The sequence below is a fragment of the Pseudomonas sp. FW300-N2F2 genome, assembly GCF_017351655.1.
Taxonomy (GTDB): Bacteria; Pseudomonadota; Gammaproteobacteria; order Pseudomonadales; family Pseudomonadaceae; genus Aquipseudomonas; species Aquipseudomonas fluorescens_AA.
The window spans coordinates 1,820,775-1,878,445 of record NZ_JACNDQ010000001.1; the positions used below are offsets into that span (position 1 = coordinate 1,820,775).

Annotated in this window: 51 protein-coding genes and 3 pseudogenes (2 of these 54 cut by a window edge); 23 read left to right on the forward strand and 31 right to left on the reverse strand. The window is 60.0% G+C overall.

The genetic code is table 11. The features are described 5' to 3' along the window. On the reverse strand, positions 1 to 2,055 hold the 5' portion of the coding sequence (locus J4E63_RS08250; RefSeq protein ID WP_092144401.1) for an ATP-binding protein. It extends 1,338 nt beyond the left edge of the window; the window shows 2,055 of its 3,393 coding nt (coding positions 1–2,055); its start codon is at positions 2,053 to 2,055; its stop codon lies beyond the left edge, outside the window. A 320-nt stretch (positions 2,056 to 2,375) separates the two neighbouring features. Between J4E63_RS08250 and urtA the strand changes: the two genes are divergently transcribed. The 10 genes and pseudogenes from urtA to J4E63_RS31170 all read left to right on the forward strand — a co-directional run. Beyond that, positions 2,376 to 3,620: an urea ABC transporter substrate-binding protein gene (gene urtA, locus J4E63_RS08255; protein WP_058542510.1), complete on the forward strand. Its 1,245-nt coding sequence runs from the start codon at positions 2,376 to 2,378 to the stop codon at positions 3,618 to 3,620. Between the two features lie 110 nt (positions 3,621 to 3,730). After that, on the forward strand, positions 3,731 to 4,648 hold the full coding sequence (gene urtB, locus J4E63_RS08260; RefSeq protein WP_063320401.1) for an urea ABC transporter permease subunit UrtB: 918 nt from the start codon (positions 3,731 to 3,733) through the stop codon (positions 4,646 to 4,648). A gap of 10 nt (positions 4,649 to 4,658) precedes the next feature. After that, positions 4,659 to 5,846, forward strand: coding sequence for an urea ABC transporter permease subunit UrtC (urtC, locus tag J4E63_RS08265; protein WP_207281614.1), 1,188 nt, complete (start codon positions 4,659 to 4,661; stop codon positions 5,844 to 5,846). Continuing rightward, the gene (gene urtD, locus J4E63_RS08270; RefSeq protein ID WP_003203582.1) at positions 5,843 to 6,601 is read left to right on the forward strand and encodes an urea ABC transporter ATP-binding protein UrtD; all 759 of its coding nucleotides are present in this window, start codon (positions 5,843 to 5,845) and stop codon (positions 6,599 to 6,601) included. Before urtC ends, urtD begins: the two co-directional genes overlap by 4 nt. Positions 6,602 to 6,611: 10 nt before the next feature. After that, the gene (gene urtE / locus J4E63_RS08275) at positions 6,612 to 7,301 is read left to right on the forward strand and encodes an urea ABC transporter ATP-binding subunit UrtE (protein WP_063320404.1); all 690 of its coding nucleotides are present in this window, start codon (positions 6,612 to 6,614) and stop codon (positions 7,299 to 7,301) included. A 132-nt stretch (positions 7,302 to 7,433) separates the two neighbouring features. Further along, on the forward strand, positions 7,434 to 8,663 hold the full coding sequence (gene fmdA, locus J4E63_RS08280; protein WP_207281615.1) for a formamidase: 1,230 nt from the start codon (positions 7,434 to 7,436) through the stop codon (positions 8,661 to 8,663). 36 nt (positions 8,664 to 8,699) lie between these two features. After that, entirely contained in the window at positions 8,700 to 9,047 is a 348-nt protein-coding gene (locus tag J4E63_RS08285) for a zinc ribbon domain-containing protein (protein WP_207281616.1), read from the forward strand. Positions 9,048 to 9,061: 14 nt separating this feature from the next. Next, entirely contained in the window at positions 9,062 to 10,105 is a 1,044-nt protein-coding gene (locus J4E63_RS08290) for an aliphatic amidase (RefSeq protein ID WP_207282467.1), read from the forward strand. Positions 10,106 to 10,108: 3 nt separating this feature from the next. Continuing rightward, complete coding sequence (locus J4E63_RS08295) at positions 10,109 to 11,152, forward strand: AAA family ATPase (RefSeq protein WP_207281617.1); 1,044 nt, start codon at positions 10,109 to 10,111, stop codon at positions 11,150 to 11,152. A 309-nt stretch (positions 11,153 to 11,461) separates the two neighbouring features. Continuing rightward, positions 11,462 to 11,572: pseudogene (locus tag J4E63_RS31170) on the forward strand (alcohol dehydrogenase); the annotation flags it as partial. A gap of 26 nt (positions 11,573 to 11,598) precedes the next feature. Here J4E63_RS31170 and J4E63_RS08305 read toward each other — a convergent pair. Continuing rightward, positions 11,599 to 11,967, reverse strand: coding sequence for a hypothetical protein (locus J4E63_RS08305; RefSeq protein ID WP_207281618.1), 369 nt, complete (start codon positions 11,965 to 11,967; stop codon positions 11,599 to 11,601). Positions 11,968 to 12,170: 203 nt separating this feature from the next. Between J4E63_RS08305 and J4E63_RS08310 the strand changes: the two genes are divergently transcribed. Together J4E63_RS08310 and J4E63_RS08315 are read left to right on the forward strand one after the other, a co-directional pair. After that, positions 12,171 to 12,410, forward strand: a complete 240-nt coding sequence (locus J4E63_RS08310; RefSeq protein WP_207281619.1) for a YceK/YidQ family lipoprotein — start codon at positions 12,171 to 12,173, stop codon at positions 12,408 to 12,410. Between the two features lie 118 nt (positions 12,411 to 12,528). Then, entirely contained in the window at positions 12,529 to 13,569 is a 1,041-nt protein-coding gene (locus J4E63_RS08315) for a zinc-dependent alcohol dehydrogenase family protein (protein WP_207281620.1), read from the forward strand. Here J4E63_RS08315 and J4E63_RS08320 read toward each other — a convergent pair. Beyond that, positions 13,566 to 15,587, reverse strand: a complete 2,022-nt coding sequence (locus tag J4E63_RS08320) for a DKNYY domain-containing protein (RefSeq protein ID WP_207281621.1) — start codon at positions 15,585 to 15,587, stop codon at positions 13,566 to 13,568. The genes J4E63_RS08315 and J4E63_RS08320 overlap by 4 nt on opposite strands. Before the next feature lie 124 nt (positions 15,588 to 15,711). On the opposite strand from J4E63_RS08320, the gene J4E63_RS08325 reads away from it, so the two are divergent. Together J4E63_RS08325 and J4E63_RS08330 are read left to right on the forward strand one after the other, a co-directional pair. Beyond that, positions 15,712 to 15,948 (forward strand): type II toxin-antitoxin system ParD family antitoxin, encoded by a 237-nt coding sequence (locus J4E63_RS08325; RefSeq protein WP_207281622.1) that lies wholly within the window; start codon positions 15,712 to 15,714, stop codon positions 15,946 to 15,948. Continuing rightward, positions 15,945 to 16,262 carry a type II toxin-antitoxin system RelE/ParE family toxin gene (locus J4E63_RS08330; RefSeq protein ID WP_063320410.1) on the forward strand — a complete coding sequence of 106 codons (318 nt, stop codon included), beginning with the start codon at positions 15,945 to 15,947 and terminating at the stop codon, positions 16,260 to 16,262. Before J4E63_RS08325 ends, J4E63_RS08330 begins: the two co-directional genes overlap by 4 nt. Before the next feature lie 274 nt (positions 16,263 to 16,536). Here J4E63_RS08330 and J4E63_RS08335 read toward each other — a convergent pair whose 3' ends face one another. The 11 genes from J4E63_RS08335 to J4E63_RS08385 form a co-directional block, all read right to left on the reverse strand. Then, positions 16,537 to 16,800, reverse strand: a complete 264-nt coding sequence (locus J4E63_RS08335) for a hypothetical protein (RefSeq protein WP_003203536.1) — start codon at positions 16,798 to 16,800, stop codon at positions 16,537 to 16,539. 60 nt (positions 16,801 to 16,860) lie between these two features. After that, positions 16,861 to 17,967, reverse strand: coding sequence for a glycosyl transferase (locus tag J4E63_RS08340; RefSeq protein ID WP_207281623.1), 1,107 nt, complete (start codon positions 17,965 to 17,967; stop codon positions 16,861 to 16,863). After that, complete coding sequence (gene wecB, locus J4E63_RS08345; RefSeq protein WP_207281624.1) at positions 17,958 to 19,067, reverse strand: non-hydrolyzing UDP-N-acetylglucosamine 2-epimerase; 1,110 nt, start codon at positions 19,065 to 19,067, stop codon at positions 17,958 to 17,960. Before wecB ends, J4E63_RS08340 begins: the two co-directional genes overlap by 10 nt. Continuing rightward, on the reverse strand, positions 19,064 to 20,650 hold the full coding sequence (locus J4E63_RS08350) for an FAD-dependent oxidoreductase (RefSeq protein ID WP_207281625.1): 1,587 nt from the start codon (positions 20,648 to 20,650) through the stop codon (positions 19,064 to 19,066). Before J4E63_RS08350 ends, wecB begins: the two co-directional genes overlap by 4 nt. After that, positions 20,640 to 21,923, reverse strand: a complete 1,284-nt coding sequence (locus J4E63_RS08355) for an NAD(P)-dependent oxidoreductase (RefSeq protein WP_207281626.1) — start codon at positions 21,921 to 21,923, stop codon at positions 20,640 to 20,642. Before J4E63_RS08355 ends, J4E63_RS08350 begins: the two co-directional genes overlap by 11 nt. Positions 21,924 to 21,925: 2 nt before the next feature. Continuing rightward, complete coding sequence (locus tag J4E63_RS08360; protein ID WP_207281627.1) at positions 21,926 to 22,333, reverse strand: GtrA family protein; 408 nt, start codon at positions 22,331 to 22,333, stop codon at positions 21,926 to 21,928. Further along, entirely contained in the window at positions 22,330 to 23,016 is a 687-nt protein-coding gene (locus tag J4E63_RS08365) for a class I SAM-dependent methyltransferase (RefSeq protein WP_259333627.1), read from the reverse strand. Before J4E63_RS08365 ends, J4E63_RS08360 begins: the two co-directional genes overlap by 4 nt. A 92-nt stretch (positions 23,017 to 23,108) precedes the next feature. Next, entirely contained in the window at positions 23,109 to 24,131 is a 1,023-nt protein-coding gene (locus J4E63_RS08370; protein WP_207281629.1) for a glycosyltransferase family 2 protein, read from the reverse strand. A 12-nt stretch (positions 24,132 to 24,143) separates the two neighbouring features. Next, positions 24,144 to 26,552 carry a phospholipid carrier-dependent glycosyltransferase gene (locus tag J4E63_RS08375; RefSeq protein ID WP_259333629.1) on the reverse strand — a complete coding sequence of 803 codons (2,409 nt, stop codon included), beginning with the start codon at positions 26,550 to 26,552 and terminating at the stop codon, positions 24,144 to 24,146. A gap of 87 nt (positions 26,553 to 26,639) precedes the next feature. Further along, positions 26,640 to 29,162 (reverse strand): glycosyltransferase, encoded by a 2,523-nt coding sequence (locus J4E63_RS08380; protein ID WP_310650696.1) that lies wholly within the window; start codon positions 29,160 to 29,162, stop codon positions 26,640 to 26,642. Positions 29,163 to 29,230: 68 nt separating this feature from the next. After that, positions 29,231 to 30,049 carry an ABC transporter permease gene (locus J4E63_RS08385; RefSeq protein ID WP_060738156.1) on the reverse strand — a complete coding sequence of 273 codons (819 nt, stop codon included), beginning with the start codon at positions 30,047 to 30,049 and terminating at the stop codon, positions 29,231 to 29,233. Positions 30,050 to 30,232: 183 nt separating this feature from the next. Between J4E63_RS08385 and J4E63_RS30795 the strand changes: the two are divergent. The 4 genes and pseudogenes from J4E63_RS30795 to J4E63_RS08400 all read left to right on the forward strand — a co-directional run. Beyond that, positions 30,233 to 31,456 (forward strand): annotated as a pseudogene (locus tag J4E63_RS30795) (ABC transporter ATP-binding protein); the annotation flags it as partial. 138 nt (positions 31,457 to 31,594) lie between these two features. Continuing rightward, a pseudogene (locus tag J4E63_RS30800) lies at positions 31,595 to 32,956 on the forward strand (polysaccharide pyruvyl transferase family protein); the annotation flags it as partial. Then, positions 32,950 to 33,636: a 2OG-Fe(II) oxygenase gene (locus J4E63_RS08395; protein ID WP_207281632.1), complete on the forward strand. Its 687-nt coding sequence runs from the start codon at positions 32,950 to 32,952 to the stop codon at positions 33,634 to 33,636. The pseudogene J4E63_RS30800 and the gene J4E63_RS08395, both read left to right, overlap by 7 nt. After that, the gene (locus J4E63_RS08400) at positions 33,629 to 35,803 is read left to right on the forward strand and encodes a glycosyltransferase (protein ID WP_207281633.1); all 2,175 of its coding nucleotides are present in this window, start codon (positions 33,629 to 33,631) and stop codon (positions 35,801 to 35,803) included. The genes J4E63_RS08395 and J4E63_RS08400 overlap by 8 nt, the downstream gene beginning before the upstream one ends. Positions 35,804 to 35,971: 168 nt before the next feature. Here J4E63_RS08400 and J4E63_RS08405 read toward each other — a convergent pair whose 3' ends face one another. The 3 genes from J4E63_RS08405 to J4E63_RS08415 all read right to left on the reverse strand — a co-directional run bounded on the left by J4E63_RS08405 (position 35,972) and on the right by J4E63_RS08415 (position 38,578). Beyond that, positions 35,972 to 36,808: an NAD(P)-dependent oxidoreductase gene (locus J4E63_RS08405; RefSeq protein ID WP_207281634.1), complete on the reverse strand. Its 837-nt coding sequence runs from the start codon at positions 36,806 to 36,808 to the stop codon at positions 35,972 to 35,974. A gap of 25 nt (positions 36,809 to 36,833) precedes the next feature. Next, positions 36,834 to 37,778, reverse strand: a complete 945-nt coding sequence (locus tag J4E63_RS08410; RefSeq protein ID WP_207282469.1) for a glycosyltransferase family 2 protein — start codon at positions 37,776 to 37,778, stop codon at positions 36,834 to 36,836. 167 nt (positions 37,779 to 37,945) lie between these two features. Beyond that, positions 37,946 to 38,578, reverse strand: coding sequence for a TetR/AcrR family transcriptional regulator (locus tag J4E63_RS08415; RefSeq protein WP_207281635.1), 633 nt, complete (start codon positions 38,576 to 38,578; stop codon positions 37,946 to 37,948). Positions 38,579 to 38,740: 162 nt separating this feature from the next. On the opposite strand from J4E63_RS08415, the gene J4E63_RS08420 reads away from it, so the two are divergent. After that, positions 38,741 to 39,181, forward strand: a complete 441-nt coding sequence (locus J4E63_RS08420) for a hotdog fold domain-containing protein (protein WP_060738133.1) — start codon at positions 38,741 to 38,743, stop codon at positions 39,179 to 39,181. A gap of 83 nt (positions 39,182 to 39,264) precedes the next feature. On the opposite strand, the gene J4E63_RS08425 is transcribed toward J4E63_RS08420, so the two are convergent. The 5 genes from J4E63_RS08425 to choW form a co-directional block, all read right to left on the reverse strand. After that, a complete protein-coding gene (locus J4E63_RS08425) occupies positions 39,265 to 40,401 on the reverse strand; it encodes a hybrid-cluster NAD(P)-dependent oxidoreductase (protein WP_207281636.1) in 1,137 nt (378 codons plus the stop codon). A gap of 9 nt (positions 40,402 to 40,410) precedes the next feature. Next, a complete protein-coding gene (locus J4E63_RS08430; RefSeq protein ID WP_207281637.1) occupies positions 40,411 to 41,667 on the reverse strand; it encodes an SRPBCC family protein in 1,257 nt (418 codons plus the stop codon). A gap of 139 nt (positions 41,668 to 41,806) precedes the next feature. Beyond that, positions 41,807 to 42,745: a LysR substrate-binding domain-containing protein gene (locus J4E63_RS08435; RefSeq protein ID WP_207281638.1), complete on the reverse strand. Its 939-nt coding sequence runs from the start codon at positions 42,743 to 42,745 to the stop codon at positions 41,807 to 41,809. 29 nt (positions 42,746 to 42,774) lie between these two features. Beyond that, on the reverse strand, positions 42,775 to 43,998 hold the full coding sequence (choV, locus tag J4E63_RS08440; protein WP_207281639.1) for a choline ABC transporter ATP-binding protein: 1,224 nt from the start codon (positions 43,996 to 43,998) through the stop codon (positions 42,775 to 42,777). After that, positions 43,995 to 44,843: a choline ABC transporter permease subunit gene (gene choW, locus J4E63_RS08445; protein ID WP_207281640.1), complete on the reverse strand. Its 849-nt coding sequence runs from the start codon at positions 44,841 to 44,843 to the stop codon at positions 43,995 to 43,997. The genes choV and choW overlap by 4 nt, the downstream gene beginning before the upstream one ends. 595 nt (positions 44,844 to 45,438) lie before the next feature. Between choW and J4E63_RS08450 the strand changes: the two genes are divergently transcribed. Continuing rightward, entirely contained in the window at positions 45,439 to 46,143 is a 705-nt protein-coding gene (locus tag J4E63_RS08450; RefSeq protein ID WP_060738128.1) for a TetR/AcrR family transcriptional regulator, read from the forward strand. Next, on the forward strand, positions 46,133 to 46,918 hold the full coding sequence (locus tag J4E63_RS08455; RefSeq protein WP_207281641.1) for a pyrroline-5-carboxylate reductase: 786 nt from the start codon (positions 46,133 to 46,135) through the stop codon (positions 46,916 to 46,918). Before J4E63_RS08450 ends, J4E63_RS08455 begins: the two co-directional genes overlap by 11 nt. A gap of 98 nt (positions 46,919 to 47,016) precedes the next feature. Here J4E63_RS08455 and J4E63_RS08460 read toward each other — a convergent pair whose 3' ends face one another. Beyond that, the gene (locus tag J4E63_RS08460) at positions 47,017 to 47,538 is read right to left on the reverse strand and encodes a DUF4142 domain-containing protein (protein ID WP_060738126.1); all 522 of its coding nucleotides are present in this window, start codon (positions 47,536 to 47,538) and stop codon (positions 47,017 to 47,019) included. Positions 47,539 to 47,755: 217 nt separating this feature from the next. Here J4E63_RS08460 and J4E63_RS08465 point away from each other — a divergent pair, with 217 nt between their 5' ends. Beyond that, entirely contained in the window at positions 47,756 to 47,998 is a 243-nt protein-coding gene (locus J4E63_RS08465) for a YdcH family protein (protein ID WP_060738125.1), read from the forward strand. A gap of 207 nt (positions 47,999 to 48,205) precedes the next feature. Here J4E63_RS08465 and J4E63_RS08470 read toward each other — a convergent pair whose 3' ends face one another. The 4 genes from J4E63_RS08470 to J4E63_RS08485 all read right to left on the reverse strand — a co-directional run bounded on the left by J4E63_RS08470 (position 48,206) and on the right by J4E63_RS08485 (position 52,144). After that, positions 48,206 to 49,069: a LysR family transcriptional regulator gene (locus J4E63_RS08470; RefSeq protein ID WP_103309493.1), complete on the reverse strand. Its 864-nt coding sequence runs from the start codon at positions 49,067 to 49,069 to the stop codon at positions 48,206 to 48,208. A 63-nt stretch (positions 49,070 to 49,132) separates the two neighbouring features. Further along, positions 49,133 to 50,851 (reverse strand): hydrogenase maturation protein, encoded by a 1,719-nt coding sequence (locus J4E63_RS08475; RefSeq protein ID WP_207281642.1) that lies wholly within the window; start codon positions 50,849 to 50,851, stop codon positions 49,133 to 49,135. Between the two features lie 216 nt (positions 50,852 to 51,067). After that, complete coding sequence (locus J4E63_RS08480; RefSeq protein WP_207281643.1) at positions 51,068 to 51,382, reverse strand: SCP2 sterol-binding domain-containing protein; 315 nt, start codon at positions 51,380 to 51,382, stop codon at positions 51,068 to 51,070. Positions 51,383 to 51,433: 51 nt separating this feature from the next. Next, entirely contained in the window at positions 51,434 to 52,144 is a 711-nt protein-coding gene (locus J4E63_RS08485; protein WP_192263233.1) for a histidine phosphatase family protein, read from the reverse strand. Between the two features lie 226 nt (positions 52,145 to 52,370). On the opposite strand from J4E63_RS08485, the gene sohB reads away from it, so the two are divergent. Continuing rightward, positions 52,371 to 53,402 carry a protease SohB gene (gene sohB / locus J4E63_RS08490; protein ID WP_207281644.1) on the forward strand — a complete coding sequence of 344 codons (1,032 nt, stop codon included), beginning with the start codon at positions 52,371 to 52,373 and terminating at the stop codon, positions 53,400 to 53,402. 241 nt (positions 53,403 to 53,643) lie between these two features. On the opposite strand, the gene J4E63_RS08495 is transcribed toward sohB, so the two are convergent. From J4E63_RS08495 to metH, 4 genes are all read right to left on the reverse strand, one after another. After that, entirely contained in the window at positions 53,644 to 54,138 is a 495-nt protein-coding gene (locus J4E63_RS08495; RefSeq protein WP_063322008.1) for a DUF934 domain-containing protein, read from the reverse strand. Further along, a complete protein-coding gene (locus tag J4E63_RS08500) occupies positions 54,122 to 55,780 on the reverse strand; it encodes a nitrite/sulfite reductase (RefSeq protein WP_060738120.1) in 1,659 nt (552 codons plus the stop codon). Before J4E63_RS08500 ends, J4E63_RS08495 begins: the two co-directional genes overlap by 17 nt. 546 nt (positions 55,781 to 56,326) lie before the next feature. After that, positions 56,327 to 56,545, reverse strand: coding sequence for a DUF2970 domain-containing protein (locus tag J4E63_RS08505; RefSeq protein WP_003182858.1), 219 nt, complete (start codon positions 56,543 to 56,545; stop codon positions 56,327 to 56,329). Positions 56,546 to 56,671: 126 nt separating this feature from the next. Continuing rightward, positions 56,672 to 57,671, reverse strand: the final stretch of a protein-coding gene (gene metH, locus J4E63_RS08510) for a methionine synthase (protein WP_207281645.1). It continues 2,711 nt past the right edge of the window; 1,000 of the gene's 3,711 nt are visible here — the last part of the coding sequence; its start codon lies off the right edge, out of view — the gene reads right to left on this strand; it ends in the stop codon at positions 56,672 to 56,674.

Below are 57,671 nucleotides of genomic sequence, written 5' to 3' on the forward strand. Positions count from 1 at the left end.
GGTGACGTAGCGACTCTTGGCCGCGTTGGCCGCCTCGGAAGCCTCCTTGGCATCTTGCAGTGCCTGGTCGGTCAAGCGGTGGGCTTCGATTTCCTGCATCAGCAGCAGGGTCTGGCGGTCCGATTCTTCCTGGGCCACGCGGCGGCTTTCCCGCGTCAGAACGACCCACCAGGCGAGGATGGCCGCCAGTACCGAGAGCGTCAGGAAGGCCTGGAAAAATGCCTGGTACAGCGTCGCCTGGGCTTGCGGCGAGTGGGGCAGTCCCTGGGAGGCCTGGCCATAGATCAGCGCCAGAGCGCCGCTGAGCATCAGGATCAGCGCGAGCAGCAGACCCAGGTAATGCACTAGCCGGGTGTGCAGGCGTGGCACCGTTGCATTGGGCAGCAACCAATGCAACAGCGCTTCGAACTGCGCCGACAGACGCCCGTGAGGTTTGCAGCGATCGCCGCAACGCGCATCCAGCGAACAGCAAAGTGAGCAGATGGGCGTGCTGTAGGCCGGACAGAAAGCCATGTCGGCGGTTTCGAACGGGTTGCTGCACAGGCCGCAGGTGATCAGCGTGCTCGGTGCCACCGGTTGCAGCAGTAGCGGATCGCTAGTGCGGGCAATGTAATAGCGGCTGCGTGTGGCCCAGGCCAGCAGCGGGGTCATGACCAGCGAGGTGCCGAGGGCGACGAAGGGCGGGGCGGCCTGGGCCAGCGCACCAAATAGACCGAAGTGGGCGAGGACCGACAGCAGCGAGGCAATCAGCATGGAGCCGACGCCCACCGGGTTGATGTCGTAGAGGTGAGCGCGCTTGAACTCGATGTATTTCGGTGACAACCCCAAGGGTTTGTTGATCACCAGGTCGGCGACCACCGAGCCGATCCAGGCGATGGCGATGTTGGCGTAGAGACCGAGCACCTGGTCAATGACGTCGAATACCCCCAGCTCCATCAGCATCAGGGCAATCGCCACATTGAACACCAGCCAAACGACGCGGCCGGGGTGACTGTGGGTGACCCGGGCGAAAAAGTTCGACCAGGCCAGGGAGCCGGCGTAGGCGTTGGTCAGGTTGATCTTCATCTGCGAGACGAAGACGAACAGCACCATGGCCGCCAGGGCCCATTCCGGCGAGGCGAACACATAACCGAAGGCCACCAGGTACATCTGGGTCGGCTCCGTAGCGCGCTCGATGGGGATCTCGTGTTGCAGGGCGAGAAACGCCAGGAAGGCGCCAGCGAACATTTTCAGGGCGCCGGGCAGGATCCAGCCGGGGCCGGCGCAGAGCAGGGCGGCCCACCAGCGCTTGCGGTTGGACGCGGTTTTTTCCGGCAGGAAGCGCAGGTAGTCGACCTGTTCGCCGATCTGCGTCACCAGGGACAGGGCCACGGTACAGGCAGCGCAAAACGCCAGCAGATTGAAGTCGCCGCTGGCATCACGGCCCTGGAAACTGGTCCAGTCGCTGAAGGCCTCGGGGTTTTTCAGCAGCACAAACAGATAGGGCAGCACCAGCAGCACCAGCCACAACGGCTGGGTCCAGAGTTGCAGGCGGCTGATCAGGGTCACCCCATAGGCCACCAGGGGGATCACCAGCACAGAGCAGATCACATAAGCAAAGGCCAATGGGATATGGAAGTACAGCTCCAAGGCCAGGGCCATGATCGCTGCTTCCAGGGCGAAGAACAGAAAGGTGAAGCTGGCGTAGATCAGTGAGGTGATGGTCGAGCCGATGTAGCCGAAGCCGGCACCGCGGGTCAACAGGTCCATATCGACGCCGTAGCGGGCGGCGTAGTAGCTGACGGGCAGGCCGGTGAGGAAGATGATCAGGCTCACGGCGAGGATCGCCCAGAAGGTGTTGGTGAAGCCGTAGCTCAGGGCCAGCACCCCGCCAATCGCCTCCAGGGCCAGGAACGACACCGCGCCCAGGGCGGTGTTGGCGATGCGCAGTTCCGACCACCTGCGAAAGGACTTTGGTGTGTAACGCAGGGCGTAGTCTTCCATGGTTTCGTCGGCGACCCAGCTGTTGTAGTCGCGACGGATCTTGGCGATGCGCTGGGTGCCAGGTGGAAGCACGGCGAAAGACTCCTGGGGTCAAGGCGCTCCGTGCCTGGCGGGTGTGCCCGTGGCGGATAGCCGAGCAATTTTCATGCCCTGCACCGCGCCGTCTTGCCGCGCCAACTGTTGCCTGCGCGCGCGTCCGCGCAGTGCCGTTCAGGCGGGGCCTGGAGCGATAGCCTGCGCCGCCTTGGTGCATTTTTCCCTACGTCAAATGACGTATGCGCTTACGTCAGGCTGCGTATACCCGTCGCCGATCCGCGCCGCCATGCTGATGCCACCACCGTTGCCGGCCGCCCCAAGGCGAGCTGTCAGCGTCACCGCAGAGGAGTAGCAGCATGGAACCACGATTGATCCGGACCAAAGGCCTGTTGCCGCGCCGCCTGGCGCTGGGGGCGGCGGCCCTGTCGCTATTGGCTGCCAGTGTGTTCAGCCAGGGTGTATGGGCCGACGAGGCCAATAGCACCGGCCTGGCGGTGACCGCCACTGAAGTCACGGTCGGCCAGTTGCACTCGGCCACCGGCACCATGGCGATTTCCGAGACCGGTTCGATCCAGGCCGAACGCCTGGCCATCGAGCAGATCAACGCTTCAGGCGGCATCCTCGGTCGGCAGATCAAGGTGATCCAAGAAGACGGTGCCTCCGACTGGCCGACCTTCGCCGAGAAGGCCAAGAAGCTTCTGGTCAACGACAAGGTGGCCACGGTGTTCGGCTGCTGGACCTCGGCGTCGCGCAAGGCTGTGCTGCCGATCTTCGAGAAAGAAAACGGCCTGCTCTACTACCCGACTTTCTACGAGGGGCTGGAGCAGTCGAAGAACGTGATCTACACGGGCCAGGAAGCCACCCAGCAAATCCTCGCCAGCCTCGACTGGATCGCCAAGACCAAAGGCGCCAAAACCTTCTACCTGGTGGGATCGGACTATATCTGGCCACGCACCTCGATGAAGATTGCCCGCAAGCACATTGAAAACGTGCTGCACGGCACCGTGGTCGGCGAAGACTATTACCCGCTCGGCAACACCCAGTTCGGTTCGCTGATCAACAAAGTCAAGTTGAAGAAGCCCGACGTGGTGTTCGCGGCAGTGGTGGGTGGCTCCAACGTGGCCTTCTACAAACAACTCAATGCGGCGGGTGTCAATTCGGCCAAGCAGACCTTGCTCACGCTCTCGGTCACCGAAGATGAGTTGCTGGGCATCGGCGGCGAGAACATGGCCGGTTTCTATGCCTCGATGAAGTACTTCCAGAGCCTGGACAACCCCAACAACAAAGCCTTCGTCGACGCTTTCAAGGCCAAGTACGGCAAGGATTCGGTGATCGGCGACGTGACCCAGGCCGCGTACCTGGGCCCATGGTTGTGGAAGGCTGCGGTGGAAAAAGCCGGCAGCTTCGATGTCGACAAAGTGGTTGCAGCCTCGCCGGGCATCGAGTTGAAAACCGCGCCTGAAGGCTACGTCAAAGTGCATGAAAACCATCACCTGTGGAGCAAGACCCGCATCGGTGAAGTGCAGCCCGATGGCCAGTTCAAAGTGGTGTACGAGTCCGATCTGATCGAGCCGAATCCGTTCCCTAAAGGCTATCAGTAAGGTCTGGGCCATCGCGGCAGGCCGACTCCAACACTCTGTAGGAGCTGGCTTGCCGGCGATGGAGCTTCAACGTTTTTCCACATCCTCCCTCCAAGCAGGAGTCCATCATCATGGAATGGCTATCGGAATTTGGTGCCATCGCGGCGATGCAGGGGTTCAACGGCTTGTCCGTGTTCTGTGTGCTGCTGTTGATGGCATTGGGGCTGGCGATCATTTTCGGCCAGATGGGGGTCATCAACATGGCCCACGGCGAGTTCCTCACGATCGGCGCCTACACTACCTATGTCTGTTCGAGCCTGACCAGTCATTTCGCCCCGTGGTTTCAACCCTATTATTTTTTCATCGCCATCGCCCTGTCGTTTCTGGTGGCCGGGGCCATCGGCTGGCTGGTGGAGTGGGCGATGATCAGTCGGCTCTACAAGCGTCCGTTGGACACATTGCTGGCGACCTGGGGGCTGTCCCTGGTGATGCAGCAGACCTTCCGTTCGGTGTTCGGCGCCCGTGAAGTCAGCGCCACGCCGCCGGAGTGGCTGATGGGTTCGTTCAACTTCACCGAGTCCATCGAGATCCCGCGCAACGGCCTGTTCATGATGGCCCTGACCCTGCTGCTCACCGCGGCCATTTTTCTCTTGCTCTACCGCTCACGCTGGGGCCTGCAAGTGCGGGCCACGGTGCAAAACCGGCTGATGAGCCGTGCCGTGGGCATCAATACGCGCAAGGTCGACCGCATGACTTTTGCCCTCGGTTGTGGTGTCGCGGGGGTGGCCGGCGCGGCCTTTACCACCATTGGCTCCACCGGGCCCACCGCGGGCTCGCAGTACATAGTCGACACCTTTCTGGTGGTGGTCTTCGGCGGCGCACAAAGCCTGTTCGGCACTATTGCGTCGGCGTTCGTCATTGCCCAGACCCAATCGATCTCGGAGTTCTTCCTCAGTGGTTCGATGGCTAAGGTGCTGACCCTGTCCGGGGTGATTCTGATCCTGATGTTGCGCCCTCAAGGGTTGTTCTCCATCAAAGTGCGCAAGTAGAGGCGAGCCAATGAAGCTTTTAGACAAGATGCTGGCGGGCAAGCAGAACCTGTTGGGCGTGGCCCTGTTGGCGCTGCTGATTCTCGTGGTCTTCCCGCTGACCCTGGATGCCTTTCGCCTGAACATGGTGGGCAAGTACCTGACCTATGCCTTCGTCGCTGTCGGCCTGGTGCTGTGTTGGGGCTATGGCGGCATTCTCAGCCTCGGGCAAGGGGTGTTCTTCGGCGTCGGCGGCTACTGCATGGCGATGTTTCTCAAGCTCGAAGCCTCCGACCCGCAGAGCACCAAAATCCAGTCGACGCCGGGCATTCCGGATTTCATGGACTGGAACCAGATCACCGAACTGCCGTGGCTCTGGGTACCGTTCCACAGTTTCAGCTTCACCCTGTTGGCGGTGATCCTGGTGCCGGTAGTGCTGGCCTTCATCATTGGCATGGCGCTGTTCAAGCGGCGGGTGGGGGATGTTTATTTCTCTATCGTCAGCCAGGCCATCGCGCTGATTCTCACGGTGCTGATCGTCGGCCAGCAGGGCCTGACCGGCGGAGTCAACGGCATCACCGATCTCAAGACGCTGCTCGGCTGGGACCTGCGCAGTGACAGCGCCAAGCTGCTGCTGTACTTCATCAACGCGGCCTTGTTGTTCGGCTGCATTTTCATTGGCCGTTTCGTCCTTGCGTCGAAGCTCGGGCGGCTGCTGATGGCGATGCGCGATAAAGAGGAGCGGGTGCGCTTCTCCGGTTATGACGTGGCCAGTTTCAAGATTTTCGTGTTCTGCATCGCCGCTGCCTTCTCGGCCATAGGCGGCGCCATGTTCGCCTTGCAGGTGGGCTTCATGTCGCCTTCGTTCGTCGGCATCGTGCCATCCATCGAGATGGTGATCTTTGCCGCTGTCGGCGGGCGCATGTCGCTGCTCGGCGCGGTGTATGGGGCCTTGCTGGTGAACTACGGCAAGACCTATTTCTCCGAGTCCTTCCCCGAATTGTGGCTGTACCTGATGGGCGGGCTGTTCATTGCCGTGGTCATGTACTTCCCCAATGGTTTGGCCGGACTCTGGGACAGCCATGGCCGCCAGGCCCTTGGCCGTTTATTGCGGCGTACCCCGCAGCAAGCTGTCGTTGCCGCGCCCCTGCCGGAGACGTCGCGCACTGCACCGCCGACCCCTGCTTCTGAACGCCCTTCGCTGGAGACGCAGCCATGACCGCCGTAGGTTTTCAGATGAACAAGCCGGTGCTGGTTATCGAGGGGCTGACGGTGTCCTTCGACGGTTTCAAGGCCGTGGACAACCTCAACCTGTACATAGACCGCAATGAAGTGCGGGTGGTGATCGGGCCCAACGGCGCAGGCAAGACCACGGTGCTCGACCTGATCTGCGGCAAGACCCGCGCCACCAGCGGCAGCATCCAGTTCGATGGAAAGGAACTGACCAAGATGCGCGAGTACAACATCGTCCGTGCCGGTGTCGGGCGCAAATTCCAGAACCCGTCGATCTACGAAAACCTCACGGTGTTCGAGAACCTGGAGATGTCCTACCCGGCCGGGCGCAAGGTGTTTGGCGCGTTGTTCTTCAAGCGCAGTGCCGCAGTGATTGCCCGGGTTGAAGAGGTGGCGCGGGAGATCTTTCTCGGCGAGCTGTTGCAGCAGCAGGCCGACCTGCTGTCCCACGGCCAGAAGCAGTGGCTGGAGATCGGCATGCTGCTGATGCAGAACCCGGACCTGTTGATGCTCGATGAACCGGTCGCAGGGATGAGCGTCAACGAGCGCGTACAGACTGCGGAACTGCTCAAGCGCATCAGCCAGGGCCGCTCGGTGCTGGTGATCGAACACGACATGGAATTCGTCAAGAGCATCGCCCATAAGGTCACGGTGCTGCATCAGGGCAAGGTCTTGGCCGAGGGCAGCATGGAGTCGGTGCAGAACAACCCGAAAGTCATCGAAGTCTATTTAGGCCATTGAGGAAGCAGGCATGTTCAACGTAGACAAGCTGTCCTGTGGTTACGGCCAGAGTCAGATCCTTCACGACCTCGACCTGGCCGTGGCCAAACGCGAAATCGTCGCCGTGATGGGACGCAACGGCATGGGCAAGACCACGCTGTTCAAGAGCTTGATGGGCATCCTTCCGCAGTGGCGGGGGCAGGTCAGCGTCGATGGTCAGGAAGTCTCGAATCTGGAAACCCACGAGCGGGTGGAACACGGCATCGCCTATGTGCCTCAGGGGCGGATGATTTTCCCTAGCATGACGGTGTTGGAAAACATACAGACCGGCCTGCCGGCATCGGCCCGGGGCCAGGTGCCCGAAGACCTCTATGCGTTGTTTCCGGTGCTCCACGACATGCGCTCGCGCAAGGGTGGCAACCTTTCGGGCGGGCAGCAGCAACAACTGGCGATTGCCCGGGCACTGGCGACCAATCCCAAGGTGTTGTTGCTCGATGAACCCACCGAGGGCATCCAGCCGTCGATCATCAAGGACATCGCCCGCACTTTGAAAGAGATCCGCCACCTGCGCGACCTGACCATTGTGGTCTCCGAGCAGGTACTGTCATTCACCCTGGAAATCGCCGACCGCTTCCTGGTGATCGAGAAGGGTCGCTTCGTGATTGAGGAGACCCGGGACAAGGTCGACGAATCCACCATCAGTCGCTACCTCTGCGTCTAGGCGCGATCGGCCCCCTTGTAGCAGCTGGCAAGCCAGCTCAAAGGGGTACGTCATCCAACGTATTGGCCGATTCGTGCCGCCATTCGAGACTGGTTCCAACGCGGTACATCCCTAATGTTCAGGAGCTTCGCCATGACCGATACCTTGATCAAAGTCGACCTCAACCAGCCCGCCACCGAGAACGAACAGATCCACAACCGCTGGCATCCGGACATTCCCATGGCCTGCTGGGTCACGCCGGGGGATGACTTTATTCTTGAGACTTACGACTGGACCGCTGGCGCGATCAAGAACAACGACGACGCCTCGGATGTGCGTGACGTCGACCTGTCCACCGTGCACTACCTGTCCGGTCCAGTGGGCGTGCACGGCGCCGAGCCGGGGGATCTGCTGGTGGTCGACCTGCTGGACATCGGCGCCAAGGCCGAATCGATGTGGGGCTTCAACGGCTTCTTCTCGCGGCAGAACGGTGGCGGATTCCTCACGGATCACTTTCCCAGCGCACAGAAAGCCATCTGGGATTTCAAAGGCATGTTTACCAGCTCGCGGCACATTCCCGGGGTCAACTTTGCCGGCCTGATCCACCCCGGATTGATCGGTTGCCTGCCCGACCCGGTAATGCTCGGCGACTGGAACCGCCGTGAGCAGGAACTGATCGACACCCACCCGACCCGCGTGCCGCCCCTGGCCAACGCGCCGCTGGCCGCCACCGCACACATGGGCAGGCTCAAGGGCCAGGCCCGGGATGATGCCGCGGCAACGGGCGCGCGCACCGTGCCACCGCGTGAACATGGTGGTAACTGCGATATCAAGGACTTGTCCCGGGGCTCGAAGATTTTCTTCCCGGTCTATGTCAAAGGCGCCGGGTTGTCGGTGGGGGATCTGCACTTCAGTCAGGGCGACGGCGAGATCACCTTTTGCGGTGCTATCGAGATGGCCGGCTGGGTTCATATGAAAGTCGAGCTGATCAAGGGCGGCATGGCCAAGTACGGGATCAAGAACCCGGTGTTCAAACCCAGCCCGATCATCCCGACCTACCAGAACTACCTGATCTTCGAAGGTATCTCGGTGGATGAAGCCGGCAAACAGCACTACCTGGACGTGAATATCGCGTATCGCCAGGCCTGCCTGAATGCGATCAACTACTTGACCAAGTTTGGTTATTCCCCCGCCCAAGGCTATGCCCTGTTGGGTTCTGCGCCGGTGCAAGGGCATATCAGCGGCGTGGTCGATATCCCCAACGCCTGCGCGACCCTCTGGTTACCCACCGAAATCTTCGAGTTCGACATCAACCCCAACGCCAACGGTCCCATCAAACACCTCGACGGCAGTATCGATCTGCCGATTGCCCCGGACCTGTGAGACACGCCCGAGCTCGATCAATATCTGGAGAGCGCCATGCCGACCTATGAGTACGAATGTCAAACCTGTGGTTCTTTCACAATGTTGCGGCCCATGGCCCAACGGCACGAGTCGTGCCAGTGCCCGTCTTGCGCGGGCCCGGGAGGGCGGTTGCTGTTGTCTGCGCCGGCACTGACGACGTTGGCGAGCAGTCAACGCCAGGCCATGGCGACCAACGAGCGAAGTGCCCACGCGCCGCAGACGCTTGGCGAGTACCAGCAGAACCGTCGTCATCCCAGTGGGTGCAGTTGTTGCGCACCGAGCAAACCGCTGGCCCCGACCAAAGAAAATCCACAGGGGCTCAAGCGTAAAACCGGCTCCAGACCTTGGATGATCAGTCATTAACAGAGGTAAATCTCATGCGTCATGGTGATATTTCCAGCTGCCCGGATACCGTGGGTGTCGCTGTCGTCAATTACAAAATGCCGCGGCTGCATACAAAAGCCGAGGTCATTGAAAACGCCCGCAAGATTGCCGACATCATCACGGGGATGAAAAGCGGTCTCCCCGGCATGGACCTGGTGGTGTTTCCTGAATACAGCACCATGGGCATCATGTACGACCACGATGAGATGATGGCGACTGCCGCCAGTATTCCAGGCGAAGAAACTGCGATCTTTTCCGCCGCGTGCCGTGCGGCTGACACGTGGGGGGTGTTTTCACTGACCGGTGAGCGGCATGAGGAACATCCCCACAAAGCCCCGTACAACACGTTGGTGTTGATCAATAACCAGGGCGAAATCGTCCAGAAGTACCGCAAGTGCATTCCCTGGTGCCCCATAGAAGGTTGGTATCCGGGTGATCGGACCTATGTCTGCGAGGGTCCCAAGGGCCTGCAAATCAGCTTGATCATTTGTGATGACGGCAACTACCCGGAGATCTGGCGCGACTGTGCAATGAAAGGGGCGGAGTTGATCGTCCGTTGCCAGGGCTATATGTACCCGGCCAAAGAGCAGCAGGTGATGATGTCCAAAAGCATGGCCTGGGCCAATAATTGCTATGTGGCAGTGGCCAATGCGGCCGGCTTCGATGGGGTTTATTCCTACTTTGGTCACTCGGCGATTATTGGCTTCGACGGTCGTACCCTGGGCGAATGCGGTGAAGAGGAAATGGGCATTCAGTACGCACAATTATCCGTTTCGCAAATCCGCGATGCGCGAGCGAACGACCAATCACAGAATCATTTGTTCAAGCTGCTGCATCGCGGTTACACCGGGGTCTATCACTCCGGGGACGGCGACAAGGGAGTGGCTGACTGCCCGTTCGACTTTTACCGCACCTGGGTACTGGACGCGCAGAAAGCCCAGGAAAATGTCGAAAAACTGACCCGTAGCACCGTCGGCGTGGCTCATTGCCCGGTGGGAGAGCTTCCCCACGACGGTAAAGAAAAACACGCAGGCTAGACCATGCCTTTGGTGAATGATCGCATCGACCCAAACCACCCCCAGCCTAGCCTGACCAGCGCATCACCGGCAGCAGATTTGTTGACCTCACGCTTCGTCTTCAATCCCGCCCAAGTCATGGCGTTGTTGCGCAGTCGAATTGTCGGCCAAGAACACGCCATGAGCGCGGTCGAGGCGTTGCTAAACGTGGTTAAGGTCGATATTGGTGAACGTGAGAGACCGTTGACGGTGAACCTGTTCATGGGGCCGACCGGTGTCGGCAAGACCGAAATAGTACGTCTGCTGGCACTGGCCATACACGGTCGCGCCGATGCGTTTTGTCGCATCGACATGCACACCTTGGCCCAGGAGCATTACTCGGCGGCGCTCACCGGAGCGCCACCTGGTTATGTGGGGAGTAAAGAGGGCGTCAGTCTGTTCAATAGCGAATTGATTCAAGGCACCTACAGTCGCCCAGGCATCGTGCTGTTCGATGAGCTGGAAAAAGCCAGCAAGGAAGTGGTGCGCAGTTTGCTGGGCATTCTTGAGAACGGCCAACTGACCTTGGCGGGCGGTAGCCGAACACTGGATTTTCGCAATAGCCTGATCTTCATGACCAGCAACATTGGAGCCCGGCAAGCGACCACCTACAGGGAACGTTTTTCACGCGGTTGGCGGCGCTGGCTCGGCATCGCCCCACAAGGTGAGCAGGCTATGTTGGAGCTGGCGTTGCACGCGTGGTTCGAACCGGAGTTTCTAAACCGTATTGATCGCATCCTGGTTTTCCAACGCATCGAAACCCGATGGCTGGAAGCGTTGTTGCAGATCGAACTGAACAAACTCAACCAACGTCTCGGTCAGCATCGCCGTACGCTGGTCCTGGACGTTGCGGCAAGCCACTGGCTGTGCCAAAAGCATGACCCACGCTTCGGTGCTCGGTCCCTGACAAGGCGAGTGCGGGTTGAGCTGGAGCCTGCCATCGCTGAGTGTTTGCTGGCTTATCCGCAGGCAATGCAGATGGTTGCGACGGTCGAATCAAACAGGCTCAGGGTTGTTCCATTGTCGTAAGAGACGACACCGGATTGAGGTCCGCCGTGATACCCCGCTTACCGGCGATCCTGACCAGCATTCAGTGTCTCGTTGCCGAGTTCAGCAGTCGAGGATTCAGCCGGTGCAAACTTTTGGCGGTTTTCTTCTGACACGAACAATCTCCTGGCCGGGCAGTTGCCCGAGTCGGGAATAGGTCTGTGATTCGACATCGGCCACGGGGTTGCCCAGGCTGACAGTTGCCGATGGTCGAGCCGGGAGGGCCTCAGCACTCTCTATCACTGTTGCAGGCGATGCCGCGACGGCAGAGCGAGTCTGGATGGGAATGGCAGAGCTGGCGTGGTTGTTCAGGTCCTTGGCACGGGCGTATGCCGAAGCAACTGGCATGGCTGGAAAGGTCATGATCCTGATATTCAGCTGCCCCATGTGCCGTGCTCTGAATCAACGCCGACGGTCTGCCCGCCCGCCTACCATTTTGCAGAAAACCAGTATCGTGCGAGCTTCACCTGGGTTCTAAGGCCTACCTGACCTTTTACGCATAAATCCTCCAGTTCCTCGACTGACCTCAAAGGATCCTTCTTTGCGCTGGGTTTCAGGCCATCTTGATAGGTTGGGCCAAACTCAGGACTGGCCTGCGAAAGGAGTCGGATTGCTTTCGCGTAGTCGTCTTCGAGATCTTCGGGCAAGGTGCCGCACGCTGCTTTTGTATGCTGATAGACCTGCCCCCACATGAAACCCGATTTGTCGGGGGTGTTGAGGTCCGAATAGGAGTGGGCTGCTGCAGAGGTACAGTAAAAAGTCAGTGACATTGCAGCCATTAAAAATTGTTTGTGCATCGTTTGTTGATCCCTTCCGTGGTTGTAAAAAAAACGACTTATACATTGCGCATCTTCTTCAAGTCCACGTTTTGCGCGCCCGGCATGGAGCGTAAGCGCACCAACTAGGCTGCGGGTGGCTACGTTGGTGACTTGGAAGGGGTGACTCGCTTTTAGCGAAAGCGTCTATGCAGCTCTTCGCAAAGAAGTAATAAGGACATTGCGTGCTACAAAAAGTGATTCTGCTGATTCTGATCGCCAGCTTGGGCGGCTGCATGGCCACCGCGATGCGGATGGATTACGACAAACACCGATGCCCCTATATTGGCCTGCGCTTTGACTGGTGGCTGGTGGGTACGTCCAAAGGAAAGCTGATCCCTTTCTTGCTTATCGACGCGCCGTTCTCACTGGTGGTCGATACCGTATTCTTTCCCTTCGAATATCAGTACAGCTGCAACCTATAAGTGACTGCGATTCTTACGTGTCGGGGGATTTGTGGTTACTGTTGGCGTTGGTTCACGGCAAGGTCGGTCCGCGAACCAGGATTCAGACAGAGCGCTTTTCTAAAGTAGAGGGATTCTCATGAAAGCCGTAGTTTACGAAGCCTTTTCCCAACCCCCACGTTTGATGACAGTCGAAGACCCGACCCCCGAGCGTCACGGTGTGGTTGTTCAAGTCCTGGGTACGGGCGTCTGCCGAAGCGACTGGCATGGCTGGAAAGGTCATGACCCTGACATTCAACTGCCCCATGTGCCCGGTCACGAATTGGCGGGAATCGTGGCGGAGGTGGGGCGGGATGTCACCCGATGGAAGGTGGGCGATCGTATCACCGTGCCTTTTGTCGGCGGCTGCGGCGCGTGTCCGGAATGCAATAGCGGCAACCAGCAGGTGTGCCACAGCCAGTTTCAGCCGGGTTTCACCCATTGGGGCTCTTTCGCCGAGTATGTGGGGATTCACAAGGCGGATTTGAACCTGGTTGCGTTGCCGGAAAGCATGGACTTCGCCACGGCGGCGAGCCTTGGTTGTCGGTTCGTCACTTCGTTCCGTGCGGTTGTCGATCAAGGCAAGGTCACGGCGGGCCAGTGGGTGGCGGTTCATGGCTGTGGTGGCGTGGGGCTGTCCGCCGTGATGATCGCCCACGCTATCGGGGCGAACGTCATCGCCATCGATATCTGCGACGATAAGCTCAAGCTTGCCCAGTCGCTCGGTGCCGTCGCGACAATCAACGCAAGCCGGGTGGCGGATGTCACCGAGGCGGTACTCGAGATTACGAAGGGCGGCGCTCACGTTTCGCTGGATGCCCTGGGTCATCCAACGACCTGCTTCAACTCCATCAATAATCTGAGACGGCGTGGAAGGCATGTCCAGGTCGGTTTGATGCTGGCGGACCACAGCACGCCCTCGATCCCAATGAGTAAGGTCATTGCCTACGAGCTGGAGATCTGCGGCAGCCATGGCATGCAGGCTCATCGTTACGGCACGATGATGGACATGATCACGTCCGGCAAGTTGGCGCCTGAAAAACTGGTGGGTAAGACCATCAGCCTTGAGCAATCGATTGATGCGCTCATGAACATGGACCGGTTTGACACCGCAGGCGTTACGGTTGTGACGCAGTTCTAAACGCTTGCCGCTGGCTGGCCGAGGGATTCCCGATAATGCGCTTCGTCGACTTCGGTCAGGGTTGCATAACCGTCGTAGTGATATAGGCGATGTTGGTCACGGGCGTAGCGGTCATTCAGGAACTCGAGGGTGGCCAGGTCGATCCGCTTGGCGCTCAACGGGCGTCGATGACAGAACAACTTGCGCGTGCCCAGTTGCAGGAAGTCGGGGTGGGGCACGCGCACTTCATCAGGAACGAACGCCACGTCCAGCGGCTTGCCTTCCGAGAAGATCAGCGTAGGGCTGACAGCATAAGTGCCGAGCATGCGGGTATCCGAGGGATGTAGCTTTTTTTTCGCCTCACCGTAGTAATACACCGTGTCCTGATCCTTGGCCCAGCCATGCCCACAGGACTCGAAAGAGGCCGCTTGTGCCTTACGAATCGGTTCCGGGGGATGGTAAAAAATCCGGTGGCAGAACACCGTCTTGCCGTCGGTCAGGTAGGGTGGGCCGAGTGAGCGAAAATGTTCCGCCGATTCCGGGGAAAAACGTTCGGGTACTTCCGTGTCGGCGTTATGGAATGGGATCAGATACAAACCGTTGGCATCACCGCACAGATGCGTGTCCAGCAATTTGAAACTCGCTGCGTCCAGCCCGTTGATCACACGTCCATGGAAATACACCTGGCCGCCCCGTTCGAAACCGAGACCGATGGCCTGTAGTGGCAACGTTTCCGTGTATGTTTGCGCGGCTTCAGGCTGTGCCTGCAAGCGGTGCCACCAATAACCTTCCAACTGTGGATGGGCGTCGAAGTAAGGCGCCCACGCCTCTTGCATGGCCGCATCGATGATGCCGCCAGAGCCCAGCGGGCCGTGCTTGTCACCGACCAGCACGGGCGAGTAATCCTGGTCATTACGACAGGGCTGGATCACGACGAAGCTCTCCACGTCGACATCGAGGCGTTTCTGGCGCCTGTAGACGTGTTGGTGATCACGGTAATAATCGAACCCCAAGTGACGAAAGCTCGGGCCATGGGCATCGCGCAGGCGGGTCCCGGCGGCGTAGACGTACTGGTCGTCCACGGCAAAATACTCATCCTCGTATTCGCTGGCGCTGACCACGCGGCCGCCTTCATCGAACGCGGGCTGCCAGCACTGGAGCAGGTGGAAGTCGCCTACGTAGCGAATGGTTTTTCCAGTCAGGTAATAGGCGCGTTGCTTGTCCTTGGCATAGCGTTCGTTAAGCACGGTGAAGGTCGCCAGGTCGGCATTGTCGATGCGGTAGAAGTATTCATAGGCAATGCTCGAGCCTTGCTGCGCTTGCACGATGATCGACTGCCCATCGGTGCCCCAGCGTTGGGCGAGCATCTGGAAGTTGTCCGGGTTGGCGACCGGCAGTGGCGTGCCGTCCTTCTGGTGCAGGGGCTTGAAGCCCCTATAGACTTGATCGTCGATCACTCGATAGGACGGGTGGTTGCAATACCGCACCCGCGCCGTGGCGCTGGCGATAATGTGCCCCTGCAAAAAGAGATGCACACCGTCGCAGAACAGCGCGGATGCTGAAGTCACCGAGGCCGGGGACGAGGCCAGCAGGGCCAGCCTGTCGGGTTGCGCCTCGTGGATTTGGGTAATCGCGTACTCGTCGAACCAATAGGAACCGGTTGCGTCACGCCAGTACTGGTGGCCGAGGCTTTCCAGGCCCTTGTCGAACCGAAACGGCAGGGGCTGCAGCGCATGGTAGCCGTGGCGCTCCCGGTAGGCCGGAAGCAGGTAGTAATCACGCTGGGCTTCGCGCAAGACCCAAGGGTTGCGTCGATGCCGCCAAACCGGCTGACCGGCCAGCAAGGGCGAGGGCGGATAGTGCCCAGCGCTGGCACATTGTGCTAACTCGCCAGGTCGTGTGCCTTGAGGGTTGAGCATGATGTACACATCAGGCACTTGCCCATCGCCCAGCAGCACACCGTCCAAGAATGCGAAGCCTTGATGCCATTCAAGGTTCAGCGGTTCCCAGTCAGCAATAGCAGTATCTATGTCTGTCATGTCATTGCGATCTGAACGTTTCATGGTTGGCCAAAGACGACAAGTTTCACCCGAGTTCGACCCCTGGCGAGGCTGGTCCAAGAGTGTATACTTTGGCAAATTTTGTCAAAAAACAGGCAAAGTCATGAGTACCATGAACATCTCCCTACCGGACGCTCTCAAATCATTCATAGATGATCAGGTTAGCCAGAGAGGCTACAGCACCAGTAGCGAATATGTGCGGGAGCTGATTCGCAAGGATCAGGATCGGCAGCAGCTGCGTGGCTTGATACTGGCCGGGGCGGAGTCTGCTCCCACTGCTCCTGTGAATGGCGACTACTTCGAATCCCTTCGGGCCAAGGTGCGCAAGGGGAGAGGATGAAGGCGAAACCCGTCATTGCGCGAGCTCTTGCCAGCCAGGATGTAGAGGACGCCATCAACTATTACCTAGGCGAGCAGGCAGAGCAGGCGGCACTCAATTTCATCGACGCCTTGGAAAACGCCTATATGCACATCAGCCGCCATCCGGCATCGGGTATGTCCAGGTACGCCCATGAGCTGGATGTCCCCGGATTACTCTGCTGGCCGCTGAAACGTTATCCCTATCTGGTGTTCTACGTGGAGTGCAACGAACACATTGACGTATGGCGAGTTCTACACGCCATGCGGGACATTCCTGAATGGATGTCATCATGAGTCAAGCGAACCCGTTGGCCACAATGACGTAGCCCAATCTGCAAAGATTGGGCTTTTTTACGCCTGAAAATAGGGACCACCAAACCAAAGATCCCCGCCGCCACGCTCAAAAAATGAACTTGAACAGCGCAATCACCACGATCAGGCCAATCAGGAAAATGATACCTACGGTACCGCCAAGGAATTTCAACATAAGAACGCTCTCATCGGATGGGCTTAATCGTCTAGACCGCCACCGATAACGCTCGTTTCGTCGAATATTCATGCGTGATGATCAATGGACCGCAAAGGACCTTGGCACTGGCACATGTTCGAATTTGGAAATGGTCTTGATCCAGTAACGGCGGTAGTCCGTCTGGTCCGGTGCCAGTGGCTTGTGGCTGGACCATGGGTGTTTCTCCTTCAGGCTGGCGCGGTACGCTTCCCATTCTTTCTGCTCGGCCACTTCCCGGGCTTTGCTCCGGTCGTCGAACCAGCCCAGCACGTAAGCTTCGCCCTGGTCCGTGCCGTGCGCTATCAGCAAATAAATCTCTGTCATGACTGACCTACCGTTCTGTCCTGCGCCCCAGTGGCGGGGTCTTATCCTGGGTATCGGCCGTTATTGGCGGTTTTTGAGATTGATCGCAGAAAAACGCTGAGCCCAGAGGTGCGCCTGACGAAATTGATGAACCGTCGAGCGGTCGCTTGGGCTGGCGAGTGCTTCGACGGCGGTTTTACGCAAATCGCTGTCTTCATCCACGATCCAGACGCCCGGTTCCTGGCTGCGCAGGGCCATTTCACCGAAGCGGGTGGAGATGACGGGCAGGCCGAGGGCACGGTATTCGTAGTATTTGATCGGGTCGACCGAGGCGGTCAGGCGATTGAGCTTGAACGGGATCAAACCCACCGAAAACCTTGCCATGGCCGCGATTGCGCTGGCGTGAGAGCACTCGGGGAGCAACTCGATGTTGGCAGGCAATACGCATGACGAGGGTGTGAAGACGGGGCCGATCAGCTGGATTTGGTTTCCGGGATTGGCCTTTGCCAGTGCTATGACCAGGTCCCAGTCGAACCAACGACCCAGCGTGCCGACATAACCCAGCACCTGTTGCTTGGCACCGAGGTCCAGGCTCTCGACCGGCGCCAGTGCCTGCATGTCACAGGCATTGAGGGCCAGTTCAACCTGGTCGGTCATGCCCATGAGTTTGTCGCGAAGCGGGCTGGAGGACGCCAGGACTGTGCCCACCCGTCGAATGAGCTGCGCCTGGCGACGTTCCATGGACCCGCGTGACAGGCCCTGATAAAAGGCCGGGAAATCGTCCATGGCATCGTAGACGGCAGGGCTTTGCGGGATCAGCGCCAGCAGTTGCAAGGCCAGCTCGGAAGGTTTTCCCACACAGATCATGCAGGGCCCTTGGGCGGAGAATGCCACGGCCTCTTTGAACAGGTTGCGCCACAATCGCTTGAGCAGCACGGCCGAGCCTCGCAGGGGCTCGATGGGTAGGCTCTGGGGTTTGCGGACCCGCAACCAGGGTGGAACGCTGACGCTTTGCTGATCGGCAACAGGCGGCTTGCGCGTGAGGTCGGTCAGCGTCGGTAAGCGTGTCGGGTACGGATCGATCCAGAAGACCGGCGCCCCGGTCTGCTGGTGATACCAGTTGACGAAGTGATGGGGGCGCTGGCTGAAGCTGGCCCATGGTACCGGGGACAGGTAGATCATGCGCATGACTGGAAGTACTGCCTTAGAGCGTCGACGATGCGCGCTGCGGCCTTGCCGTCGCCATAGGGGGAAACCCCACGCGCCATACTCTGGTACGCCTGTGGGTCATCGAGCAGACGCTGTGCCTGTTCGACGATGGTGTCCCGGTTGGCGCCCACCAGCTTGACCACGCCGAGCTCGACGGCCTCCGGGCGTTCGGTTTCTTTCCGCAATACCAACACGGGTTTGCCCAGGGCCGGGGCTTCTTCCTGCACGCCCCCGGAGTCACTGATGATCAGGTAAGAGCGCTTTATTGCCGCGATAAACGGCGCGTAATCCAGCGGTGCGCAGAGGAGGATGTTCGGCGTCTGGCCGAGCAATCGATGGGCGACATCCTTGACGTTTGGGTTGGGATGGACGGGGTAGAGGATCTGGATGCCTGGGTTGCGCTCGGCCAGGTCCTTGAGGGCCTGGCAGATATTCTGGAACGGTTCGCCGAAGTTTTCCCGTCGATGGCAGGTCACCAGCACCAGGCGTTTACTGGCGTCCAGTGGGATAGCCAAGGTTGAGTCCCGTGCCGCGGTCATCAGCAAGGCATCGATCACGGTATTGCCGGTCAGGGTGATATCCCTGGCGGCGACACCCTCGCGCAGCAAGTTGTCCACGGCATGCTGGGTGGGTGCGAAATGCCAGCGAGCCAGTTTGCCGGCGATCACCCGGTTGGCTTCCTCGGGGAACGGGTTGCACAGGTCCCAGGTACGCAGGCCCGCTTCGACATGACCGAAGGGAATCCGCAGGTAGAAACACGCCAGTGCGGCGCACATGACCGTGGTCGTGTCGCCTTGAGCCAGTACGACGTCCGGTTTCTCGGCTTGCAGTACGCTGTCGAGTTCAAGCAGCAAGCGTGAGGTCAGCGCCGTCAATGACTGGTTGGGGCGCATGAGGTCCAGGTCCAGGTCGGCGGTGATTGCAAACCCCTCCAGCACCTGATCCAGCAGGCCTCGGTGCTGGGCGGTGGCGAGTACCCAGCAATCGATATTGTTTTCGGCCTGGAGTGCCTTGATCACGGGGGCCATCTTGATGGCTTCCGGACGCGTACCAACGATGCAAAGTACCTTGCGGGTCATGCCTTTTGATTTCCTATCGTGGTGGCAAGCGAGCGTGCTATCCGGTCCGCGTTGGCCATGAGGGTCAGCGTGTGGGATTTCTCGGTAAGACTGGGCAGACAGGCACCGTCGACAATGTGCACACCGCCAAGGCCCGCGACTTCGCCAAGGCCATCAGTCTGCCCGATCCTGGGCGTCGAGTGCATGGGCAGGGTGCCCGCATAATGGATATCCGCCCCCGGCCTGCCGACGGTGAAGCTCATGGGCATCAATAGCGCGCCCATTTTCCAATAGATCCGGCGCAGCTTTGCCTCGGCGGCCTTCATGAGCCCGGGGAGTTCCGGATGCTCGTGGCCGTTGATGCTCAACGAACCGTCAGGGCGCAAGACCGCCGTGTTGTGAGACAAGTGCCCGGGCAGGAAGATATTCCCGACGACGCAGGCGCTGAGCAGGTTTTTCAGCAGTTCGATGCTGTAGCGTTTGCTCAGGGGGATCCGGCTGACAAACTCGGTCATGGGCAAACCTGTGGTGCTGAACGTCGAACCGAACGCCGTGGCACCGGATGTCAACGCCAGGGCAAACGATAACTGGCCCAGACCAAATGCCGGCGCCCTTGGGGTCCCGAGCATTTTCGGCAGCCACAGCAGGAAGGCAGCCGTCGGCGATGACAGCAGCGGTATCGGGGCCGAATGGTTCAGGCCCTTGAGGGCGAGCCGGGTCGAGGCCAGGGTGCCCGCCGCCAGCAACAGGCGTGTGCCGCGCCAGCGCCGGGCGGAGCGAGGATCGATGATCGTCCATGAACCGTCCTGTTTCTGCAGCTCGTCCACCAGGAAGTCCTGGACGTGCTGGAATCCCGGGTACTGCTTGAGTTTTCGCAGCTCTTGCGATGCGCTGTACAAGGCCTGGTTGTGACAGCCCCACAAGCAGTTTCCCGCCAGGTCGCAGGCCTTGCGCTCGTCCAGGGGCTGGCTCAAGACGGCGACCCGGGAGCGGCCAAGGCGAAACCCCAGGTCGGGAAACGCCCCACGACGCCGGGCGTAGTGATCGAGCAGGCGTTGATGCAGGGCGTCCAGTGGCAGCGGCGGTTGCGACCACTCATCGAGGCCGAAATAGCTTGAAAGATCGTCGTCGATCCGGCCGCTGATGCCGATCCGGCGGGCGACCGTTTCGTAGGAGGCCTGCATCTCGGAGTAATCGATGGGCAGCCCGGCAAAGTCGCTGGCACCGAGCGTTGCCACGCCGCAACCCCAGGCATTGGACAGGCCTCCGGTTGCCAGTGAGCCGATGCCGATAAAATTGTCGGTCTCGATGCGATTGCCGGCGCTGAACCCTTCGAAGACATGGGCATGGGTCGGTGTCTTCAGTTTGGGCGATACCGCGTCCGGTTGGTTCAAGGCGTGGAAGTTTTCGCCGATCATCCATTTCCACTGCTGCGCGTCGTGGGTCCTGGCGCTGAGGAATGGGCGGGTTGGCAGCGCCGATGAGCCGCTACTGGCCTGGGCATCGACCATGAGGACTTTCAGGCCCGCCTTGACCAGCGGATAGGCCGCCGAAGTCCCGGCCGGGCCGCTGCCGACAATGATCACATCGAATTCAGGTTTCACGGTGGGCTTCACTTCCAAGCAACAGCTGGCGGGCAAAGGAACGGCACGACAGCGCCGCTAGCTGCCACACCAACGCTTTGACCGCGGTGAGTCCCAATGCAACCAGCGTGGCGACAGGGCTGCGCGACTGTTGGACGCCGAGAAACACCAGCGCGCCCTGGGGACTGGCTTCGGCGATACCGAGTGCAACCTGCAGGCGCCAGGCCAGTTCCTGGCCGTCGGGCTTGCGCAGGACGCCGGGGCTGTCCAGGAGTGTCAGGAGTATCGGCCAGCCCATCATCAAGGGCGAATGAATGACGGCGCGGGTTTTTCCCGCACGCTCCAGTGCCCGGGCATAGCGACTGACCAGGCTTCTGTGCGGCGGGCGTTTGAGCAGGTAGTTCAGGAGCACCGTGGCTTCCTGGAGAAGGCCTCGACGTTGCCCATGGCCGGAGCGATGCATGCCGTGGGCAAGGGGGCGCAGTTGGATGCCGAGTTTTTGCAGGGACCGCTCGCTGTCCATGGGCGGCAGGTGGATGAGGGCGAAAATCCGCTCCAGGCCCAGTTTCGTGCTCAAGGATCGCCCGAGCGACCGGCGCAATAACCTGAGCAATGGCACCGGCAGTGGGATTGGCAGGCGAGTGGCACGGACCCGGTGCGTCGCGATCGACTTCAGGAAGCGGCCAAAGGCAATCGGCCGCACGGCGCCCAGGTTGAGGACCTCGGCATGCATGTCGTCGCGCTCGGCAACGGCCAGTATCGAGGCCGCGAGGTCGTCGACATGGATGGGTTGCACGCCAGGCGCGGGCATGAGGATCGGAATGAACGGGCTTCGACGAACCAGCCCTGACAACAAGCCGAAGAGCCCACGTTCGGGGCCGCCGTAGACTTGGCCGGGACGGATCACGGTGCCTCCGGCGGCCAGCACGTGCTGTTCGATACACCACTTGGTCCGGCCGTAAATGCTCGGAGCCATGGCCCCGGCGGTTTGGCTGGAGATGAAGATGAACCTGGCCGAGCCTTGTCGGGCGCACTGGATCAGCGCTTGGGCCGCGTTGACTTCGTCGTCCGCACCGGCGTCGGTCCCCGTCGAGGTGTCGGCTGCCAAATGGACCAGCGCCTGAACGCCGACCGGGCACTCGGGGGCCGGGCCCCGCAGGTCATAAGGCAGCCAGGCATAGGGAGCCGGACCCGGCTGGCGCGTCGCGTAAATCACCTCATGTCCCCTTGCCGCCGCAAGGGCGGACACCCGCTGTCCGATGTAGCCTGTCGCGCCGGTGATCAATAGCTTCATCGTCATGCACCTTCGGCGCGGTCAGGGGGAACCGGCGGATGCGTCGCGGAATGAAACACGAACAGTTTGCTGATCCAGTAGGTCAGGGCCACGCAGGCCACGTCGCAGACAAATTTCACCGGAGCAGGGCTGTCGACGATATACAGCCCCGCGCTGAACAGCGCCGACGCGACCGGGATATTGATGGCGAGCAACGAGAAATAGCGCACCGCTTGAGCCTTGCTGCTGCCATGGCTCGACTGGAACGTGAAGTGCCGATGCAAAAAGAACGCGAACACACCGGCGACGCCTTTGCCGATAACGTTGGCCAGCACGGGTTGCTCCTCGAATAGCGCGATCAACAGCAAAAAGGCGCCCATGTCCAACACATAGGCCACGAGTTGGATGGCGCCATACCGAATAAAGGTCAAGACGTCCTCCTGATGAGCACGATGTGATGCAGGGCCAATACCCGCCTCAACGGCTGCAGGAGCTTTTCAACGACTTTGAGCACGGGGATCAACGCGTCAGGCAGTAACTGGCGAAAGTTCAAGCCGCCGGAAACCAGGTAACGCAGATAATTGCCGCAGATTTCCTGATGGACGATTTCCAGGCCTGGGTACTTGCTCTCGAACGCCTGCCTGTCGCGAACGAAGATGATGTAGCTCAGAGCCTGGTTGGCGCCGTTCATGGGGCCGCTCGACGGTGTTTCCCAGGATGGGAAGTGCATGTCGAAGCCTTCGGACTTGAACAGGCGTTTATAGAGAAAAGCGGCAAAGGGGCCGTGGAAGGGCTCGATCAAAATGGCCCCGCCGCCGATCTTGAGCGTTCTTTCCAGTTCCGTGAAAAACCGATCGGGGTGAGGGAAGTGGTGAAAACAGTTCTGGCCATAAAAGGCCCTGACCGAGTGATCGTCCAGGCTCATTGCCTCGGCATCGAGTGCCATGTCCAGTTGTTCGGTGGCGACAATGTCCGTGGCCAGTACTTCAGGGTATGAATGACGCATGGGCGCGATGCCCGCCCCCAATTCCACCTCAAGGCCTTCGACCTTGAAGTAACGGTCTGCCAGGCGATGAAACGCGTGGTGGAACTCCACGAAGACTTCCCGGAGCATTCGCTTGCGTTCAAGCACTTTGCCGTGAAGTTCGAGGCGCTCGCCGCCATCGACATCCAATGCCTTGAGCGACGGGTCCGATAAAAAATCTCTCAGCGCTTTAATGAGTTTTCTTCCCGCAATGACGTTGCTTTAACACGCCTGGATTGCCGTGGCCGGCTGGGCACCGAGGCGATGTCGTAACCGAGGAACGCCATGATCAGTTGCAACCCCATGAGCATCGGCAGTGCACTAAGCATCACCGTGCCGGCGGGTGTCGCGATGCCATTCTGCGCCGATTCATACCAGTGATAACTGCCGAAGAAGATGCCGAACAAGAACATGACAATCCCGATCGGCAGTTCGATCGAAGCCAGGGACATGTCGCGAAGATAATAGTTGTAGAGCACGCGCTTGGTGAAATTGCGCAGGTGTTTGAACAGGAATTCGCCAACGATCTTCGAGATCTTGAGGTGACTGACTTCGTCGCCGTATCGGGCCTCCATCGGAATATCCACCACCACGGCGCGCACGGTGTTCAGGCGGAACAGGATGTCGGTCTCGAAAAAGTAGCGCTGGCTGACCTTGTCCAGGGGTAACAGCCTGGCGACGTCACGGTGAATCGCCGTGTAGCCGTTGGTGGGGTCGAACAGATCCCAGTAACCGGTCGACAGTTTGGCCATCAACGACAGTACCGCGTTGCCGAACAGGCGCAGCCGCGGCATCGATTGGACTTCTTCCAGGTCGAAAAACCGATTGCCCTTGGTGTAGTCCGCTTCTCTGGCCAGGATCGGTTCGATGAACAGCGGGATCAGGGTCGGGTCCATCTGGCCGTCCCCGTCGACTTTGACGATGATACTCGCACCGTCGGCGAGGGCTGCTCGATAGCCGGTCATGACCGCACCGCCCACGCCTTGGTTGATCTCATGGGGCAGCACCTTGACCCGGGGGTCGTTACAGGAAGCCAGGACATGCCCGCCGGAACCGTCCGGGCAGGCATCGTCGATGACATAGATGCGCCAGACCTCCGGCCCTATGGCCTCGATGACCCCGACGATGTGCGCGGTGACCCGATAGCTGGGGATGACGACGGCGACGCGTTGTTCGTCCGTGAAAAGCGCTGTTTTTGAGTTCATCGATATCGCCCGCTATTGCCTGAATGAAAGTGACTTGAACTCCAGGGGGATGTCGGTGTGCCCGGACGCATAAATGATCACGGACGTGGCATTCGCGGGGGCAACGACGCTCATCTCATGGGTCTCCCATTGCGTGGTGCAGTCAAACGTCTCGATGCTGGTGGTAATGAAGTCGCCTTGGTCGTCCATCCAATTGGCCTGGATTCTTCCGGCGGTGGCCGTCGTTGCGCAACGTGCGGACACGCTGTTGATGTACGTCAGCCCCGGCGTCACTTCGACCCGCTGTGTGGCCGGTGTCTTGACGTTGACGGTCAGGATCTTGCGCGACGCGTCATAGGTCGAGGGTGACGTCAGGCTCCAGCCCTCGAGGTTGGACAGCTGCGGGTCGAGCAGGTGTTCGTCGTGGGTGACATTGAGCTTGCGCAGGTCCAGGTCACCCAGTCTGGCATACGACGTGGACACCGTGAGCAGCCGATCGAGTTGCACCTGGGGAAGGGACTTGAGGTCGATCACCAGCCAGTTCACCTGGCGTCGGCGCAAGCGCTGGGTAAGCTCCAATGGTGAGGTCGCCGCGTCGAATTCGTTTTTCCACTTCAGGTTGTACCACGACGCGTAGAGGGCATCGCCATGCAAACCCGCCATCAAGGGCGATGCAAAGACCGCCACGGGCTGGTTCCCGCTATTCAAGGCGTTGACGGTGTCGACCATGTTTCGGATGGGCAGGCGTTCCAACAGGTAGGCGTCCCGACCGGCCTGGCTCAACAGCGCAGAGGGTTTGATGTCGCCATAGTAAGTCGCGGCCTGGATGAAACGGGTATTGGTCAGGACCAACACGGCCCCGGCGACGATGGCGAGGCTGCGCGGGAAGAACCTGGGGTCGGAAAAGGGCAGTGCCAGGATCACTGAGAACAGCGCGAATGAGGGGAACACATAACGCAGGTAGGCCGTTGAGTGGAACGTCATGAACATCGCGCCGGCGCCGACCAGGAGGATGCACAGGGCTTTTTTGTTGCCGCTCAACAGCACGGCGACGGCGGCCGTGGGCAGCAACAGCCATTGAAAGCCTGCCGCGCCGACGCGCCCCTCGATGAACTGAGGCGACTTGAAGACCATTCGATAGAGAGTGTCCCAGGTCATCCCTGTACCGAAAGCGGCTGGCGGTTCGAAATTGATGTTCGGCCAGAGTGGCGAATGGAAAATGGCATTGAAAAACGGAAACACCGGGTTACCGGTCAAGTACCCGGCAGAGACGTAAGGGGTGGCACCGGCCAGTATCAGGCCGGCACTGCCGAGCAGGAGCGTCTTGACGATGCCTGGGACAGCCCAGGCCTTGTACTGCACCAGCAGCATCACCAACAGCACCGGCAGGACGCTCAGGGTCACCGCCTTGGTCGCCATGGCGAAGCCCAGCAGGACGCCGGCCAGCAGCAGTTGCGACAGGCGCTCCGTGGGATCCGGCGTGAAACGTGAGACCTTCAGGATCGCCAGTGTCCCGGCCATCATGAAGGCGGTCCACGCCGACTCGATGTGCAGGCTGCTGCTTTCAGCGAAGGCGAGGGGCGTCGACAGAAAGATCAGGCTTGCCCAACGGGCACTTGTGGCAGAGCCTCCGGCCCAGAGGGTCATGTTGCGGATCTGCCACGCCAGCAGCAGGGTGAATGCGCTGTTGCTCAGGCGCGCTGCCGTTTCGCCGCCCAGCATATAGACGATGCTATAGATCCAGTCGGCCAGCATGGGCATGACTGCCCACACATAGGTGCTGGCATCGAACGACCATTGATGCCGCTGGGCCAGGTGTGAAGGGACGAAGAGGTGCATGGCCAATGCGTCGTGCCCGACCTCTGGCATGAAGGCGACCAACACGTAAAGACAGGCGAAGCTGCAGATCAGTACGTCGAGCGCCGTTTGGAGCGGTGTTTGCGTTGATCGGCTGGCCTGGATGTGTCGCAGCAGTTCACGGCCTATCGACGTGACGTGTCCGTGGCCCAATGCCAGCGGCAACAACAGCAGCGCGCCATACAGCCCGGGGTAGTTGATCGGCCAGTAGGCCGCCAGGCCTGTCAGCGTACCGAACGCACCGGCTCCCACCAGCAGGTGGACGCTCCAGTCGGCCGAGGCTGCTTGCCTGAGCACCCACCTGCCAAGCACGGTGGCAGACAGCGTGAACACCGCTACGACAAGCACCGGCCAAATCTGTGCGCAGGCGATGGCCAGGCACGCCAGCAAACCCAGGCAAAGAATGATCGGTGGCTTGCGCGTGACGACGGTGAGGGCGGCCAGGGCTGCCATCGACAGCAATATCGTCCGGGTGCCGCTGTTCATGGACGCCAGTTCAAGCGTAGAAAAACCGTACACGCCGACCACTGCACTCGCCAGTAAAACCAACACCACCACGGCGTACTTCAGGCTGAATCTGGGCAAAATATCGTCTCGGCTAAAGGGATAACGCTGTCCATTAAGGCAAACCAAGATCCGTGGCTCCCTTGAATTTGCATGCAAAGGGGCTGCTTACACGTCTCGGTACGTGTGCGGAACCCAGGATCCCCACTTGCTCTCGTAGATCGCCCGGTTCTTTTCGAAAAGGGCCTGTTTTTTCCTGGCTCCCAAGGTGTTGAACGAGGCGGACAGGTGGTGGTGAACGAAGACGTCTTCGGCACAGGCTGCGCGCATGCCATGCCGCTGTACGCGGCGGCAGTAATCGTCATCCTCGAAGAACCCCAGGCCATACTCTTCGCACAGGCCTCCGATTTGCTCGTAGGTCGAGCGCGGGAACATCACGCAGAAAAACGCCAGGGTGTTGATTTCGAACCACTCGCCCATGCGGGCGCGGGTCATTTGCGCGGCTTCGGCGGGCATGTCTTCCAGCCGCTCATAGCGGGTGCCGACTTTGGCCTCATTGCCGATGTTGTTGGTGATCGGGCCGATGATGCCGATTTCCTTATGGTCCTGCAGGTGACGGATCAGGCCTTTGATCCAACCGGCGGTGACCACCGTATCGTTGTTCAGGATGACCAGATAGTCACCACTGGCGGCGGCGAGGCCCAGGTTGTTGCCGGCGGCGAAGCCCTTGTTGTCCGGGTTGAGGATGACGATCCGGTCGGGATGGCCGTCGGCCCAGGCGCAGAGGTAGGCCGGGGTCTGGTCGCTGGAGTGGTTGTCGACGACGATGATTTCAAGGTTCGGGTATTGGCTCTGGGTCAACAGGCTGTCGAGGCAGGCCTTGGTCAGTTCGAGGTTGTTGTAGGTCAGCACCACGACGCTGACTTTGGGCTGGGGCAATGCCGCGATGGCATCGCGCAGGCTGGCGGCCCGGTGCTGCCAGGTCTGGCCTCGGGCGAACGATTGACGAGCCTCCAATGCGGCGCTGGCCTCCGGCAGTGTCCCCAGGACACCGCGCAGGGTCGAGATGAACTCAGTCGGCTCTTCAACCGCCCAGACCAGTTTGCCGAACTGGCTCAACTCCGGCAGTTTCACCGACACCACCGGTTTTCCCGCGCTCAGGTATTCATAGACCTTGACCGGGTTGGTGGCGAGGGTCAACGGTATGACCTTGAACGGTAGCAGGCAAACGTCCATGGCGTGGAGGTAGTAAGGCAGGGCGGTATACGGGACTTCACCTTCCAGGATCACATTCGGGTAGGCCTTGAAGTGTTTTTTTGCCTGGACGATATCACTGCCGATCAACAGAATCAGGTGCTGCGGGAAGGATTGGGCGACCCGCTTGACCAGGTCCAGGTCGAACCATTCGGCAATAACGCCGTAGTAGCCGATGATCTTTCTGTTGGCAGGGTCCCGGTAGACCCTGTCGGGACGTCGGCTGAAGAAACTGAACTCGCAGGCGTTGCGGATCACCTCGACGTTGCGGTTTTCCCGCTTGCCGTGTTGTTCGATCCAGTCGGATGTCGCCACCAGCAGATCGGCCCTGCGCATCAGGGCGATTTCCAGGTCGAGCAGTTCCTGGGCAACGTTGCCGAAACCTTCGTGATGATCCATGCAGTCATAGACCAGGGTGGCGTTGGGGACACGCCTTGCCAGCGGAAACCAGAAGGCGTGCTGGACAATGCAATCCGCGGCATCGACGTTCGCCGCTTCCAGGAGCATGGCCAGGCCTTCGCACAACTGGCGGATCACGGCCGCTGACGGAGGGGCATGATAGATGGCCGGTGCACCGCGTACCTTGAAACGGATCTGGAACAGCCGGTGGGAGCCTTCCAAAGGTTCTGCTTGGAAGCCGGGGGCCTCGTCGTCGATGAAATTGTTCGAGATATAAAAAGTCGTTTGTCCGGCCCGGGCCAATTCCTTGGCCAGGTTTTGTGGGCGTTGGATGCGAAAGTGCCAGTCAATCACGCCGAACATCAGGATCATGGGCTGCCCGAGGCTGGACGGTACGGCAACGTTTACGGGCGGTGGCAGAGTTTGCAGCGCAAAACCAGCGTCTGGCGATGATTCGCCTGGTGTTGCCTTGCCGGGTTTCAGCCAATTTCGAAGCCGACGCGCCAGTTTGCTTTTCTGCTGTGCGGTGAGGGGCAACCAGGCATAGACCCGGCGCGATAATTTATACAATTGCTTGCGTATCGAATAACGCAGCGGTGCACGTTCGATGGCGTTGCCCCAGTCGGAAAGCTTGAACAACTCGGCTTGCTTGGCCGCCAGTTGGGCACGCAAATCCACCGCCCAATCGGAAAACACGACAGCCTCTTTTTCCTTTGTCTGGATTAATGCCTCGGCGTCCTTGAGGTGCTGTTCGGCCAGCCGCAGTCGCTCACGCAGCCGCCCGGTCTTGCCTTCTTGAAGTGACAGGCGGGTGCGAAGCGCTTTTGAATCAAGGTTCAGTTGTTTGATAAGCCGATCTCGATTTTCGATTTCCTTGACCAACTGCAAGGCCTCAATGGATCTGGATTGTGTCGAGCGAGTCAGTTGGTCAATGCAATCAACAAGACGGTTGATCTGGTCCATGCGGTTTTCTGGTCCTTTGGTCAATACGGCAACGCACACGCGGTCTTTTTCAGGATCGATGTTGGCTTCAATCACCCGCCAGGCCTCCAGCCGTGCAATGAGTCAGCATAGCGGTTGCTGGACGGGGTGCCACGCAACAAACGTCATATGACGTCGGCGAAGCCTTTGCGTGTCCTCTGGAACCAGGCAAACCCGGCGCAGGCAATCAGCACCGAGACTGCCGAATAAGCCGCCAGGTGCTCCCAGTGCGGCGGCCGGCCCCAGAACATGACATCGCGAACCATTTCCACCGGCAGTGTCAGGGGATTTGCCTGCAAGGCGGCCTGATAGCTTTGCGGAAGCGTCGAGAGCGGATAGAAAATCGGCGAGAGAAACAGCATCGCCGTGATGATGACGCCGATGAACTGGCCGATATCGCGCAGGTAGACGCTTATCGAGGCGAGAAACCAGGAGATGCCCAGCGTCAGCAACACCAATGGAAACAGCACCAATGGCAGCAGGAGGGCGGTGATCGGTGGGGTTCCGAACAGGGCGATATAGAACATCAGCCAGGCCAGAACGCTGACCGCCATGTGGAACAGCGCTGCGCCGAGCGACACCAGGGGCAGGGTTTCCAGTGGAAAGACGATCTTCTTGACGTAGTTGGTATTGGCCAGCACCAGGCCCGGCGCACGGTTCACGCATTCGGAAAACAGGTTGAAGACCAGCAGGCCCGCGAACAGCACCAAGGCGAATTCGCTCTTGGATTCACCGCCGCCAGACCAGCGGGCCTTGAAAACGACACTGAACACGAATGTGTAGACCACCAGCATGAAAACCGGTGTGAAGAACGACCATAGAATACCGAGCATCGAGCCTTTGTAGCGACCGATGACTTCTCTGCGGATCAACACGTAGATCAGGATTCGATTGATCAGGACACTCTTGATCATGGCAACAGGGGACGTGCTGAACGACTGCATCGGTGCTTGATCCTCAAGGCAATAGCGGATGCTCCTCGAGTCGCATCCTCATGGAGTAGGCCCAGTGTAGATTCATTCGAAGTTTTTTATCCCATCTGTGCTTAACTCATCCGCAGCGCCCAACGAAGGACGGATTTCAGTGGCACCGCAATAATGGCCGTGATTCATGAAAGGGTTTTGCCGATGTCGTTTGAAGTGGCCATCCGCGCCGAAAACCTGAGCAAGTGTTATCAGATCTACGATGCGCCCAAAGACCGTCTATTGCAGATGCTGGTGCGCGGCAAGAAGCGTTTCTATCGCGAGTTCTGGGCCCTGGACGATGTTTCCCTGACCATCGCAAGGGGGGAGACCGTCGGTATCATCGGCCGTAATGGCAGTGGCAAATCCACCTTGTTGCAACTGATCTGCGGAACGTTGATGCCGACCCGGGGCGGTGTCCAGGGGCATGGCCGGATTGCGGCGTTGCTCGAGCTGGGGTCTGGTTTCAATCCGGAGTTCACCGGCCGGGAAAACGTCTATGTGAATGCGGCGGTGCTGGGCTTGAGTCGTGCAGAAATCGACGCTCGTTTCGATGACATCATCGCCTTCGCCAATATCGGCGACTTCATCGACCAGCCTACCAAGATCTATTCCAGCGGGATGCTGGTACGGCTGGCCTTCGCCGTTTCGGTCTGTGTCGAGCCTGAAATCCTGATCGTCGATGAGGCGCTTTCCGTCGGCGATGCGTCCTTTCAGTTCAAATGCCTGAATCGGCTGGAAGAACTGGCTGCCAAAGGCACCACGCTGCTGTTCGTCTCCCATGACATGAGCATGGTCAAGCGCTTCTGCCACCGGGTCATCTATCTGCGCGCAGGCCGGGTCGTGGCCAGCGGCTCGCCCGATGAAATGGCCGAGCTGCATTTGCTCGACATGCGTGACGAGCAACGTCGCTGGGCCAGTGGCGGGGTCATACCGGTGACGCGCAAGTCCTTCATGGGCGGGCAGGAGGGGATGGCCTTCGGGACCGAAGAGGGGCACATCAGCGCTGCCTGCTTCACCAACACCCAGCAGCTTTCCTCCAGCTACCTGTATGGCGACGATATCGAGATTCGCGTCGAGGCGTTGCTGCATGAGTCGATCACTCAACCCAACATCAGCTTCACCATCCAGGAAGCCAGGCTGCTGGTGATCGGTGGAGGCAACTTCGCACTGCAACCCGGCCCGGTCGAAAATGGCTGGCGGCGCGCGGCGATCACAGTGCGCTTCCCGGCCCACCTCGCCGAGGGGCGCTATCATGTCACGCTCAAGCTGTTGCACGGCGCGACGGAAGATACCTCGCAACTGATCGAGAAGCAGGTCGCGCCCTTGGCGTTCGACATGTTGCCGAACCACCAGGATTTTCTGGGCATGGTTGACCTGGGGTTGCAGAGGATCGACGCTCGACCGGTTGAGTCGCTTACCAAGGCCAGCGGGACTCAAGGGGCTAAGGTTGTGACGGAACACCCGGTCGAGCGCACGTGGCAGGTCGCTATATTCGGCACCTTTGACGTAGAGAACTATGGCGATCTGCTGTTTCCGATCATCGCCGAGGCTGAACTGACCCGGCGGTTGGGGTCAGTCAATCTGCATCGGTTTTCCTATCACGGGAAAAGCCGACCTCAATGGCCCTATGCGGTGACATCGCTGACAGAGCTGCCCCATGTAGCGGCGAGCCTGGATGGGGTCTTGATCGGCGGCGGTTTCCTGATCCGCTTCGATAAAGTGGTTGCCCACGGCTATGGTCCGACAACCGCCGATATCCATCACCCGACCGGTTATTGGCTGACGCCTGCGCTCATCGCCCAGCAGCACGCGGTCCCGGTCATGTGGAATGCCCCCGGGATGCATTGCAACGATATTCCCGACTGGGCCAGGCCGTTATTGACGATGGCCCTTGAGCAAAGCCAGTACGTGCGCGTCCGTGATGCACTGTCGCGCGATACCCTTGGTGCGCTGACTCGACAGGCCGAGATCGAAGTGTTGCCCGATACCGCGTTTGGCTTGCCCCGCCTGATCGATGAGCAGCGACCCTCGGCCGCGTTCATTCGCCTGCGCGAGCAGGCCGGGCTCACCGGCCCCTACATCGTGGTCCACGCCATTCACGTGGTGGAATCTTTTGTAAAACTGTTCGAAGACTACGCCGAGGCGTTCCAGGGCTATCAGTTTTTGGTGGTGCCGATTGGCCCTGTCCTGGGGGACGATCCGTCGGTCATTGCCGGGCGCTTGCCTGGGGCCGTCACCTTGTCGTTCTGGCCTGAACCGTTGCTCATGGCGGAAATTCTCAGCCAGGCCGAAGCGGTGATCGGTCATAGTTACCACCTGGCAATCACCGCCCTGGCGTTTGGCGTCCCGGTGTTCTGCTCGGCGGACCTGACCACGGGCAAATACACGGCGTTGGCTGGGTTCGACACACTCCACGCATTGCCGGACGTGGCGACAGTCGATCCGCAATGGTTTCTCGCGCGAGTCGGCAAGACCCGCCCATCGCCGGCGGCGCGTGCGGCGGCGGATCAATTGGTCGAGCATTGGGACCGGGTCGCGGCGATCATTCGCCAGGGCAAAACGTCGTCCCGGCCGGTGTTGGGCGCTTTTCTACAGCATCTGCCCAATCTGCTCGAAACCGCCGCCCAGGGTCGCGAGCCATTGCCGGCTGAATGTCCGGCAAGCCCCGTCGTGCCGGAGCCGGGCATCATCGAACCGGCACAGAACCTTGCAGCACAGGAGCTTGCCCAGCAGCAACGGATTGTCCAGCTCAGTCAGCAACTGGCCCTCAGTGACGCCAGGATGCTTGAGTTGCAGAACTCCAATTCATTCCGAATGACCGCGCCACTGCGCTCCATTGCCCGTGGTATCAGAAACCTGACAGCGAACAAGAACAGACAATGCTAGATCTCTCTCGTCTCACGCCAGCGGCGCTAAAGGCCCATCCCTATACCTGGGCTGAAATCGGCAGTCTGTATTCGCCCGAAGATGCCGCCGCATTGGCGGCGTCGTTTCCTCACGATCATTTCAAGACGGTGAGTGGTTATGGCGGTGAGAAAAACTATGACTATGAAGCGCGTGCCCTGGTGAGCATGGGCACCCATACGATCGCCTTCCCTGAAGAACTGAGCGAGGCATGGTTGAGGCTGGCGCAGGACCTTGGCTCGGCCGGCTATCGAGAGGCCATGTCGGAGCTGACCGGGATCGACCTGCGCAGCGTGCCGATGGAGGTCAACGTCTTTCATTACGGCCCCGGTGCGAGCCTGGGGGCCCATCCGGACCTTCCGGATAAACTGGTCACCCATATCCTGTATTTCAATGAGTCCTGGGACCGCAACGACGGCGGTTGCCTGACCATCCTGCACCGCAACGATCCCAGCGCCGTGGCGGCCGAGATCGAGCCACGGGTGGGCAATTCGGCGGTCCTGGTGCGCTCGGATAATTCCTGGCACGCCGTCACCCCCGTGGTGAGCGGCTGTCAATCTTCCCGCCGCAGCCTGACGGCAACGTTCTACCGGCCCGGTTCCCTCAGTTCCATGTGGCCGCCGGGTGACAGCACGCCGCTGCATGGGTACCCACGTGCTTAAGCTCGACAGCGCCTTGATCGACCGCGACGCCGCCTTGGCCCAAAGAGACGCGGCCATCAACGAGCGCGATGTTGCCTTGGCGAAAGTCGACTTCCTGCAAAACACCCGTTCGTGGCGTTTCACCCGCCCCCTGCGCTCGCTGTTCCGATGGATGCGTTATGGGTTTACCGCCGCCCAGGAGTTCCCCGACACGGCCGCTGCAATTGTCTACCCGGCAGCACCGGAGCCGTTGCCGAACGTTGAGGTGGACGCTGATTTCGTCACGAAGGGACGCCTGGATATTCTCTGCTTCGCCAACATCGATTGGGCCGCACGCTTCCAGCGACCGCAGCAGTTGATGAGCCAGTTTGCGAGCAATGGTTATCGGGTGTTCTATATCGTCCCCGCCCGTGTACCGGAACAGGGACAGCTCTATGGATTGACACCGGTGGCGCCCAACGTCTTTGAAGTGGTCCTGCAGCGCGAGGCGCAAGAGGCGTATTACGAACAAATAGTGACGCCTGAAAATCATCAGGCTTTGCTGCGTGCCCTGGCTGCATTGGTCGCCGACATGCAGATCAGAACCGCCCTCTCGGTGGTGCATATCGCTTACTGGAGCCCCGTGGCACTCAGCCTGCGCACCCTGCATGGCTGGCGCATTCTCTATGACTGCATGGATGACTGGGATGGTTTCCCGAACATCGGCGAACAGCTGCTGAGCGAGGAAAAGACCCTGGTTGCCCAGGCCGACCTGGTGACCGTTTCCGCCGCGTTGCTTTACCAGAAGTGGTGCGCCCACAACCCACGCTGCGTGCTGGTGCGTAACGCGGTGGATTTCGCTTTTTTCCGGCAGCACTGTTTTACCAACGACGTGCTGAGTGGGCTTGTCGGCCCGGTGATCGGCTACTACGGCGCCCTGGCGCAATGGCTCGATTATCCCTTGCTGGCGGCGTTGGCGGACCGGCGGCCAGCGTGGAACTTCATCCTGGTGGGGGACATTTTCGTCGAGGATCTGGCAGGCCTGGAGCACAAGCCTAACGTGCAGTTGCTGGGCCACAAGCCGTACTCGCAGATGCCGCTTTACCTGGATCATTTCGATGCCTGCCTGATTCCCTTCAGGCTCTACAACGTGACGCATGCGGTCGATCCGGTGAAGTTCTACGAGTACATCAGCGCAGGCAAACCGGTGATCTCCACGCCATTGGCGGAGATGAGCATTTATAAGGACCTGCTGTACTTCGCCACCGGGGTCGATGAGTTCATCGAGCAGATCGAGCAGGCCTTGGCCGAACGCGACCTGGCCCTGTACAAGCGGCGCGTGGAGCTCGCCCGAGCGAACGACTGGAAGGATCGATTCGATAGCATGCAACTTGCTATCGTCGGGCTGTACGAGAAAGTCTCCATCGTGCTCGTGACATACAACAACCTCAACCTGACGATTCAATGTGTCAACAGCGTTCTACGTAATACCACTTGGCCCCATTACCAACTGATTGTTGTCGACAATGGCTCGGACGATGGTACGGCTGAATATCTTGAGCGCCTGCGCCAAGAAGTGCCGACCGCGAAGATCATTCTCAACCCGGACAACCGGGGTTTTGCTGCGGCGAACAACCAGGGCTTGCGAGAAGCCGACGGTGACGTGTTGCTGCTGCTCAACAACGACACGGTAGTGCCTGGCGGCTGGCTGGACCCGCTGGTCAGGCATTTGAGAGACCCGAGTATCGGCCTGGTCGGGCCGGTCACGAATGCGGTAGGCAACGAAGCGAAAATCGCGATTTCCTACACCGACATTCAACAGATGCAAGCGTTTGCAGACCGCTACACCGAAGCCCGCAAGGGGCGGACGTTCGATATCTCGATGCTGGCGATGTTTTGTGTCGCCTTTCGCCGCAGCATCCTCGAAGAGGTGGGGTATCTGGATGAAGCATTCGGTATCGGGATGTTCGAGGACGACGACTACAGCCGTCGCGTGCAGGCGGCCGGCTACCGGACGGTCTGCGCCGAAGACGCGTTTATCCATCATTATGGGCAGGCATCGTTCAGGAAGCTGATCGCCAGTGGCGAGTATCAGGCTCTCTGGGACAAAAACCAGGCGTACTTCGAAAGCAAATGGGGGGCGTGGCAGGCCCACGTTCATCGTGACGAGCCTGGCGGGGAGATGGGGGAGAAGGCTGGGTCGCGATAAGGCCATCACCTTGACGGTAACACCGTCATCGCGAGCAAGCTCGCTCCCACATGGATGATCGGCAGCCACAAAATGCATGCACGCCGTAGAACCCTGTGGGAGCGAGCTTGCTCGCGATGTCGTCGACACCGACACATGCAACATCATCGCCATAGTGCCAAGGCTATTTCAGCGCCCGGGCAAATCTTCATCCATCAGGTGAAACGCCCGGGGAGCAAAACCAAGCCAGTCACTGGCGTGCGAATGGTCGAACACCAGGTCCTGGTTCATCCGCCCCACCAGGGCGCTTGAAAGATGTCGGTAGCGTGGCAGGCAGCGCAAAATCGAAACGCCCGCGCTGAGTGCCTTGGCGGGGAGGGGCAGTGTTCGCTCCGGGCGACCCATGGCCTGGAATATGCGCCTGACCATCATGTGATAAGGCAAGGCTTCTCCCCCCGAGAGGTTGTAGCCGCCACTGGGCAGGCCAGGCGTGCTCACGGCGGACAGGCACGCCTGGATCACGTCATCCCCGTGCACTGGCTGGCGCAAGCCGGTACCGCCACCGATAAGCGGGAAGAATCCGAAGCGCTGAATGAAACGCGCGATTTGCGAAACGTTCTTGTCGCGGCCAAAGCCATAGATCAGGGTCGGCCGCAGGATCACCCACTCGATTTGCCGTTCGATCGCCCACTGCTGGAGTTGTTCTTCTGCACGTATCAAGCGTTGCGCCACGTCCCTCTCCCGAGCGTCAGGCGATGCGTGCTTGGCGAAGCGGCTCGTGGAGGAGAGCACGACAACGCGTTTGACGTGAGTGCTGGCAAGGCGTTCCAGGTAGTCGGGCAGCACCCAGAGGGGGGCGAATGACAGGAACGTGTCCAGCGCCAATCCGTGCCAGTCGTCCGCCTTTCGCCAGGTCACACCGGGGCAGGGCACCTTGGGCAGGCTTCGAGTGAAGGCGCTCGTCAGGTGGCCGGTTTGTGCCAGCAATGGCAGGGCGCGCTCGCCCAGGAGGCTGGAGCCACCCAATATTCCTATCCGCAATTGAGCGCTCTTATCGTAGGTTCCATGCACTTCTAAACCGGGTGGTGGCGTGGCGAAGGACCACCAGGCCGAATCGAAACCAGACTCCGATTACCACGCTGACCCACAGGACGGTAGGGTACTTGCGGCGAAAGAACTTGCGATAGAACCGCAGGAATCCCAGGTGTTTGTGCCATTCGACGAAATAGGGACGATGACGACTGCAACCACCGAATACATGCATTACCCGGGCATCTGGTACGAACAGCACGCGCCAGCCGGCCTGATGAAAGCGCATGCACCAGTCGAGGTCCTCGCAATGAAGGAAATAGTCTTCGTCCCATAACCCGACACTCTCGATCGCTTCGCGCTTGACCAGCATGCACGCCCCAGAGATGGCTTCAACGGCAATGGGGGTACCGGGTAGCGGCTCCTTGTGCAATAAAAAGTCGGATAACAGCGATGGGAAAAGTCCTGAGAGCCGCGAAAGTCCGAAAGCCCGCATGAAGGCGCGCCTGGGCGTGGGAAATACCCGGCGTCCGCCGGCCTGTTCACTGCCGTCCGGGTTGCACAGGAACCCTCCGACCATGCCGATCTCCGGCGCGCTGCGCAGTGCCAGTAGCAAGTGGTCTATGGCATCGGCGGCCAGCACGGTGTCCGGGTTCAAGAAAAACAAGTTGGGGGCCGCTGACAGGTGGGCACCTTGGTTGCACGCCACGGCGAAGCCGAGGTTGGCGGCATTGCGTACGATGTGAAGCGAGTCGCCGGCAGCGTGGGTTCGCTCCACCAGCAGCAGGCTATCGTCATGGGAGTCGTTATCCACCACGATCACGCTGGAAGCGCCGGCGGCAAACGCCGACCTTACACACGCCAACAAAAGTTCACCGGCATTGTAGTTGACGATGATCACATCACATTCGCCACGCAGAGATGATGTGGCCCATTCATCCATAGCCAGCAGTTCCACTGCCTCCAACTTCATCACTCCTTGTACAAACCTGGATACGTATGGGATCGCAACTACTCAGGTCTGTCTTCAAGATAGCAGGTTCGCTTCGACCCGTTCCGGCCATCAACCATGACGACCGTGCGTGAAAGGGGCTGGGAACCTGTGTAGGGAATCCGTCCGGATGGATCACGCGCTCACGACGAGGCGCTGGGATGAATGCCAACGGCGCGCCAGGCGGCCTCGGCCAACTGCTGCCGGTAGTCTTCAGGGCTGCGTTTGACGCGGGCCGAGAGCCAGGCGCGGCAGTAGCTCTCCGCCGAACCGATGATCAGTGACGGGATCAGTTCGAAAGGCAGGTCCTGCAAATCCTGCTGGTGGGCCGGGTCGCTGAACCATTTCTTGAGCTCGGCGTTCCTGGCCAGATTCGCCTCGGCGAGCCGTTCGTTGAAGCTGCTGCGCGCGACCGCAAAGCGCGCCTGGTACTGGAACCGCGCCCAGTCGGGTTGGCTGACCACCCAATCGACGTAGCTGAACACCAGGGCATGCACCCACTCCTGGGTCGAGGTGACAGCGCCAAGGTAGCTGTCCCGCAGCCGCGCCTGATCGTCCAGGGCGGTCATGTACAACGCCGCGACCAAGCCTTCCTTGTTTTCGAAATGGTGATAGATGGCCCCCACGCTCATCTGGCTTTCGGCACGGATGATATCGATGGTGGTCGCTTCTATGCCCTGTTGGTTGAACAGCGCCAGGGCACATCGGAGGATGTGCCGCTTGGACTCGGCACGACGCCCTGGGTAGCAGCGCTCGAGGAGATCGACAGGTTCCATTTTTCGGCCCAGGCAAAAAGTGGCCATGGTAATTGAAACGAAGGTTCGGCACGAGCGATTGACAGGGTGGACATTTACAGAATATTGTTCTGTAACAGAGCAATATTCTGTAAGAGAGTAATGCTCTGTTCATGACTCCAGCCCACCTGACCAGAGATACCCATGAGCCAGACTCTCAGCATGTACCAAAGCGTTGGTCCGTCCGCGTTCAGCAATATGGCCTGCCAGATGGCACCGTACTTCGGCACCATCAACCCGGAGATTTCGCTGTTGGCCCCCGGCCGCAGTGAGGTGAAGGTGCCGTTCCGCAAGGAAATCACCAATCACTTGGCCTCCGTTCATGCGATCGCGTTGTGCAACGCGGCAGAACTGGCGGGCGGCATGATGACCGAGGTGTCCATCCCTGGCGGGGCTCGTTGGATTCCCAAAGGCATGACCGTCGAGTACCTAGCCAAGGCCAAGACGTCCATCCACGCCATTGCCGACGGTAGCGACATCGACTGGCAGACCTCGGGGGACAAGATTGTCCCGGTCGAGATCTTCGACGAGGGCGGCGTGAAAGTCTTCACGGCACGCATCACCATGAATGTAAAACTCGGTTAGGTCGCCTGGCCCATCAGGCATCGACCGTTTCCGCCAGAGGCGCCATCAGCCACTGGCGGAAACGGCTGATGCTTGAGGCAAGGCTAAAGATCAAGGACCAGATCAGAAGTGGGTTTGCTGCAGCACAGCAAGCGCAGGCCTTTGTCGATTTCCCGCTGCCTGATACCGCCGTTGTGATGCATGTCCACCGTGCCCTGGAGCAGGGCCGTCTTGCAGGTGCCACAAATACCCTGGCTGCAGGAGGAGGGCACGATCGCGCCGGCTTTCCTGGCGGCAGACAGCACGGTCTGATGGCCCGGCATGCTGAACGTCTTGCCTGACCGCGACAGGGTCACGGTGAAGACGTCCTGTTGATTGAGCGAAGCCGCCTGCTCGATCAACGGTTCTTCATTCAGTGCGGCAATGTCGAAGCTTTCCTGGTGGTAGTGGGCGAAATCGAATGCCGCTTCCCTGAGCAGCGACTTGACCGCTTCCATGTAACCCTGGGGGCCGCAGGTAAAGATTTCCCGCTCCTGGTAGTCCGGCACGTGCTGGCTCAGCAACGACAAGTCGAGCCGGCCTATCGGTTGCTGCCATTGAGCGGTGTCACCAAGACCTTCGCAAACACTGATGACCCGCAACCCCGGCATGGCGGCCTGCATGCGCGTCAGTTCCCCGTGGAAGATGATGTCGGTGGGCGTGCGGGCGCTGTGCACGAAAACGATGTCGAGGTTGCCGGCCATGTCGCACGCGGCCCGGGTCATCGACATCAGGGGCGTTACGCCGGAACCGGCGGACAGGTACAACAACTTGGTCGCCGGATGGCCGACCGGTGTGAAGCTGCCCGCCGGGCCGCAGGCCTTTAGGTTGTCGCCGGGCTTGAGGTTGTCATGCAGCCAGTTCGACACCGCGCCCCCCGGTACGCGCTTGACGGTAATGGAAAACGCAAACGGCCGGGTCGGGGAGGACGACAGGGTGTAGCAGCGGGCAATGGTCTGCCCGCCAATGACCGGTGAGATCGTGATGAATTGACCGGGCTCGAAGCTCAGGGCGCTGAAGTCCGCACAGCGAAAAATAAAGGTTTTGACGTCATGGGTTTCCTGGCGCACAGCGCAGCATTGCAGGGTTTTCTGTTCACCGCTGTGCCATTGCGCGCCGAACGTGCCCCAGGTGGCCGGGTCGGTAAAACGCTGGACCACGCTGGCATATCCAGGGCGCGTCAGGTTTTCGTAAGTCGTCATGTTCATTCCTCACACGCCATGGGCGGCCAGACGCGCCGCGTACCAGCGAGAGAACTGGTCGACATAGGTTTCGGTGAAGGCCGAGAACGGCCCGGGCGTGTAGGCAGGATCCTGGGTACCGCTGTGGGTGATGCCGACGAGGCTGGCGTCCTGCAGGTTGGTCGCGACCCAGACTTCGGTCAGCTTATCCACCTGGTAATCGACGCCTTCGACGGCATCGGCATGGACCAGCCACTTGGTGCGCACCAGGGTTTTATCGGGCGCCAGCGGGATGATGTAGGAGACCACGGCATGGTCGCTCATGATGTGGGTCCACGAGTTGTGCGTCCAAAGATGCACGTCGCCCAAGTCGCGGCGCGTGAGCCCGCCAAACAGCCGGGTGCACGCCACGCGGGTGTCCAGGGTCTGGGATTCGCCGTTGCCGGCAATGGCCAGGCGCTGCGAGCGGAACTGGGTCACGGCGTCTTCACCCAGGTGTTCGACGGCATCGCAGATATAACCTTCGTGCTCCCAGTTGGCCTTGGTCTCGGCATTGCGGCGGTGATACTCCGCCAGCGCCTGAAGTGAATCTTCCCCCAGCCCGTCGGTGCAGAAACCGAAATCTTCGGGCAGGAAAGAGGCGGTCAGTTCCGGGTGGGTGGCGGCGCAGTGATAACACTCGCGGTTATTTTCGATCACCAGTTTCCAATTGCCGTTCTCGATGATTTCCGATTCGTGGGCGATCTTGGAATGGGCGAGGTCATATTGGGCGAAACGCGGTGTCATGACCTGGTCAAGGTACAGGATGTCTTCTGGTGGTTCGTCGCCCAGGCAGACGAAGACATGGGTGCCGACGACCCGAGTGTGTACCGGGATCAGGCTTTTGCATTTAGGGTCGAAGTCCTGGCCCATGTGTGCCGCATGTTTCAGGCTGCCATCCAGGTCGTAGCTCCACTGGTGATAGGGGCAGACCAGCATGCCCACCGTTGACTTGCCAGCCTGTTTCAAGCGCGCCCCGCGGTGCCGGCAAACGTTGCGAAACGCCTGCACATGCTCATCATCGTCGCGCACCAGGAGGATGGAGGATTTGCCGATATTGAGGGTGGAGACATCACCGGGTTCGGGGACGTCGCTGGCGACCCCCACCAGAATCCAATGCTGGGTGAAGAAGATATCGACATCGGTTTCAAAAATATCCTGGCGACCGAACAAACCGCCCGGCATACCATGACCGGGCGTGCGGTCGGTCAGAAGTTCACGATGGGTCTTCACGGTATTAATTGTCATTATGGGTCTCGCTCAAACGCAAAATTGATCAGGCGGCGAGTACAGTTTGGAAAGGTGGGATAAGACCGTCAACGCGCTTTATTTTCACGCTCGCATAACTTTGCGTTATGCGTAAAAGTGGTCTTTAACCTCTATTTAATCAATGGCTTAGATGGCTGTCATCGCGCAGCCAATCGATCAGTGCCTGGGTGATGGGCTCAAGTTTTCGACCGCTCGGAATAACCAGGTAATAAGCGTCTTTTGGCTTGACCACGTAGGGCGTAATCCTGATCAGTTCACCACTGTTGAGCCGGTGCGCGATCAGCCGACTCCACCCCAGCGCAATGCCGTGGCCTTGAATAGCCGCCTCGATTGCATCGTTATAGGAACTGCAGCGAAAGGAATAGTTGAGCTTGGGGCGCATATCGCCCAGTTCCCGGCACCAACGGTTCCAGGTCATCCAGCCCTCCAGGGTGGAGTCCGAATCAATCAGCGCCGTGTCCAGGAAATCGGTAACGGATGAAGGGGCTGCGTTGGCGGTAAGCCAGGCCGGCGCGCAAATGGGAAAGACTTCTTCATCGAACAGGAAAACCGAACTGCCATCCTCCCATTTTCCATTGCCGAAACGGATGGCCAGGTCGACGTCATCGCGGTATGAACTGGGCGAGACTTGTTGCGTCAGCAAGCGTAACTTCAACTTCGGTTGCAGGGTGCGCAGTGCAATCAACCGGGGGAGTATTCTCAAGTGAGAAAACGCTTCCGTGCAGGCGATGGTGATCTCCTGCTCACCAATGCCCTCGGCAATTTTGTCGAAGACACTGGCCATGCGTTGAATGGACTCCGCGACGACCAGATGCAGGACATAGCCTTCGTGCGTCAGTTTGATCGACCGATGAAGGCGATGGAACAGCTTGGTCTCCAGGGTATCTTCCAATAACCGGATCTGCTTGCTGACGGCGGCCTGCGTCACGCCCAGCTCTTGGGCGGCCAGGGTGAAACTGGCCAGCCGCGCCACGGCTTCGAACTCCAGCAACGCCGTCATCGACGGTATCAACCGCCGATAGCCCTTGACCTTCTTATCGATATCGCTGGGTTGCATAGGTATGTTCCAACGCCGTGCCGGGTGACTCACGCCACCGAAGATTCTCTTGCGGGTTCAGCAAGCACAGGGTGCGACAGGTTGTGCCCCAACAGTGCCCGGTACAGTTCACCGTCGCCCAATATGCCCAGGACGATACCGGCCTCGTTCCGTACGATCAGGGGATGGCCCGTTTCGTAGCGAATCTGCAGGGCGTCGCGCATGGTGGTGATCGGCGGCACGCAAGTCGGTTGTCGCGCCAAGGTGTCGATTCGCTCGGTCGAATTCCATGATTGGACGTGTGCAGTGGTGACGCCTTTTCGAACGCTGCTCAGATGACGCTGCGGGTTCACCACCATCCACAGGTTTTGAGCCGTATCCAGGCAATATTCGTCGCGGACAAAGACGCACTGCTCCAGTGGGCTCATCAAGCTTTTCGCGCACAGCACATTCAACGGGTTGGTGTGGGCGACGAAGTTGCGCACATAGTCATCCGCCGGGTTCAACACGATCTCTTCCGGCTTGCTGTATTGGATGATCTTGCCGTCTTTCATGATGGCGATCCGCGTGCCCAGCTTCAGGGCTTCGTCCAGGTCATGGCTGACGAAGACGATGGTCTTGTGCAGCTTGCGCTGCAGATCGAGCAACTCATCCTGCAGTCCTTGGCGAATCAGCGGGTCGAGGGCCGAGAACGGTTCATCCATCAGCAGGATGTCGGCGTCCATCGCCAGGGCGCGGGCCAGGCCGACCCGTTGTTGCATGCCGCCGGACAGTTCGTCAGGCTTCTTGTTGCGCCACTGGGTCAGGCCCACCAGCTCGAGCTTCTCATCCACCAGCTTGCGGCATTCCTTTTCCGGGCGGCCCTGCATTTCCAGGCCGAAGCTGATGTTCTCGCGCACCGTCAGCCAAGGCATCAGGGCGAATTTCTGGAACACCATGGCGATGCGCTGGGTGCGCATCATCTTCAGTTCGGCGGGGGTGCAGGAGGCGATGTCGATCTGCCGGCCCTCGTGTTCGACGAACAGCTTGCCGCGACTGACGGTGTTCAGCCCGTTGATGCAGCGCAGCAGGCTGGATTTGCCGGAGCCGGACAGGCCCATGAGCACGCAGATCTCCCCTTTGTTGATCTCCAGGTTGGCTTTCTCCACACCGACGATCAAACCGGTTTTCTGAAAAATCTCCGGCCGCGAAAAGCCTTGGTCGAGCAGATCCAGGGCGGGCTTCGGACGGGCAGAGAAGATGACGTCGACGTCTTCAAAACGGATGATGCTCATACGTCACCTCTTTTCACGGTTTCCCGTTGTTTGCAGATTCGGTCGAGGATGATGGCCAGCAGCACGATCGCCAGGCCGGCTTCGAAGCCCATGGCGATATCGGCGGTGTTCAGTGCATTGACCACGGGTTTGCCCAGGCCATCGGCACCCACCAGCGCGGCGATCACCACCATCGACAACGACAGCATGATGCATTGGGTGATACCGGCCGCGATGCTGGGCATCGCATGGGGCAGTTCGATCCGCGACAGGAGTTGGCGACGGGAACAGCCGAAGGCTTTGCCGGCGTCCATCAGTTCGTCCGGAACGTCGCGGATGCCCAGGTAGGTCAGGCGGATGGGCGCGGCAATCGCGAACACCACCGTGGAGATCAGGCCTGGTACCACACCCAGACCGAAAAGGGTCAGGGTAGGAATGAGGTAGACGAAGGTCGGTACGGTCTGCATCAGATCGAGCACCGGACGCATCAAGGTGTAGAACATCGGCTTGTGCGCGGCGACAATGCCCAGCGGTACGCCGATGATCACGCACACGAGTGTGGCGAACGTCACCTGGGCCAGGGTTTCCATGGTTTCCTGCCAGTAGCCGAGGTTGAATATCAGCAAGAATGAAAAGGCGACGAAAAGTGTCAGGCTGACCTTGCGTTGGATGTAATAAGCGAGGAACGCAAATATCGCGATCAAAGCCAGGGGGTTGAACCACAGAAGGGCGTGCGTCAGCGCAGTGATGGTCCCGGACAACGCCAGGGATATAGCGTCGAATACGTCTGCGCCATGCTGCGTCAACCAATCGACATACCGGGCAATGATCTCGCCCAAGGGAAGTTTCTCTTGTGTAATCCACATATCACTAATCCGGCTGATGGAAGAAATGACTCGCGAACGCAACCACCCGGGCACAGGCGTGTACGGCTGATCCAATCGCACGGCGGGGTTGAAGTTCTGTTATCGCTGGGCGATGCGTTACCTGGCGGGGGCTAGGTTCTGTCCTGGCTGGAGCATCGATGACCTCGCTTCAAATGGTTGATATCTGTGGCCCAAGCGTTCGGGCAGCACAGAGCGCCTGCGCGCTGAACTCGCGTTGGCAGTTATCTGGATTTGGGCAGTGGGTGACATGATGAAGGGTATGACGAAGGCAGGCGTTCCGGCATTCTTTGGCCGGATGACGAAGTTCTTTCAGCGGCGTTCAGCAAAGAAATCATAATGGCGGCTCGTTGTTGTTGTTTTAGAGTCCTTGCCTCTTGGAGATACAACCAGGCGCGCCTCACGGACATGTTGTTTCATGCCTGGGCCCGGCTTGTTTGATGGGAGCGGTGGTTGGATCTCCATGAGGCTGGACTTTAAGTGCTCGAGACGGTCAAGTCAACAAAATGTACTCATGTGTACATTAAAGGATCATCAGGGTACATTTCTATCACGTATTTGAAGAAGGAGGCGCACGATGCCGCAGGTAGGGAAGGCCCGTAGCAAGGCCCAGGACGCAGGCTGGCGCGGCTCGCCGGAGGGCTGGCTGGAAGCGGCCTATGTGGCCCTGAAAGAGTCGGGCATCGATGCGGTCCGGGTCATGCCACTGGCCAAGCGCCTGGGTTTGTCACGCACCAGCTTCTACTGGTTTTTCGAGGACCGTGAGCAACTGCTGGCTGCTTTGCTGTCGCGTTGGCGGGAGACCAACACGGGGGGGCTGATCCGGCAAAGTGAAAGCTATGCCGAAAGCATTTCCGAGGCGATCCTGAATGTGTTCGAGTGCTGGCTCAACCCGCAATTGTTCGACTCGCAATTCGAGTTCGCCGTGCGCAGTTGGGCGCTTCAGTCTGCTGAAGTGGCCCAAGAGGTGGCGGTGGTGGACGAGCAGCGCATGAACGCCCTGGCGAACATGTTCAAGCGCTTTGGCTACGACAGCCAGGGGGCTGATGCGCGGGCCCGAACGATCTATCTGACGCAGATCGGCTACATCACCATGAACACGACAGAGTTGATCACCGTGCGCTTCCAGCGCATCCCGCATTACGTGAGCATCTTCACCGGCAAAGTCCCCAAGCAGCGTGAGCTGGATCGTTTCTACGGGAAGTTCGGTTATGCCGAAAAAGAGCCCGGGGTCTTTGTGCCCCTGACCGACACGTTCGAAGGTCACGGCGATGATCAATGAGACCCTTGGGATCATTGGCGGTACCGGTTGGTTGGGCGGCGCGATTGCCAAGGCAGTCCTGGCGAAGGAGCTGGTGCCGGCGGGCAACCTGATCATTTCCAATCGCTCGGGCAATCATCCGTTGGCTCAACAAGGTGCTTGCCTGGTCACGGACAACCAGGACCTGGTGGATCGCAGCGCCGTGGTGATCATTGCGGTTCGTCCCGAGCATTTCGCCAGCCTGGGCATCAATGCGGCGGGTAAGACGGTGATCTCCCTGATGGCCGGGATCACCGCGCAGGCGATTGCTGCGCAGACTTCGGCTTCAGCGGTCGTGCGGGCGATGCCCAACGCGGCGGTGGAAATCGGACAGTCCTTTACGCCTTGGTATGGTTTTAGCGCGATAGCGCCGACGACGAAAAGCCTCGTGCAGCAGTTGTTCGAGTGCGTGGGCACCGCGGCTGAGGTCGAGAAAGAAGATTTCATCGATTACCTTTCCGCGCTCTCGGGCACTGGCCCGGCCTTTCCGGCCTTGTTGATGACGGCGCTGGCCCATCAGGCGATGCTGGCCGGCATACCTGGCGACATCGCACAGTTGGCGGCGAAAAGTGTCGTGGTCAACAGCAGCCAGTTGCTGGCGAGTCGTGACGCCCAGCAGATGATTGATGCCTTGGTGGCTTACCGGGGTGTCACGGCCGCCGCCTTGCAGGTGATGAACCGGGGGGATTTCGAAGTACAGGTGGGCAGGGCGTTGCAGGCGGGTGCTGCGGTTGCGCGCAAGGGGCTTGAGGCCTGATAAAAGTCCGGGGTACGAAAACGGCGCCTTCCAGTCTTGGGAGAAGCGCCGTTTTTCCTTGAGCGAGCCCTGTGGCGGCTCAAGTAGTGGGTTGACCGTTACTTGCTTGGATGGGCCGCCTGAAGTTTCTTGGCTTCATCCAGGTGGTGTTGCAGGTCCGGCAGCATCTTCTGGGCGAACGCCTTGAGTTCGGTGTTGCCGGCTTTCTTGTCGTCGGTCACGGTATTGGCTTCTTTCTTGAACAGGGCGATGGTTTCTTCGTGGGCCTTGACCTGGTTGTTGGCGAAGGCCGCATCAAAGGACTCATCGCGTACCTCGAGAATCTTCGCCTTGGCTTTCTTCATCAAGGTGGTGTCGTCGGGCACTTCGATGTCATGTTTTTTCGCCAGCGTCTTCAGCTCTTCGTTGGCCTTGGTGTGGTCGGTGATCATCTTGTTGGCGAACGCCTTGATGTCCGCCGATTGGCTTTTTTCCAAGGCCAGTTTGCTGGTTTCGATTTCCGCGATGCCACCGACCGCCGCCTCGTCGACGAAGTCGTTGGAAGTCGCGGCCCAGGCCATGCCCATGCTGGTGCTCAGGGCGACTGCCAGGCCAAGTTGACGCAGGATGAATTTGTCCATAAGTGAGTCTCCATACAGGTTGAACGAGCGATTCTTGTCGTCTCTGATCAATGGAGGGTTGTGCCCGGGCAAAGGTTTGATCGCCAAGCGATCCGGTACGACGAACGGTCACCGCTGGTCGGATTGGCGGTCGACAGAACCCCGTTCAAGAGGCCATCCTGATAATCGACGGGCGTTGAAAGGACGCCTGCCACCGATCCATCAAAGGAGGTGTTCCATGCCGGTGTCTCACGATTTGTGCCAGGATCTCAACTACACAAAAGATCAAATCCAGCAAAAACGCAGCGAGAATCCAAGGCTCGACTCGTTACTTCAACAATACTCCCAACTTGATGCCAAGGTGGTCGATGCCGAGAAGCCGTCCTCCGCCGCGCTGCCCGCCGACGTTTTGGAGACGCTCAAGAAGAAGCGATTGCTGATCAAGGACGAGATCGTGGATCACATGCAGAGCGAGCCATAGAACCCGACCCTTCAAGGGCTTTTGTGTCCAGAGAGTGCTCCCGCTGGGTTGCGACTGTAGGAACTGCCGAGTGCAACGAGGCTGCGATCTTCCACTGGCGATTGAGTCGCAAGAGAAAGATCGCCGGCTTCGCCAGCGCCTGAAAAGCGGGAGCAATCCCAGGCCATGTCAGGTCCTCACTCCAGGCAAGTCTTGCTTGAGCAGTTGTCAGGTCAATGGATCCCAGCGCTGCGACCAGTCGCTGCCGGTCTTGACGATCTCTCGCAGCACTTCGAATGCCTGCTGCAACGCCGCTGAGTCCCGATCGCGGGAATAGACCAGGTAAGTCGGGTAATTGAATTCCGGTGCCTTGGGCACCCGTTCCAGGATTCCACTGTCCAGGTAGCTCTGCACGACTCGCGTGCGGAAGTAACCGCTGCCGCCGTTTTCCAGGATGTATTGCAGGGCCAGGGGGCCGAGGTTGAAGGTCACGGCGGCCTTGGCCTTGTCTGGCAGCGCGGTGTCGTGTTGGCGCCGGAAGTCTGCGCTCCAGTCGATGTACACGTAGGGTTCGGGACGGGCGGCCAGGCGCACCAGGATTAGTTTTTCTTCCAGCAGTTGTTCTACCTGCAGGCGCGGCCAGTATTCGGGCTGATAGACCACCGCCGCATCCAGCAGGCCCAGTTCCAACTGTTGCAGCAGCTTCTCGCCGTCGCGGATGTCCATGCGCAGGGCGTGACCGGGGATCTTCTGGCGCAGTGCTCCGGCCCAGGCGAGCATCAAGGGGTTGCACAGGCTGACCTCGCCTCCCAGGTGCAGGACGTTGCGATAACCCTCGGGCAGCGGCAGGTCCCGGCGGGCCGCTTCCCAGGTTTGCACCAGTTGATTGGCGTAGACCACAAAGGCCTCGCCGTCGGCGGTCAAGCGCGCGCCGGCACGGTTGCGCACGAACAGCGCGCAGCCGAGCTGGCTTTCGAGCTTCTGGACCCGGGCGGTGATCGCCGTCTGGGTCACGTGCAGCTTTTCGGCGGCTGCGGCGAGGCTGCCGTGGCGGACGATTTCCAGAAAAGTGCGGGCGAGGTCGATGTCCATGTTCAGGCCGATGCGGGGGAAGCGGGCATTGTAAGAGCTGCCGCGTCTCGCCGGTACCGGACATTATTGGACGGCTTGGACCTGTGCCGTTCGCGCCCAAGGGGCGACCAGGCGTTCTGGCGTGCGGCAGGCCTTGTGCTTGAAGACGAAACCACGGCACTTATCGGCGAAGCCGTGGCGATTGTCCACCATGTCATGTCGCATCTGCGCGAGCTCACCATCGCGGCACGCCTGGATCGCTGACAGGCTTCGCTCGGCCTTGCGAACCCGGATGCTTTCATAGTTCGGATCGAGCAGCGCACTGTTGGCTCGTTGCAGCAGCCACAGGCCGAACTCGTCGGGGCAGCGTGGTCCGATCTCCTGGACCATGCCGTAGCGCAACGCCTGGAGGGCGCTGATCGGCAGGCAGTCCCGGGTGAGTTTCCAGGCCATGTCCGGACCGACCGCGCGGGGCAGGCTGTAGGTCCAGTATTCAGAGCCGTACAGGCCCATGGTCGCGTAATGGGGGTTGAGCACAATGTCACGGCGCGCCAGCACGATATCGGCGGCCATGGCCAGCATCACACCGCCGGCCCCGGCGTTCCCCGTCAGGCCGCTGACCACCAGTTGCCGGGCGCTGAACAACTCCAGGCAAACATCGTCGATGGCTTGTATGTTGGCCCAGGCTTCCAGGCCCGGTTCGGCGGCGGCCTGGATCACGTTCAGGTGTACGCCGTTGGAAAAGCTGCCGCGCCCACCACGGATCAACAGCACCTGGGTGTCCCGGGACTTGGCCCAGCGCAATGCCGCCACCAGGCGCTGGCATTGCTCAGTGCTCATCGCGCCGTTATAGAACTCGAACGTCAGCTCCCCGACATGGCCGCATTCGCGGTAACGAATGGGTTGATAGGGTTCGTCGCTGAACGGCTGCCGGCCCAGGGAACTGTCGAGCACCGGGATACCTTCGAGGCGGTTCGACAGTACATGGCGCGCCGGGCGCTTGAAGGTCTGTTCGCCGGGTTGCGGTTTGCGGCGCAGTGCGCCGATCCACAGGCTGGCATCCCCTGTCGCCACCAGCACCGCATCGTCACGCATGGCCAATAGCTCGCCGGGCAGGCCGCGGCGAACGTCCGGATGGGCGTCGTACAGGTAAAACTGTTCGCCGGCCAGGCTTGCGAGCACACCGGGCTGACCGTCCGCGGCGTCGATGCAACGCTTGATGAAACCGCTGCTGTCGTGCCAGCTGAAGCTGCGATCGTCCTGGGTCATGTTCGGTTGCAGGCGCCCGATCACGTCATGGCGGCCATAGTCCAGTGGCACCGGGACGAAACCGTCATGGTATTTTTCCACGACCTCGCGGATGCAACGAATGGCCGCGTCGCTGACTGGACCGTTATACAGCTCCGATTTACGCAGGCCTTTGGGCAGGTCGAATTCCCACGTGGCCCACACGGGCCCGGCATCCATTTCCTCCACCGCCTGCAATGCGGTGACACCCCAGCGTTCGGGCTGCCGGGTGATCGCCCAGTCCAGGGCACTGGCACCGCGATCGCCGACAATCCCTGGATGAATGATCACCACCGGGCGCCGTGGGTTGCGCCACAACTGCTCGGGTACGCGGTCCTTGAGAAACGGACAGATCACCAGGTCGGCGCCGCTTTCTTCGATTTGCCGGCAGACCGAGACGGCATCGGTGAACAGCACCACGCTGGGGCGATAACCGGCCTCGCGCAGGTCCAGCCAGGCGCGTTGGGTCAAGCCGTTGAATGCGCTGGACAGCAGAACGATCTTCAGTGGGGGCATAGGTCTCTCTTCCTTGAGATGAGCAGGCACAGGCTCCCGATGAGCCGTCCCTGGCCTTGATGGAAGCGCTACGTTAGCGGTTGGAGGACGCGCGGGAACTGACAGGGGTCAAGGTTGTGTGCGGTGGGAAATCAAGGAGGGGCAAAAACACGAATCCCGCCATGGGGGCGGGATTCGTTGGCAATCAAAAGGCTCGCGAGGAGGGCGAACTCATTCTCAGGCTGGGAACAGCTCGGACAGTTTCATGGCCAGCATCATGTCGCCTTCGGCGCGCAGTTTGCCGCCCATGAACGCTTGCATGCCGTCGGTGCTGCCGTCGACGATGCCTTGCAGGGTTTCGCCGTCCATCACCAGGGTCACCTGGGCGTCCGGGTTTTCACCTTCCTGCAGTTCGCAGGTGCTGTCCTTGACGATCAGCGAGAAATGCTTGGATTCATCGATGCGGAAACCGAATACCAGGTCCAGGCCGGCTGCGGCGGCTGGGTTGAACTTGGCTTTCATGGCTTGTACGGCGTCGGCTACGGTGGTCATGGTTTCGATCCTTATTTGGGTGGTACAGCAAGGGTCTACAGTAATCCGGACTCAGCGAAAGGTGATGAGGTCCGGGGCCTTCAACAGTTGCAGGTGGGCATGGCTGTTGAAGGAAGCCAGGGCCACCTCGCGGCCCCTGAATTTCAGGTGGTTGAGCGAGGTGTTGACGATTTGCCAGTTCAGTTCGAAGGCCTGTCGGGCCGGTATCCGGGTGATCAGGTGGAGCAGGGCGGTGATGGTGCCGCCGGAGGTGAACACGGCGATCTTGTGGGTGTTGTCGGCTTGCTCCAGGATGCGCTGCAGGCCCGCCTGGACCCGCTCGACGAAACCCAGCCAGCTTTCGAGACCGGGCGGGTCATACTGGCCGCTCAGCCAGCGCTCGACGATCAGCACGAAGATACGCTGGAATTCGGCGCGGTTCTGCGCGGCGTTGCGCAGGATATGCAACGCCTCGGGTTCCTGGGGGAGCATGTCCGGCAACAGGGCGCGAATGACCGCATCGGCATCGAACTCGTTGAACGCCGGGTCGATTTCCAATTCGGGGACCGGCATGCCGGCGGCGGACATCTGGCCCAGCGCACCGACGGCGGTATCCTGTTGGCGCCGCAGGTCACCCGAGAGGCAGCGGTCGAATACGACACCGAGCTCGGCGAGGTGGTCGCCGAGCACTTGCGCCTGGCGTACGCCATTGGGCGAGAGGACATCGTAGTCGTCCGCACCAAAGGAGGCCTGGCCATGTCGAATCAGATAGATACTGCCCACGTCCGCGTCATCCCGGTACGTTGAAGGTTTGGCGAGGTTATGGGGATGGCGGTGAGCTGTCAATGAAAAAACATACGCTTGTTTGAAATGCCCGTTGCAGCCTTGCCCTGCCTGGCTCGCGTCAAGGTAACCATAGGTTTCTTGGCTGGTCGCGACGCAGGCGCATGGGTATGCTGGGACTGTCACGCGCCTGCGTTCAGTGGCGCATTGCATTTAAGGAGTTGCTGTGGAGTTTTTCATCGAGTATGCCGGTTTCCTGGCCAAGACCGTGACGCTGGTGATCGCCATCCTGGTGGTGCTGGCCAGTTTTGCTGCGCTGCGCAGCAAGGGGCGGCGCAAGTCGGCCGGCCAGTTGCAGGTGAGCAAACTCAACGATTTCTACAAGGGGTTGCGCGAGCGCCTGGAACAGACGTTGCTGGACAAGGATCAGCTCAAGGCCTTGCGCAAGGCCGAAGGCAAGGCAGAAAAGGCCGGGAAGAAAAGCAAGGACAAGCCGGCGGCCAAGCCCCGGGTGTTCGTGCTGGACTTCGACGGTGACATCAAGGCCTCGGCCACCGAGAGCCTGCGTCATGAAATCACCGCGCTGCTGACCCTGGCAACGCCGAAGGATGAAGTGGTGCTGCGCCTGGAAAGTGGCGGCGGCATGGTCCACAGCTACGGCCTGGCCTCGTCGCAACTGGCGCGGATCCGTCAGGCCGGCGTGCCGCTGACCGTCTGCATCGACAAGGTGGCGGCCAGCGGCGGCTACATGATGGCGTGCATCGGCGAGAAGATCATCAGCGCTCCCTTCGCGATCCTGGGCTCCATCGGCGTCGTCGCGCAATTGCCCAACGTCAACCGTCTGCTGAAGAAACATGACATCGATTTCGAAGTGTTGACGGCCGGCGAATACAAACGCACGTTGACGGTGTTCGGTGAAAATACCGAGAAGGGCCGGGAGAAGTTCCAGGAAGACCTGGACATCACCCATGAACTGTTCAAGAACTTCGTGTCCAACTATCGCCCGCAACTGGCCATCGATGAAGTGGCGACGGGTGAAGTCTGGCTGGGTGTCGCGGCGCTGGGCAAGCATCTGGTGGACGAGCTGAAAACCAGCGACGAGTACCTGGCCGAACGGGCCAAGGGTGCCGAGCTGTACCACCTGCACTACGCCGAACGCAAAAGCCTGCAGGAACGCATTGGCATGGCGGCCAGCGGTTCGGTGGATCGCGTGCTGCTCAGTTGGTGGAGCCGCCTGACCCAGCAGCGGTTCTGGTAATTGCAGGAATAATGCCTACCCCCTGTGGGAGCGAGCTTGCTCGCGATAGCGGCGGCACATCCAACATGGATGCAAGCTGACCGCTATCGCGAGCAAGCTCGCTCCCACAGGGGGTCTGAGGCGGGCTGAAGCTTTGGGTTCACCGCTACCCCTTTGTGGGAGTGAGGTGGATTCAAGGCCCCGAAAATAAAAAAGCCCTGAACCGGCACACCCGGATCAGGGCTTTTTTCATGGGGCTGTTTCAGCGACGACGGAACAGTGGCAGCGGCTCGTCAGTGGCAGCCTGGTAGGTCACTGAGAAGTCCTTGAGGCTTTCGAGGGCCTCAAAGGGGTCTTTGTCGGCGCGCAAGGCAAAGGCGTCGAAACCGCAGCGGCGCATGTAGAACAGCTGGTCGCGCAGCACGTCGCCAATCGCCCGCAATTCACCCTTGAAACCATAGCGGTCACGCAGCAGGCGGGCGTTGGAGTAGCTGCGCCCGTCGGTGAAGGCCGGGAAGTTCAGGGCGATGACCTGCAACTGGTTGGCGTCTTCGCCGATTTCTTCCGCTTCCTCGTCGGCGTCCAGCCACACACCCAGGCCGCCGTCGCGGGCCTTGAGGGCATGGGCATGATCGCGCCACAGGGCCAGTGGCACGATCAGGTCGTCGCAGTTGGAGATGCCATCGAGGGTCGCGTCCTTGGGCAACAGGTGCCAGGTTTCGTCGATGACCTCGTTGTTCTTAATGATTCGCTGCATAGACGCGTTCCTTGAAGAGGTCGATGCCAATACGTTGGTAAGTGTCGATGAAGCGCTCGTCCGCAGTACGTTGTTCGATGTACACGTCGATCAGCTTCTCGATCACGTCAGGCATGTCATCCTGGGCAAACGACGGGCCGAGGATCTTGCCCAGGCTGGCGTCGCGGCTGCCGCTGCCGCCCAGGGAGACCTGGTAGAACTCTTCGCCTTTCTTGTCCACGCCCAGGATGCCGATGTGGCCGACGTGGTGGTGACCACAGGCGTTCATGCAGCCGGAAATGTTCAAGTCCAGCTCGCCGATGTCGAACAGGTAGTCCAGGTCATCGAAACGACGCTGGATCGATTCGGCGATAGGGATCGACTTGGCGTTGGCCAGGGAGCAGAAGTCGCCGCCCGGGCAGCAGATCATGTCGGTCAGCAGGCCGATGTTCGGGGTGGCGAAACCTTGTTCGCGCAGCTCGCCCCACAGGGTGAACAATTGGCTCTGTTCAACGTCCGCCAGGATGATGTTCTGCTCGTGGGAGGTGCGCAGCTGGCCGAAGCTGTAGCGCTCGGCCAGGTCGGCCACGGCGTCCAGTTGCTTGTCGGTGATGTCGCCCGGTGCGACGCCGGTGGGTTTCAGGGACAGGGTCACCGCGACATAACCCGGCTTCTTGTGGGCCAGGGTGTTGCGGGTGCGCCAGCGGGCGAAGCCCGGGTGTTCCTTGTCGAGGGCTGCCAGCTCGGCGTCCTGATTGCTCAGGGCCTTGTAGTCTGGATCGACGAAATGCTTGGCCACACGGTGGACTTCGGCTTCGGTCAGGGTGGTCTGGCCGCCACGCAGGTGAGCCATCTCGGCTTCGACCTTCTCGGCGAACACTTCAGGCGTCAGGGCCTTGACCAGGATCTTGATCCGCGCCTTGTACTTGTTGTCACGACGGCCGTAGCGGTTGTACACCCGCAGGATGGCGTCGAGGTAGCTCAGCAGGTCCTGCCACGGCAGGAACTCGTTGATGAACGCGCCGACCACCGGGGTACGCCCCAGGCCGCCGCCCACGAGCACACGGAAGCCCAGTTCGCCGGCTGCGTTGTAGACCGTCTCCAGGCCGATGTCGTGGACTTCGATAGCCGCACGGTCCGAACTCGAGCCGTTGATGGCGATCTTGAACTTGCGCGGCAGGTAGGCGAATTCCGGGTGGAACGTCGTCCACTGGCGAACGATTTCGCACCATGGCCGCGGGTCGATCAACTCGTCGGCCGCGACACCGGCGAACTGGTCGGTGGTGACGTTGCGCAGGCAGTTGCCGCTGGTCTGGATCGCGTGCATTTGCACGGTGGCCAGCTCGGCCAGGATTTCGGGCACATCTTCCAGGGCCGGCCAGTTGTACTGGACGTTCTGCCGGGTACTGATGTGGGCATAGCCCTTGTCATAGTCCCGGGCAATTTGCGCCAGCTTGCGCACCTGGCGCGAAGTCAGCTGGCCATAAGGCACAGCCACGCGCAGCATCGGGGCGAAGCGCTGGATATACAGGCCATTCTGCAAGCGCAGAGGGCGGAATTCTTCTTCGCTCAGCTCGCCTGCCAGATAGCGTCGGGTCTGATCACGGAACTGCTTGACGCGGTCCTCGATGATTCGCTGATCGTACTCGTCATATACGTACATATAAGTCTCGGTCTCAGGCTTGGGCCGATCAGAAACAGCTGCATGTTGGCTCGCTGGAATCGGGTTCTGCCTCGGCAATTCTGCGCGCACGGCCGCGCACTCCTAGAGGAGCCGGTGCAAGATACCTGTTTTGAGTTATGCGCAAAAGTGATGTTTGAATATATGTAAAGAACCAAATCGACTAATGAGATTGATTATTGCCTAACCCACATTTGTCGTATGGGCAATCATCGTCTTAACTGTGGTCGAGTCCCTATGCAATCACCTACAAAACCGACAAGAGGCGATGCAATGAGCAATCCGACCAAAGCAAGGAAAAGCGACAGTACTGTTGATGCCTGGGCCATTTTGTTCCTGATTATCCTGGTGGTGGGCACCGCAGTGTTCTGGGTCAGTCACCAATAAACGGTTATCCCTGGCGATAAAAAACCTGTGGGAGCGAGCTTGCTCGCGATAGCGGTGGTTCAGTCGGATTAGATGTCGACTGGTACACCGCCATCGCGAGCAAGCTCGCTCCCACAGGGGCATGTGTTGTGTTCGAGAGTGTTACAACCCCGCCAGATGCACCACCAGCTTGACGATGCCAAACAGCGTCAAGGCGAAGATCACCGTGAACGCGATCCCCAATATCACGAAGTGACTCGGCTTGCCGTGGGTGAAATCCCGGGCGCGGTTCTTGCCACTCTGTACGCCGAAAGCGGCGGCCAGCACGCTGTGCATCATCTGCCACAGGGTCGGCGGCTTGTTGTCGACTGGATCGTCCATAAATCCCTCGTCTGCCATGTGTGTGGGACAAGCATAGACAAAAAAAGATCGCAGGCTTCGCCAGCGCCTACGGGAACACACAAAACCCTGTAGGAACTGGCGAAGCCTGCGATCTTTTGAGGGCGCTTAGTTGTCGTAGCCCAGGTTCGGCGCCAGCCAACGCTCAGTCACGCTCAAATCCTGGCCCTTGCGCGCGGTGTAGCTCTGGACCTGGTCCTTGTCGATCTTGCCCACGGCGAAGTATTGCGCCTGGGGATGGGCGAAATACCAGCCGCTGACCGCTGCCGCCGGGAACATGGCGTAGTGTTCGGTGAGGAACACGCCACTGCGGCCGGCTTTCAGTTCGCTGGCCTCGGGATCGAGCAGGCGGAACAAGGTAGCCTTCTCGGTGTGATCCGGGCAGGCCGGGTAGCCGGGGGCAGGGCGGATGCCGGTGTACTGCTCCTTGATCAGTGCCTCGTTGTCCAGGCTCTCGTCCTGGGCATAACCCCAATGCTCCTTGCGCACCTGCTGGTGCAGCCATTCGGCGCAGGCTTCGGCCAGGCGGTCGGCCAGGGCCTTGACCATGATCGAGTTGTAGTCGTCGCCGGCCTCCTGGTAGGCCTTGGCGACTTCTTCGGCACCGATGCCGGCGGTGGTGATGAAACCGCCGACGTAGTCGGTCACGCCGCTGTCCTTGGGCGCGACGAAGTCGGCCAGGGAAAAGTTCGGCTTGCCGTCGGTCTTGATGATCTGCTGGCGCAAGTGATGCAGGCGCGCCAGTGGCTTGCCATCGTCGCCGTAGACTTCCAGGTCGTCGTCATGCACCTGGTTGGCCGGCCAGAAGCCGAACACGGCGCGGGCGCTGATGAGTTTCTCGTCGATCAGCTTGCGCAGCATCGCCCGGGCATCGGCGTACAGCGCGGTGGCGGCTTCGCCGACCACTTCGTCGGTGAGGATGCGCGGGTATTTGCCGGCCAGGTCCCAGGAGATGAAGAACGGTGTCCAGTCGATGTATTCGGCCAGGACGTTCAAGTCGATGTTGTCCAGCACCTTGGCGCCGGTGAAGGTCGGCTTGACCGGCTGGTAGCTGCTCCAGTCGAACTGTGGCTTCTTGGCCACGGCGGCGGGGTAGCTCAGGCGCTCG

Coding starts and splice junctions, on each gene's coding strand:
- choV (WP_207281639.1), bottom strand. CDS start 43,998: ATGAGCATCATCCGTTTTGAAGACGTCGACGTCATCTTCTCTGCCCGT.
- J4E63_RS08470 (WP_103309493.1), bottom strand. CDS start 49,069: ATGGACATCGACCTCGCCCGCACTTTTCTGGAAATCGTCCGCCACGGC.
- fmdA (WP_207281615.1), top strand. CDS start 7,434: ATGACCGATACCTTGATCAAAGTCGACCTCAACCAGCCCGCCACCGAG.
- J4E63_RS08430 (WP_207281637.1), bottom strand. CDS start 41,667: ATGACAATTAATACCGTGAAGACCCATCGTGAACTTCTGACCGACCGC.
- J4E63_RS08460 (WP_060738126.1), bottom strand. CDS start 47,538: ATGGACAAATTCATCCTGCGTCAACTTGGCCTGGCAGTCGCCCTGAGC.
- J4E63_RS08420 (WP_060738133.1), top strand. CDS start 38,741: ATGAGCCAGACTCTCAGCATGTACCAAAGCGTTGGTCCGTCCGCGTTC.
- J4E63_RS08435 (WP_207281638.1), bottom strand. CDS start 42,745: ATGCAACCCAGCGATATCGATAAGAAGGTCAAGGGCTATCGGCGGTTG.
- J4E63_RS08395 (WP_207281632.1), top strand. CDS start 32,950: ATGCTAGATCTCTCTCGTCTCACGCCAGCGGCGCTAAAGGCCCATCCC.
- J4E63_RS08320 (WP_207281621.1), bottom strand. CDS start 15,587: ATGACAGACATAGATACTGCTATTGCTGACTGGGAACCGCTGAACCTT.
- J4E63_RS08370 (WP_207281629.1), bottom strand. CDS start 24,131: ATGAACTCAAAAACAGCGCTTTTCACGGACGAACAACGCGTCGCCGTC.
- urtD (WP_003203582.1), top strand. CDS start 5,843: ATGACCGCCGTAGGTTTTCAGATGAACAAGCCGGTGCTGGTTATCGAG.
- J4E63_RS08295 (WP_207281617.1), top strand. CDS start 10,109: ATGCCTTTGGTGAATGATCGCATCGACCCAAACCACCCCCAGCCTAGC.
- J4E63_RS08500 (WP_060738120.1), bottom strand. CDS start 55,780: ATGTACGTATATGACGAGTACGATCAGCGAATCATCGAGGACCGCGTC.
- J4E63_RS08415 (WP_207281635.1), bottom strand. CDS start 38,578: ATGGAACCTGTCGATCTCCTCGAGCGCTGCTACCCAGGGCGTCGTGCC.
- J4E63_RS08330 (WP_063320410.1), top strand. CDS start 15,945: ATGAAGGCGAAACCCGTCATTGCGCGAGCTCTTGCCAGCCAGGATGTA.
- J4E63_RS08355 (WP_207281626.1), bottom strand. CDS start 21,923: ATGAAGCTATTGATCACCGGCGCGACAGGCTACATCGGACAGCGGGTG.
- wecB (WP_207281624.1), bottom strand. CDS start 19,067: ATGACCCGCAAGGTACTTTGCATCGTTGGTACGCGTCCGGAAGCCATC.
- J4E63_RS08475 (WP_207281642.1), bottom strand. CDS start 50,851: ATGCCCCCACTGAAGATCGTTCTGCTGTCCAGCGCATTCAACGGCTTG.
- J4E63_RS08305 (WP_207281618.1), bottom strand. CDS start 11,967: ATGCACAAACAATTTTTAATGGCTGCAATGTCACTGACTTTTTACTGT.
- J4E63_RS08465 (WP_060738125.1), top strand. CDS start 47,756: ATGCCGGTGTCTCACGATTTGTGCCAGGATCTCAACTACACAAAAGAT.
- J4E63_RS08315 (WP_207281620.1), top strand. CDS start 12,529: ATGAAAGCCGTAGTTTACGAAGCCTTTTCCCAACCCCCACGTTTGATG.
- J4E63_RS08425 (WP_207281636.1), bottom strand. CDS start 40,401: ATGACGACTTACGAAAACCTGACGCGCCCTGGATATGCCAGCGTGGTC.
- urtB (WP_063320401.1), top strand. CDS start 3,731: ATGGAATGGCTATCGGAATTTGGTGCCATCGCGGCGATGCAGGGGTTC.
- J4E63_RS08365 (WP_259333627.1), bottom strand. CDS start 23,016: ATGCTCCGGGAAGTCTTCGTGGAGTTCCACCACGCGTTTCATCGCCTG.
- J4E63_RS08455 (WP_207281641.1), top strand. CDS start 46,133: ATGATCAATGAGACCCTTGGGATCATTGGCGGTACCGGTTGGTTGGGC.
- J4E63_RS08325 (WP_207281622.1), top strand. CDS start 15,712: ATGAGTACCATGAACATCTCCCTACCGGACGCTCTCAAATCATTCATA.
- J4E63_RS08385 (WP_060738156.1), bottom strand. CDS start 30,049: ATGCAGTCGTTCAGCACGTCCCCTGTTGCCATGATCAAGAGTGTCCTG.
- J4E63_RS08505 (WP_003182858.1), bottom strand. CDS start 56,545: ATGGACGATCCAGTCGACAACAAGCCGCCGACCCTGTGGCAGATGATG.
- J4E63_RS08285 (WP_207281616.1), top strand. CDS start 8,700: ATGCCGACCTATGAGTACGAATGTCAAACCTGTGGTTCTTTCACAATG.
- J4E63_RS08290 (WP_207282467.1), top strand. CDS start 9,062: ATGCGTCATGGTGATATTTCCAGCTGCCCGGATACCGTGGGTGTCGCT.
- J4E63_RS08495 (WP_063322008.1), bottom strand. CDS start 54,138: ATGCAGCGAATCATTAAGAACAACGAGGTCATCGACGAAACCTGGCAC.
- urtC (WP_207281614.1), top strand. CDS start 4,659: ATGAAGCTTTTAGACAAGATGCTGGCGGGCAAGCAGAACCTGTTGGGC.
- J4E63_RS08480 (WP_207281643.1), bottom strand. CDS start 51,382: ATGACCACCGTAGCCGACGCCGTACAAGCCATGAAAGCCAAGTTCAAC.
- J4E63_RS08450 (WP_060738128.1), top strand. CDS start 45,439: ATGCCGCAGGTAGGGAAGGCCCGTAGCAAGGCCCAGGACGCAGGCTGG.
- J4E63_RS08335 (WP_003203536.1), bottom strand. CDS start 16,800: ATGACAGAGATTTATTTGCTGATAGCGCACGGCACGGACCAGGGCGAA.
- urtA (WP_058542510.1), top strand. CDS start 2,376: ATGGAACCACGATTGATCCGGACCAAAGGCCTGTTGCCGCGCCGCCTG.
- choW (WP_207281640.1), bottom strand. CDS start 44,843: ATGTGGATTACACAAGAGAAACTTCCCTTGGGCGAGATCATTGCCCGG.
- J4E63_RS08340 (WP_207281623.1), bottom strand. CDS start 17,967: ATGCGCATGATCTACCTGTCCCCGGTACCATGGGCCAGCTTCAGCCAG.
- urtE (WP_063320404.1), top strand. CDS start 6,612: ATGTTCAACGTAGACAAGCTGTCCTGTGGTTACGGCCAGAGTCAGATC.